We start from the raw sequence: 56,636 nt of genomic DNA on the forward strand, positions 1-56,636 counted from the left end.
GGTGTGCCCGCGCGCGCCCGCTGGGTTGCGGGCGGGGTGGCTGCCGGGCTCCTGGGTGCCGCCGTCGTCGCACTGTTCGCCGGGGCCATCTCCGACATGGCTGAAGGCATGGGGCAGGAATATCTCAACGCGGGCATCCTCTTGGCCGCGGTCGCCATGCTGGCCTGGCACAATATCTGGATGGCCGAACATGCGCGTGAGCTGTCGGCCCATATGAACCGGGTCGGCACGTCGGTGGCCGAAGGCGAATTGCCGATGCGGGCGCTGGCGTTCGTGGTCAGCTTCGCGGTCCTGCGTGAAGGCTCGGAAGTCGTGCTGTTCCTGTACGGCATGGCGGCAAGCGCCGGTGGTGCGTCGCAGATGGCGCTGGGCGGCGGGCTTGGCCTTCTGGCCGGGGCAGTCGTCGGCGCCGGGCTTTACCTCGGCCTTCTCCGCATCCCCACGCGCCACCTGTTCCGTGTGACCGGCTGGATGATCCTGCTGCTGGCCGCCGGTATGGCGTCCGAAGCTGCGCGCTTCCTGGTGCAGGCTGACGCACTGCCCGCGCTCAGCGCCGGCCCTCTTTGGGACACCAGCAGTCTCCTCAGCGACAGCAACCTCATCGGCCAGGCGCTGCATACGCTTGTCGGCTATACGCCGCGGCCCCTGGGCATCCAGCTGGTGGCCTACCTTGTTACGATTACCATTATTGGAGCTTTCATGATCCGCAAACCCCGTGCCCCGAAATTACCCCCGAAATTGCCGAAATCCGCTGGTGCCGCCGCCATTGTCCTGCTCTCGCTCAGCCTTGCGGGTGGCATGCTCACGGGCAAGCCGGCCTATGCGGGCGACAAGGTCTATAGCCCCATCGTCCACAAGGGCGAACTGGAGCTGGAATTCATCGGCCACCGTGACAAGGGCGGCGACCAGTCCCACAAGTGGGAGGTCGGCTACGGCGTGACCGACCGCTGGTCCACGGCGCTGTATCTGGAAACCGAGAAGGAGCCGGGGGACCCGTTGAAGGCCGAGGCCTTCGCCTGGGAAAACATCATCCAGCTGACCGAGCAGGGCGAACATTGGCTCGATGCCGGGCTTTACCTTGAATATGAGCACAGCATCCGGGAAGGCGGCCATGACAAGCTGGAGGGCAAGCTGCTCCTTGAGAAGGAAACCGGGCGTTTCATCAACCGCGTGAATATTATCTTCGAGAAGGAAATCTCCGGCCCCAACCCGGACGGGCTGGAACTGGGCTATGCCTGGCAGACCCGCTACCGCCTCATTCGCGCGTTCGAGTTCGGCGTCGAAGGCTTTGGCGGCTTCGGCGAGCTGAGCGAGTTCAAACCCGCGCGGGAGCAGCAGCATACGCTCGGCCCCGTCGTCGGCGGTGTGATCCCGATCACCACCAAATGGAACTTTAAATATGAGCTCGGCTATCAGGTCGGGCTGTCGGCCGCCGCCCCAGACAACCGCGTCAAGGCGATGCTGGAGCTGGAAACCTATTTCTGACCCTCATCCCGCCCACCGGGATTAATAGCCCCCGTGAGGTCTTGCGTGGCCTTGCGGGGGTATTTTTTTAGGGAGCCGGTGAATGCGTCCCGGACAGTCGGTGCCTGCCTTTCGGGGAGCAAGGCAGGCACCAGTCCGTAAAACCCCGCCTCCGGCTTGAGCGCGCGGAGGGCATTTAACAGGGGACCGGCTGCCAAACACTGCAGTGACATGACACGGACCCGGATTTACCCGGTTCTGTGGCCGCGGCTCTCACGGGCGTTGGCACCCTCGGGGAGGAGGCCGGGTGCCGAACGCTGGGCCGGGGGCTTCGCCTTGGCGGCAGGCGTGTGTGCTGCCGCTTTGTCTTGCTCATGTCACCGCGCTTTGTGTCGGTGCCGATGACAACAAGTTACGAAAAACGTAAATATTTGGCAAGGATAAAAATACGATATCTGTAATTTTCTGGAAGGTGCCACCAAAATCGGGCCTCCCGCCCCTATGCCGTCGCAGTCAGCGAAAGACGGCTAGGTGATCTTCCGTTAGAATTCATTCATGGGTGCGTCATCATTATAAAAACGGTTACCGCTGCGACCCTGCTGCTTGAATTCGGCTGACGCGCGTGCCTACAGTTAACGTGTTATACATATAATTCGATGTATTTTGTGGATATGGGGATCGGGAAAGGATTCTATGTTTCCAGTCGTGGCAGCGATGATGTTGGTGGCCGCCTCAGCGCAGGTGACGCCGACGGACATATCCCCACCTGTGCCGGAAGAGGCCACGGGCGGTGTCCCGTCGTTCGCGCCCCTCGATCAGTCTGACGCCAAGGCGCTCGAAATCCTGTGGCCGGTGCCCTATTATGTCAGGGCCGGCAAGGAGATGACCGGCAACAGCAAGCGGCTGGAGCTTTTGCTCAAGCAGACTGGGGTGCCGCACCGTTTTTCCTTCATGCCGATCAAACGCGCTTTCCATCTCTATGGGGCCGCCAAGGCGGGCTGCACGCCCTACGGCAGTGTCCCGCTCACGGACGGGGATTTGATCAGCAAGCCGTTCACCTCCATCGAACAATGGTTCTATGTGCGTGCGGACGCGGGTATCCAAAAGATTGACGATATCCAGACGGCGGCGGCGCTTGAAGGCGTGAAACGTTTCTTTCGTCCCACGGGGTACGACAGGATCAGCTGGCAGTATGCGCCTTCCTATTCAGCGCTGATGGGGATGTTGAAAAATCGCCGGGTGCAGGCGGTGACGCTGGGGCCCGGCGCGCGGAATGGTGCCGTGAAATTGCCGGACGGCGTTACGCGCGTCGGTGACAAGCCGTTCGTGCGTATGGAGCTCAGGCTCCACTGTCGGCCGACGCCGGAAGCTCAGGCGCTGATCGACCGGATGGATGCTATCATTAAGGCGGGTGGCCGCTGAGGGCAGATGTGCCCCTAGGCAGGAGATGGTGGCGTGATTTCAGCGATGACGGGGCTGGCTTTATTGGCGTCTTCTCTGGCGCCCATCCAGGACGGCCGCGGCCATGTGAGCAGCCCGGAAAGCCTGACAATCTATTGGCCTATTGCCTATTCCAGTGGAACCCAGGGCAAGAAGACGGCGGAAGCCCTCAGGTTCGAGCGGCTGCTGGGCAGCCTTTCCCTAAACCACCGGATTCATGTCACGCCAATCCGCCGCGCCTATCACCTTTATGTCGATGACCCGAATAGCTGTGTGATCTTCCGGGGCAAGCCCATTCTGGGGGGCGAGCTGACAAGCCGTGTATTCGCGATAGGTGACTATTGGCTGTATGTGCGCAAAGGGGCGGGGTTTAAACGTTGGGCGGATCTCAAAAGCGCGGGTACGCTTGAAGGCGCGGAACGCTATACGGACCCTGAAAAGACCCTGCCGGTCACGTGGCGATACGCCCCGTCCTATGAGGCGCTGATCGCCATGGTGGAAAGCGGCCGGGTCGATGCCGTCACCCTCGGGCCGCCAGTGGAGAACGGCCTGGTGAAAATGCCGGACAATCTGGTCCGGCTGGGGGACAAGCCTTTCGTCCATCTGGAACTGAGGCTGCATTGTCACCATACGCCCGCGGCGGTGGCGCTCATTGGGGTGCTGGACAAGATTGTCGCCGAAAAAGGCCTGCCGCCACGCTGACGTGGCCGGATACGCGGCCCAACTGAAAGATCAGGCCTTCTGGCCGATGCGGCTGTGCACCCACAAAACCACCCCGACGATATCCTCAGCCCTGAGGGTGCCGCCTTCTGTCCTGGGGCCAAGGCCACCCGGCAGCAGGCTCAACCGCAGGCTGGCATAGGCCGGGTTCGGTGTTTCCGGCAGTGGCACCAGCCAGTCCTCACCCGCGTCGGTGCGGACATATTGGCGCAACAGCCGGGTGCCCTCCGCCGTCTTCACCAGCAGGATCGCGCCGGGGGCGATGGCGGCATAATGCAGCTTGGGATCGGCGGCGATAACCAGGCTGCCTGCCCGGATTTCCCGCGCCATCGAGCCGTCGGCCAGCATATAGCAATAAAGCCCGTCGCTGCGGCTGACGTCCGGCGGGCAGGGCACCGTGTCGAAGCCCAGGTCGGCCGGCAGGTCCGTCAGCGTGCCGTCCCCGGCCAACTGGCCCAGGATCGGCAGGCTGGTGGTTCCCGTGCCCGGCACCAGCGTGCGTTCGCCAAGCGCCAGGCTCCTCAGCAGCGACTGGGGCGACATGCCCAGAAGCTCGGAAAGCGGCATGACCTCATCGGCCTGCACTTCCCGGCTGCCTTTCAAAATATCACTCACGCGCGGCGGGGCGACCCCTAGCGCTTCGGCGACGTCCTTGAGCTTCAGGCCTTCGGCCTTCAAGGCGTCGCGCATCCATTCCTGTGTCGGCAGTTTGGCCATGGTGTTTCATCCTGCAATCGCAATAATTACGTTTATCGTAATTTTATAGTTGCAATAAGTTACGATTACCGTAATCATAAGAGCCTAGAAAAGTCAACCTGTATCACGCGAAAGGGCCCTTGATGGCTGAGTTTCCGGCGCTGCCGCTTTTTACCGACGCTTATCTCGCCGACACCCGGCACCTGACGGCGGAGGAACATGGCGCCTATCTCCTTTTGCTGATGTGCGCGTGGCGGACGCGGGGCTGCCGGCTTCGGGATGACGACCGCACGCTGGCGCGGCTTGTGGGCGTCACTGCGGCGCGCTGGCGCAAGCTTCGCCCGGTGCTGATGGACTTTTTCACCACCGAAGGCGGTTACTGGCAGCAGAAAAAACTGTGTGCCGTTTATGAAGGCGTGCAGGAACGCGTGACCCGCAACCGCGAAAATGGCGCCAAGGGTGGCCGTGCCAAGGCCGCCAAGCTGGCGGATGACAAGCGAAAAGGTAGCGGAGCCACGAGCGGGGCCATGCCGGACGCTACTGGCGGGGCTAGCGGCGCCAAGGGTAGCCGCCGTGTTGGCCAGAAGCTGGCAACCAAAGCCAGAGTCCAGACTCCAAAACCAGAAGTGGCGGCTGCTGCCTGCCCGGATAATGAGGATGGGGTGCCTTCGGCGCCGCCGCTTGAGCCTTCAGCCGGTGGTGTCACCGCCTGGCGTGGCCCGGTTGCAGCCGCCGCGGGCCTCACGGAGGGTGGGCTCGACCTCAGCCCGCTTCATGCCTGGCAGGCTGCGGGCGCGGATCTGGTGGCCGATGTGCTGCCGGTGATAGACCGCCTCAAACGCCGGGAAGCCGCCAAGGGCGGGAAGGCGCCCCAGTCGCTCAACTATTACACCGCCGCGGTTCTGGAGGCCCGCGATGCCCGCCTGGGCGCGGTGAAGGCAGGCGCGAGCCACGCGGAAACCCACCCCGGCGCGCCCGAAAAGCAGCCGTTCGACCGGACGTCGGCGGCCCATTGGCGGCTGTTCCTCGGCGATGCGACCAGCCGCTTCCGGGGGGATTATCTGGCCACCAACTGGCATATCGGGCCGGACCATCCGCATTTCCTGCCTGCCAGCCTGGGGCCGGATCCGCGGCTGCGGCCGAACCCGGATATTCCCGAAGATGTGTTTGCCGATTATGCGCCGGCTTTCCGCTGGCGCCGGTCGTAACCGGACTGAGCCGCCCGCTGTTCCTCCCTTCGTATTTCCTCCCTCAAGCAGAAGGACCTGCCCTTGATGATCTCAGCCAATACACCCGACCGTACGCTTCTCAAGACCGCCCGAACCCTCGCCGCCGTGACACGGCAGGAAGGGGGGCGGGACGATGCCGGGCTCAGCCTCAAGGAGAAACTGATGCCGCGGCTTGAAGGGCGGCTTGTCTCCGCCGCCTGGACGCTGCGCCGCCTGCCGGACCGCGAAGCAGGCTTCCGCCGGATGCAAGGCTGCCTGTGGCCTGAAACCGTGGCCGAGAGCAGCACATACGCCCCTGAAAGCCTGACCACATTCCAGGCCCGGCGCCGGGTGCGCATCACCGCACAGGAGATCGACGACATGCAGCCGACGCTGGACCTGCTCCAGCTTTTGCCGGACGTGACCGACCGGCGCATCCTGTTCTGGAGCGCCTGGCATCAGGACGGCGAAACACAGGCGCGGATTCCCTGGGCCAAGGTCCGCCGGTCCCTGGGGGCCAACCTGTCACGCTGGACCCTCAAGCGCCGCTATGAAGGCGGGCTCCAGTGGCTGGCGGCCATCATCGCGATGCAGGCCTGAGGGCAGGGGAAGCAAGAGGCGGAAAAAGGGGCATCTCCGGCGGATTTACAGCTTATTTCGACGGTTTTGCCACTTTAAGTGTTTATGCACTTTTAACTTATTGGGCGTAGGATAATCCCCGAAATGGATACAGTTCCGATGCCCCGGGCGGAGGAGTTTGAAGTTTTCCTGTCTTACTGGCGTGAGCTGCAGGTGGCAGAAACTCCTGTCCCCCAACGCCAAACCTTCAACCCCATGCGGTTGAAGGGCCTCCTGCCGTTTGTCTTTCTCATTGAGGTTCGGGCGCCGGATGATCTGCATGTCCGTCTGTCGGGGACGGCGCTTGACGCCGCGTTCCACGGCCAGATGAGCGGGCACAATTTTCTCGACCTGTGTGACCCGGCGGAGCGGGGCTTTTATGGCAAGCTGGCCGGGGACATTTGCAGGCAGCCGTGTGGTGTCCGGCTGATCCGCCGGACCACATTCCAGGATGGTAAGACTCATGACCTCAGGGAGATGGGACTGCCGCTTGCCAGCCGGGACGGCGATATCCGCTATATCATTGGGCTTCTGAGCGTGCGCAGTGACCATGTCACCGGGGAGCCGAAGGTGATGGAGCTTAAACAGTCGCACGTGCGGACGGTCCAATATATCGACCTCGGATATGGCGTGCCACCAAGCGTTTCGGAAGGATCGGTGGTTTGAAATAAGGGAAGATGGACCTGGGTAGACTCCTTGATTTGTAAAAATTGAGGAAAATGAAAATAAAATTTGAATCAATCCTTAAATACCCCTTCATACTTTCCGCGTATATCAAGCCGCCTTGGTAAATATTCATTAACCATGGCTTGGGGGTTCACGTGGCGCGGCTCGAGTATTTTGATGATCTGCTGAATTATTGGCACAGACTGAGGGCGGAAGCTGATGGCGTGGTGCCTAGCCGCCAGCAATTCAACCCGATGGAAGTGCCGAAGCTGCTGCCCTTCATGTTCATGGTGGAGCGCCAGGCCCCTGAAGAGCTGATGATCCGGCTTGTGGGGACCGCGCTTGACGGCCTGACGGGCAGCCCGGCGACCGGGTCCAACGTGCTGGACCGCTACGGCGCGCAAGAACGCGAAGCTCATCTGGCAACCTATGACAATCTTTTCAGCCTACCCTGTGGGGCCTGGCAGGACCGGCTGCTGAAGGTGGGCGACGACCCCTGTTACCATACCAGAACCATCCTGCTGCCCTTCGCGGACCGGCAGGGTGCCCCCCGCTATGTTATCGGCATTTCAAGGGTGCGCCGCCATCATGGTGATGCCAGCGAAGGTGATCTGCACCAGTTGGGGACCGAGTATATCGACCTGGGATTCGGGGTGCCGAATGGCGGCTGAAATCCTGGGCATGAGGCGCAGGCCGCTAAAATTGTCGATAAATGTTAAGCGCGAATTTATGGCTTTCCGCTAGAACTTCATAAGCGATTCTCCGGAAAGGGGAACGCGTGCCCCAGGCGGGGTTTTGGTGAGTTTTTAAGGGACCCCCTTGGATGTTGCATCAACAGCAATTTGATGAATTGCGGAGCTACTGGCGTGAGCTGCAGCGGCAAAATGACGGCCGCGTGCCGCGCCGCCGCCAGTTCAATCCGATGCGGGTGCCGAGACTGCTTCCCTATATCATGCTGATCGAACGCCGCGGGGAATATGACCTGCATGTCCGGCTTGCGGGCACGGCGCTGGAGGCCGCGGCCGGGCGCTCGCTCACCGGGCAGTGCTATCTGGAATTTTACGATGAAAGCCAGTGGGGCTTTTTCGCCGACATGACCGCAGCCATGTGCGACCAGCCCTGCGGCTGCCGGTTGGACCGCGAGGTCACCTTCCTAAGCGGCCGGACCATGGAAATGCACAGCTTCAACCTGCCGTTCTCGACCGAGGAAGGCGAGGTACGCTATCTGCTCGGCGTTATGGCGATGCGCCGGTCGGTCCACCATTATGGCACGGCCGACGATAACAAGATCAAGAGCTTCATGGTCCGGGACTTCGAGTTTATCGACCTGGGCTACGGCGTGCCGGTGGATGAGCAGGTGAAGGCGCAGCTCGCCAAAATCCCGGCCTGAAACGTCTGCTGTGAGGCACCAGCCCGGCCAGCCCGACCATTACGCTGAGCAAACATAAAGGGGCCCGCCAACCAGGCAGGCCCAAAAAATTTTCCCGATTAAAATAGTGTCCCCAAACAGACCACCATAGTGGCGGTTACCTTGCGCTTTTTCTTGCCTCTTGGTCTCGGGCCGTCAGGCCTCAGGTATGGGACAGGCTGAAATAGAGTGCAAACCCGATAATGGCGAAAAACACAAACATGCCCATGAGGGCGGCCATGCCGTGGCCCGGCTTGGCGTTGGCGCAGCTATGCTGGTGATGCGTAGCGTCTTTGTGATACATGACGAACTCTCCCAATCTCCCGGGCCTGTTATACCCGTTTTTGGCGGTTTCTGGAAGACTTTACGCTACGGCATCTTTACCGGGGATGAATGATTACCCCCAGTTGCGGCTGAAGCGAAGGGGGTGTCAGACCCCGAGGATGCCCTTGATCACGGTCTTGAGGCGGTCGGTATCGGCGTACCAGCCCCCGGGCTTCTCATCAGCCTGGAAGAAGGCGACCTTGCGGCGGCAGGCTTCCTGGATCGCGCCGTGCAGAAGGTTCTGGCGGCTGGTCTCGATCACCAACACAGGCGCGGGCGCGAAGATGATGTTATGGAGCGCGGACGAATCCTCCCCCACCACCAGCCGGGCGCCGGAAAGCGCTTCGGTAAGCTCCGCCAAGGAAAGCGCGAGCGGGTCAACCGTGCGCCCGCCCATGCGCAAAATCATGTCCCGGACCGCGGAGGCGTTCCTGAGCTCCCGCCCGGGCGCCGCGGTCATGCGCTTATGGTCCATGAACACGAGACCGCCGGGCTTGGGCGCGGGCGTCTGGTCCTTCTTGCGCTTGCCCCATTGACGCGCGAGCGCGGCCAGGCGTCGGAACACCAGGCGCGAAAAGGCGATCGGCAGCCCCCCGCCCGGCTGGTGCGACAGCGTGGTGGGCAGGATGAGCTCTTCGGGTTCATAGACGTGGGCGCTGTCCAGCTCGATAATCCGGTCCGGCAGGATGCCGTAGGCCACCAGGAACGGCCGCATCCAGCCCGCCACCTTGGGCAGCAGGAAATGGTTGATGCGGTTCATGTCGGTCAGCGCGTTCAAAAGTTCCATCCGCCCGGCGACATCGACGATCCAGTGGCCGTAGGTCAGCGCCCCGGGGAAGGAGAGGAGCGCGCTTGTGCCTTCCAGCTGCAGGACCTGCCGCTCGGCTCCGTCCTTCATGGGCGTCAGCGTAAAGCCGCCGGCATCCCTCGCCACATCCCCCGTGCTTTCCAGAATGTCAAAATGCCGGTCCATCCAGCCGAAACCATACATGCCGCTGACCGCCAGGCTGCTTGCCGCCATGACGACGAGCCCCCATTCATTGGTGACCCAGCAGTCCTTGGCGTGAAGAAGTCCCAGGCGGTCGGTGCCGCGGGATTGGAAGTCGAAATAACGCTCCAGCCACGCGCTGGTGTAGGCATCGTCCGTCAGCGCGAGATTTTCGTTGAAGCGCCGCTCGGGCCTGATGCGCCGGTCGTAATAGTCGGTGTAGGCTGAGAAATGGAGCCCGTTCTCCTCAAGCGCGGCATGAAGGTTCTCCGCGTGAGGGGCATAATCGACGGTGAAACGGCGGTCTGTCATCGGGGGCTGGGCCTCGTGTCAGCAAACAGGATGGTTTCCCCTATCTATCGATGTTTGCACCCGTTTCGCAAGGCGAAAGCGGAAAAGGCGTGCTGTCCCATGGGCGGACAGGCACGCCTGCCGCCGGTCTCAGGCCCCGGCTTTTCGCTCGCTGTCCAGGTGCGCGAGCTGGGCTTCGGGGTAGCGCCCGCCCGCGACGGCGTCCGCCGGGGTCGCGGCCCGAAGCACGGCGAGGTCTTCCGCCGTGAGGGTGACATCAAGCGCGCCCAGGGCTTCCGAAAGCCGGTCCCGCCTGCGGGCACCTATAAGGGGCACGATGTCATCCCCCTGATTGATTCCCTGGGCCGCGACCCAGGCGATGGCCACCTGCGCCACCGTGACACCCAGCCGGTCGGCGACCATGCGGATGCGCTCCACCAGCGCGAGGTTGGCGTCGATATTCTCCGGGCTGAAACGTGGGCTGAAACCGCGGAAGTCACCTTTCATATCCCGCGCTTTCGACCAGTGGCCGCTGATCAACCCGCGGGAAAGAACGCCGTACGCTGTGATGCCGATGCCCAAGCGTCGGCATGTGGGCAGGATCTCATCCTCGATGCCGCGGGAGATGAGCGAATATTCGATCTGCAAATCGCTGATCGGGTGAACTTTGGCCGCGCGCTTTATGGTCTCGGCCCCCACTTCCGAAAGCCCGATATGACGGACGTAGCCTGCCTGGACCAGGTCTGCGATTGCGCCGATGGTGTCCTCGATCGGCACATCGGGGTCCAGCCGGGACGGGCGGTAAATGTCAATATGGTCGACGCCCAAACGCTGAAGCGAATAGCCGATGAAATTCTTGATCGCCTTCGGGCGGCAGTCATACCCGAGGAAGCCGCGCCGGACGTCGCGGAGTGCGCCGAACTTGACGCTGATCAGGAACCGGTCCCGCCCGTAAGGCTTCAGCACGGTCTTCAGCGCGTCGCCGATCAGCATTTCATTGTGGCCCATACCGTAAAAATCGCCGGTGTCCAGAAGCGTGATGCCGGCCTCCGCCGCGGCGGCCAGCGTGGCCAGGCTTTCCGTCCGGTCGGCGGGGCCATAAAGGTCGGACATGCCCATGCAGCCGAGGCCGAGGGCGGAGGTGCGGGGGCCGTCTTTTCCGAGAATACGGTAATCCATGGCGTTTCCTTTCCTGCGTGTCGTGATCATCGGGCCGGGCGCTTTCTCTCTCGGCGCCACCAAGGCCTTGCCCGCGCAAGATAGGGCTTGTCCGCTGTTGTGATAATTGTGATAATTATCAACAAACTATTCATTATAGTGAACAATGGTGCCCGATGGATGACCATGACCTCCGTGACCTGACCGCCTTCGCGGCCGTCGCCCGGCACAAGAGCTTCCGGCGCGCGGCGGCGGAGCTCCGGGTGTCGGTCTCCGGCCTCAGCCAGCGCATGAAGGCGCTGGAGGAACGGCTGGGGCTGAGGCTCCTCAACCGCACCACACGGAGCGTGGCGCCGACCGAAGCGGGCGAACGGCTGCTCGCCCGCCTCACGCCCGCGCTGCGGGACGTTGAGGATGCGCTCGCGGATATTCACGAACGGCAGGAGGCGGTCACCGGCCGCCTGCGCATCAACGCACCGCCGCCCGCGGCCCACCTTGTGCTCGCACCCATGATCGGGCCGTTCCTTGCGCGCCACCCCGGCATCCAGCTGGAAATCATCACCGATTCCCTGTTCGTCGATATCGTCGCCGAAGGCTATGACGCCGGGGTCCGGTGGGAGGAAAGCCTGGCCGGGGATATGATCGCCCTGTCGCTTGGCCCCACGGAACGCTATGCGCTGACGGCTTCACCCGCCTTTCTGGCCGCGCACGGCATCCCTAAGGTGCCGGAGGATCTGCTGGGTAAGCCGATGCTGGGCATCCGCTTCAAGAACCATGTCCAGCACGCGTGGGAGTTCGAGAAAGACGGCCGCACCGTCCATATCCGCACCGAGGGGCCGTTCGTCTCCAACGATATGCGGCTGCTGATCGGCGCGGCGCTCGATGGCATCGGCTTCGTCGGCAGCTTCGAAGGTTACGCGCGCCCCTATATCGAAAGCGGCGAGCTGGTTGAGCTACTGCCGGACTGGGCTGTCAGCTTCCCCGGGCCGTTCCTTTATTACCCCAGCCGCCGCCAGCCGCCCGCACCACTCGCCGCCTTCATCGCCTTCGTGCGTGACTGGCGCCGGGGTGTGGGGAAGGAAGGCGAATAAGGGTGCGGTAGCGGCCGTGTCAGAATAAAAATTACGAAAAACGTAAAAATAACTTGCACCCTTTTGCGCTTTAGTGCACCATAGGGACAGTCAAGTTGAGATCGTGTGTCCGCGACGGAGCGGGCCTCAAAAAGCCGCAGGGAACATCCCCGCGGCTTTTTGCATTTTCCCCTCATGAAGGAGCCTTCCATGCCGCGGCGTTATACCCCGAACGCGGAACAGCAGACGTTCCTGGAAGCCCTTGCCGCCGGTTATTCGGTGACGGGGGCGGCCGACAAGGCCGGGGTGGACCGCGCGACCCCGTACCGCTGGCGCCAGCGTTCCGCCCCGTTCGCGCGGGAGTGGGACGTCGCGTGGGCTGCGGGCGCCGACGCGCTTGAGGATGCCGCGCTCATGCGGGCGGTCAAGGGCACCAAGAAGCCGGTGTTCCGGGGCGGCGAAGTGGTGGGCCACACCACCGAATTTTCCGACAGCATGCTGATGCAGCTTCTGAAGGCGCGTAAGCCGGAGAAATACGGCGGCACACAAGCCGCCCCCACGCCGGACATGGATATTGAAGGAGCCCGCGATGATCTTCTCCGCAAATTCCGTGCGGTCGCTGAGCCCGGAAAAGCGGCGGGCGTTCCTGATGTCGCTGACGAGGGCGGAAGCGGCGACGCTTAAATATGACTGGAATTTCTGGGCCCGCGAAGCCCAACTGCCGCCAAAGGGAAGCTGGAGCCACTGGCTGATCCTGGCAGGCCGCGGCTTCGGCAAAACCCGCACCGGGGCCGAATGGGTCCGCGCGCAGGTGGAAGCGGGCAAGGCCAAGCATATCGCGCTCATCGCGCCGACGCTGCATGACGGCCGGGCGGTGATGGTTGAAGGCGAAAGCGGCCTTCTGAACATCTGCCCGCCCTGGATGCGGCCCAAGTTCGAACCGACCAAACGCACGCTTCGCTGGCCAAACGGCGCTGTGGCGACGCTTTATAGCGCGGAGGAGCCGGAGCGGCTTCGTGGCCCGCAGCATGACTGCGCCTGGGCGGATGAGCTGTGCGCCTGGCGCCACGGCGATGCCACCTGGAACATGCTGATGTTCGGCCTCAGGCTGGGGGATGACCCGCGCACGGTGATCACCACCACACCGAAGCCGGTGCCGGTTCTGAAGAAACTGATTGCGGACGCGGGCGTGCATGTCACGCGTGGGTCCACCTACGACAACCTCGATAACCTCGCGCCCGGTTTCGCGCGGGATATTGTGAAAGCTTACGAAGGCACGCGCCTTGGCCGCCAGGAACTGATGGCGGAAATCCTCGAAGACGTGCCCGGTGCCCTGTGGCAGCGGGACAGGCTGGAAAGCCTGCGGGTGCGGGAAGCGCCGGACCTGACCCGCCTTGTGGTCGCGGTCGACCCACCCGCCAGCGCGGGCGAGAAGGCCGATGAATGCGGCCTCGTCGCCGCTGGTGTGGCCGCGAACGGCCGTGCCTATGTGCTGGCGGATGATACCACCCGCGGGATGACCCCGCACGGTTGGGCCGCGCGCGCGGTGGCGCTGTATCACAAGCTGAAAGCGGACCGTATCGTTGCCGAAACGAACCAGGGCGGGGCCATGGTCGCCGCCATCATCGCACAGATTGATGCCACCGTGCCCGTGCGGGCCGTTCATGCCACGCGGTCCAAGGCCGTGCGCGCCGAACCGGTGGCCGCGCTTTATGAACAGGGCCGGGTCCACCATGCGGGCAGCTTCCCCGCGCTCGAAGACCAGATGTGCGCTTTCACGGGCGCGCCCATACCAGGCATGAGCCCGGACCGGGTCGATGCGCTTGTCTGGGCGCTGACGGACCTGATGCTCCGCCCCGCCACGACGCCAACCATAAGGATGCTCTGAATGATGCTGTTCGACCGACTGTTTGGCCGTGGGGCCACCCCGAAATCGTTTGACGGAAAAGCTGAAGCCAAGGCGGAAAGTAGCTTAGGGACCCGCCCGGTTTTCAATCGGGTCGGGCCGGGGCAGGCGCTCTCGACCCCGCGCCGCTATGACCGGCTGGCTGATGAAGGCTACCGCCAGAATGTCGTCGCCTTCCGGGCGATCAACCTGGTGGCGCGTGCGGTCGCCAGCGTGCCGATCCAGCTTTTCAGGGGCGACATGGAGCTGACAGAACACCCGCTCCTGACCCTGATTCGCCGCCCCAACCCGCGTCTGAGGGGCGAGAATTTCCTCTATAACCTCGCCGGCTATTATCTGATCGCCGGCAATGCCTATGCGCTTTCGGTCGGCCCCGAACAGGGGGCCCCGAAGGAGCTGTGGCTCCTCCGCCCCGATACCATGGCGGTGATCGAAGGCGCCGACGGCCTGCCCGCGGGCTTCGAACAGCGTGTGGGCGGCAAGAAGCAGCGCTTCGCGGCCGAAAGCGTCCTGCATATGAAGACCTTCAACCCGCTCAGTGACTGGTACGGCATGGCGCCCCTAGAGGCCGCGGCCATGGCGGTCGATGCCCATAATGACGGCAGCCGCTGGAACCTGGCGCTGATCCAGAACGGCGGCACGCCGTCGGGTGTCCTCTATCAGGAAAACGCCGATGTCGCGCTCACCGATGAGCAGTTCAGCCATCTGAAGGCGCAGGTGGAAGACCGGCACACAGGCCCGGTGAACGCCGGGCGGCCGCTTCTGCTTGAAGGCGGGCTCAAGTGGCAGGACATGGGCATGAGCCCCAAGGATATGGACTGGACCTCGGCCAAGAATATCTCGGCGCGGGAGATCGCGCTGGCGTTCGGGGTGCCGCCGCAAATGCTCGGCGTGCCGGACGCGCAGACCTACTCCAACTATGCCGAGGCGCGGCAAAGCCTGTGGGAAGACACCGTCATCCCGCTTCTCCATGACATCCTCAACGAGCTCACCCACTGGCTCGGCCCCCGCTTCGGCGACGGGCTGACCTTCAAGGCCGACCTGGATGAAGTGCCCGCGCTCGAGGCCAAACGCGCCCAGAAATTCAACCGCATCAACTCGGCCGATTTCCTGACGAAAGATGAAAAACGCGCCGCCCTCGGCTGGGGCGCGGCCGACAAGAAGGATGAAAACGCATGAGCGAGATGGACACCATGGACCGCCATATCATCGAGCTGCCGCTTGAGGTCAAAACCGGGGATACGCCGGGCACGTTTGAGGGCTACGGCGCTATTTTCGGCAATGTCGACCGGGACGGCGATGTGGTCGCCAAGGGCGCGTTCGCTGATAGCCTGAAGGGCAATCTTCCTGCGCTTCTGTGGCAGCATAACGCCAAGGAACCGATCGGCCGCTTTGACGTGGTGCGTGAGGACGACCGCGGCCTTTATGTCAAGGGCCGCCTGGCCATGACCGGCCGCGGGCTGGAGGCTTACGCGCTTCTGAAAATGGGCGCGCTCGATGGGCTTTCGATCGGCTTCGTCACCCGGGAGGCCGCACGTGACAGTGTTAGGGGCGTGCGCACCATCACCCGCGCGGACCTTATGGAAATCTCCCTCGTCACCTTCCCGGCCAATGACCTGGCCCGCATCTCCAGCGTGAAAGGCAACAGAATGCAAGATGACATTACCGACGTGCGCACGTTCGAGCGTTTCCTGCGGGAAAACGGTTTCTCCCGCTCCCGCGCCAAAGCCGTCGCCACCAAGGGCTTCCGCGCCGGGGAACTGGAGACGGCGGATAGCACCGAGATCACCGGGATGGTCCAGCGTCTCAAGCGTAGCGCCATGCGGCTTGGCACCAAGGACTTCACGCAGGTAATGCGGGTTATCGCGACGGTATCACCGCCGTTTTTGCCGCCGAACTGGGGGGTATGGTACCAGTCCGACACTCTCTACAGCCACCCAACGGACCCGACATCCCTGAGGCTCAGCTTCAGTGGCGAGTCCCAGGCTGAAGGGCCTGTGGAAGTGGAGGTGAAATATGTCGCACCCGAGGGCTATGTGACCAAGAAATTCCTGTCGCCGGTGACTGAGGAACTCCTGCTGGCGCCCAACACCTGGCAGAAAATCCAGATCCGGGCGCGCAGCCTGAGCGTGAATGGACAGATAATTCTGGTTCAGCTTCTTTCCTAGGCCGGGCACGGTTCTGAAAAGGAGCAGGGGCTTACTCGCCTTTCGGCCGTTTTTCCGTTTCCTTCATCTGGCGGACGATGTCGGGGTAGCCTTTCACATAGGCCTCCCAGTATTTCCGCGCCAGGGCATAGCCGGGGATATCCTCCGGCTTGCCGTCACGCGGCGTGCAGGCCTCCAGATGGCTGCCACCCGCCAGTTTGAAAGCCATGGAAAGGGCTTCGAGGCTGGTGGTCTCATTGGCGAGATAGCTGATATCAGGCAATAGCTCCGCATCCCCGCGGCTTCGGAAGGCTTGCACCTTGGCCTTGTCGACGGTGAAAATGCTGATACCGCGCCTTTGCATGGCGAAGCTGCCGAACGCGCCCGTATGACCCTTGAGCGCGTCAGCGATGCGGCCACGCGCCTCCGGTGTGAACCAGATGTTGACGTCATACATGACCGGCATGACATCCCCCGCCGGGATTTTGGACAGGCAAATGCGCTGGATATCCTTGCGGTTGAGGGTCGCCAGCGTCGGCGCGGCACGGAGCGTGATAAGCGGAACATCGTCCCCGGGGTTCGGCGCATTCTCCGGGTCGTCGACATCAAACCGGTGGTTGGGGTCCAGCGAGATGGCGCGGTTCTCCCCGGTCCAGGGCAGGCCGTAGCGCGCCCCCTGTTTGAGGGCTTCCTTGTTCTCGCCCGACTGGGGCGGGGTTGCCGCTTTTCGGAGCGTCTCGAGCGTGGCCTGGTCTGCGGCTTCCTTCGCCGCTTGCTGGGCGGCTTTTTGGGCCAGCGCCGCAGGCGGAGCAGGCGCGGGGGCAGGGGAAAGCGTTTGAACCGCGGCATAAGCGGCAAGGGCCGTCAAAAGCCCGACGAAATATTTGATCATGTTCAGTCTCCCCCGTCTTCTGTGATGGCCGCCATGGTAGGGCACCAGGCATCATGTGCAACAGGTAAGTGTATTGCCCAGGGTCTTGGTGCCTGTGTGACGATCGCCCGATTGAAATTCAAATGTGTCTGGTTTGGAAGCTTAGGCAGCTAATTGGGGCGGAAATGAGAACATAACAGAAACATCTACGCTTGACAATTCACCCACGCGCGCCTCATCATCCACAACTATCGGATGATATTTATGGGGGAGTGACTTTATGCGGAAAGTGATTGCAGCGGCGGTTCTGGCGTTTTCGGTGGTGGGTGCCACGGCGCCTGCTTTGGCTGCGCCGTTCTGGAATTATCTGAAGACGGACCAACGCTGGCTCTATATCGACTATAAAGGCAATCAGAGCCGTTATGCTCCGACGTCGGAGGAATGGCGCTTTTTGTGCACCTTCAAACAGCGGGTTGCTGAGCGGTTCAATCTGGATATGAAGAAGTTCACGCTTACGTCCGATGGGCGCAAGCTTTACCCGAACCCGGTTTCCGATAGTGGTGGACTTGTTCCCCTCAGTACCATCAAGATCGTCGAGACAGATTATTCCGACCAGTGCACGCGGTAGCGGCCAGGGCTCTGGCGCGCTGACGTGCCCACCTAGCGTGAGCCCCTTTGCGGGGTAGCAAGTTCCCAAACCCGCCCCACCGGTGAGATGCCGGTGGGGCGGGTTTTTCTATGGCCTGTTCCCATGGTCTGCGTGAGGCAGGCGGACAAGCCTGATCCTCATGCGCTGCCGGGCCCAGCCCGCGCGGGCGCCTAATCTCATACAATGTGACCAGAATCTGAAAGGACATGTCATGGATATGACGGACCTCAAGTCCGCCATCGACGATTATTCGTCGACGGCTGAACAGTGCATCCTCGGCTTCAAGGACCGCCTGGATGCCATCGAAACCAAGATGGCCCGCCCGGGGGCGGCATCTGACCAGTTTTCCAGCTCGGACGCCGAACATAAGTCGGCTTTCCTGCAGGGCTTTATCCAGAAAGGCAACACTGACCGCCTGAAGGCGCTGGAAGCCAAGGGGCTCACCACCGTGCCGGGCAGTGACGGTAGCTACGCCGTGCCCACCGTGATCGATACAGAAATCGAGAAGCAACTCCGCGTGCTGTCGCCGATGCGCAAACTCGTCAAGGTCAAGACCATCGAGACCAGCGACTATAAGCGCCTCGTCAATATCGGCGGTACTGGCTCCGGCTGGGTCGGTGAAACCGGTACGCGCGTTGATACCAATACGCCGACGCTCAAGCATGTCACCATCACCCCGGGTGAGATTTATGCCAACGCGGCCGCAACCCAGCGCGCGCTTGATGACATGCAGTTCGACGCCGAAGCCTGGCTCAACGAAGAAGTCGCTGAAGAATTCGCCGTGCAGGAAGGCTCGGCTATCGTGAATGGCGACGGTGTCAACAAGCCGACGGGCTTCCTGACCCACACCCCCAGCGCACTGGCCGATGGCGCCCGCACGTTCGGGGATATCCAGTATGTGCCCACCGGCACGGACGGTGCGTTTGATGCCACCTCGCCCGCCGATGTGCTGGTTGACCTGGTCCATACGCTGAACCCGCGCTACCGCCAGGGTGCGACCTTCGTGATGAATTCGAAGACGCTGGCGCTGGTGCGCAAGTTCAAGGACACCAACGGCAACTTCATCTGGATGCCGGGCCTGGCCGCGGGCCAGCCGGATATGCTGCTGGGTTATCCGGTCGCTGAGGTTGAGGACATGCCGGATGTGGCTTCGGGCTCGCTCTCGGTTGCCTTCGGTAACTTCGAGCGCGCCTATACGCTGGTGGAACGCACCGGCACCCGCGTCCTGCGTGACCCCTACACCGACAAGCCGAATGTGCATTTCTATGCCACACGGCGTGTGGGCGGCGAGCTCGTCAATGATGCGGCGCTCAAGCTGCTGCAATTCTCTATCGCCTAAAGCGGCCCTCTAACCAACCTTCACGGAAAGGGGTGGCCGATGGCGGCTGCCCCTTTTTCCTTTCGCCCCACTACCAGACAGAAGAGGCCTGATCATGCTCGCAAACCGGGTGCGCGAATATTCAACCACGGTCGGAACCGGCGACCTGACCCTCATGGGTGCCATGACCGGCTTTGTCCGCTTCTCCGACGCCTTCGGCCTCGGCGATCAGGTCGCCTATGTCATCGAGGACGGCGGTAACTTTGAGGTCGGCACCGGGACGCTGACGGCCGCCGACACGCTGGCGCGGACGTCCGTTCTGGAGACGCTGGAAGGCGGGGTGCACACCAAGGGTGTGGGCGCAGGCCCGATCACCCTCAGCGGTAATGCCCGTATCCTGTGCACGCTGACCACCGAATATATCACCGACCCGGACAAGCAGGCGGACATCATCCGCGAACTGACCCCGGGCGCGGGCGTGACGGTGGAAGACGTGCTCATCAAGGCAGGGGATGTGACGGCCCTGGATGTCGGCACGCAGACGGCGGCAGTGGCTGGCACGCTCACCGTGGGCGGTGCTTTCACGGCCTCGGGCCCGGTGACGGTCAATAACGATTTCACGGTGGCCGGTACGATGACGGTGAACGGTGACCTGGTGACCAACACCAGTTACCAGGTGGCGATCGGCGACAGCATTCTGGAGCTCAATGCCGGCCTCACCGGCGCGCCGACCACCGATGCCGGGCTGCTCATCAACAGGGGGACGTCCCCCAATGTGTCGTTCGAATGGATCGAAAGCCTCGGCCAGTGGCAGGCATCCAATGACCTCGACGTCATCGGCGCGCTATCGGCCACATCGCTCACTGTCACGGGCGATATTGCCGCCGACGCGGGTGCGCTGACTGGCGCGCTTTCGGTCGGTGGGCAGATCACGACGCCGAATGGCACGGCGGCCGCGCCTTTTATCGCCCCGATCACGGAAACCAATTCTGGCCTTTATCGGATCGCAGGCGGCACGCTCGGCGTGTCGCTTCTCGGGACGGAAGTCGTGCGCTTTGACGGGGGCGGTCTGCAAGTGAAGGGGACGGGCGCTGTGCGCGTCGGCGGCGGAACGGCAGCAACACCCGGTTTTTGCTTTGTCGGCGCAACCGATATGGGCATGAGCAACCTCGGTGGCGACCTTGCCCTCTCGGCGGCAGGGCTCGAAGGCATGCGCGTGATGGCGTCCGATCAGTCCGTCCGGGCGATCAGCGGCTTGACTGTGGGTAATACCACGAACCTTGTGGCAAATGCGGACTTTGTTGTCCAAGGCTCGCGCGCCGCCAAGATCGGCGGCACAGGTCCCAACTATTACACCTATTTCCAGACGGACAGCGGCACGAGCAAGGGCTCGATCGGCGCGCTTTCTGCCTCCTTCCGGGTCCAGGCGCTTAGCTCTATGCCGCTGGAACTGTTCAATACGCAAGGGCTCGGCTTGACGGTTGACAACGCCACCGGTAATGCGTCCTTTGACGCTGATGTTGGGGTCGCTGGCAACCTTGCAACCACCGGCGCCATGTCTGCCGCAACAGCTGAAATCAGTGGCGGCGCTCAGGTTACCGGTGGTGGACTTTGGGTGAAGGGGCAGGCCCTCGGCACCCTCACCGGCGCGGGTGTGCTGATCGACAATCCCGCCACGGGCACGCGGATTGGCGCTTATGATGCCGATCTCGCTCAGTGGCAAACGCTTTATCTTAACAATGACGCCCTGACCCTGGAGCCGGGCACAGCCGGTGCGACCTTCGCGGGGCCGATCTCTGTCGCGGGACTGGCGAGCCTTGCCAATATCAAGGGGGCGTCCGCTAGTGGCCTGTTAACCCTTTCGGGCTCGTCGACGGGAACCACCTTCGGGGCGAATATTCAGCTTTACGCCGAGGGCAATTTAACTAACCCGGGCGATATGGTCTTCCGGTCCAATTCGAACCCATGGCTTTCGTGGAGTAGCACGAACCAAATCGCGACCTTCACCTTGGGAGGGTCGGAGCTTGCACACTTCGACGTTAACGGCCTTGATGTGACTGGCGCGATACGGGTTGCCGCTGGGCTCGCGACGTATCCGGGCTACAGGTTTAGGACCGACGCTTCCACCGGCCTTTATAGCATCGCGTCCGGCATCCTCGGCGTTGCGGCACTTGGTGCCGAACAGGCGCGGTTTGACGGCAACACGGGCAAAGCCACCTTTGCGGGCAGTATCATTAGCGGTAATGCCATTACCGCTGTTAACGACATCACCGCAGGGGGCAGCGTAAAAGCGCTCAATGCCATTATTTCTGGGTCCATCTTTCGCGGCGGTGGCGCGGGCATTCTCGGGATCGGCGGCGGCACAACCTATAACGTGGGTGGCCGCTGGTTTTTGTATGGTGAAAGCCACGCAACCCAGGCCAATGACATCGAAGCATATGCTGGCGCTGTTAAGGTCCTTCAATATGATGATAGCGCTACCTTGTGGGACTTCTTCAAGAATGTGCGCCATAAAAAGCGGACATACATCGGCGACACCGCAACCGGGCAGTTCGCGACGACCTATTACCCGGACACAGCAACCTACAGCATTTTCCACGTTAAGAACGACCTCAACCGGCTGTCCATCGGTTATGGAGGCGATGCCTACACCTCGTTCACCGAAGCGCTCGGGATCACCAATAGCGGCGGCCTTGAGGTCGCAGGCGGGGGTGCATTTGGTGGCAACGTAACAATCGCCAATGTCGCGCCCAAAATCACCTTTCAAGACACCGACCAGGGGACTGGTGCAGAAACGGTAATCGATGCCCAAAATGGCAACCTCACGCTCGATATTGACCGCCTGAACACGGGGGGGAGTTCCTTCGCTATTAAGAAGCGTGGGGTCACTGTCTTGAGTATTGGCACGGACGATAATGCTAACTTCTCAGGCAATATCGGCACGACTGCCAATCTCGGGCTCGGCATCAACTCCACCGCTCCGGCTGTCATGCTGGATGTTGACACCGGCAATCACCAAACGCTTGCTTGTACCATGCGGGGCCGGTCGGCATTCGGTCTGGTCGACCGAGGCGCCCTGGTCAACATTGCCAACCGCTCGACAGTTTCCAACATCGGGCTTCTGATCGAAGGAACTTCCGGCCAGACGGGCGACCTCATCCAGGTCCGCAGTGTCAATGCGGGTGTGGCGGACCTCTTCGCGGTCTCGCCGGCGGGTGATGTGTCAGTTGGTGGGGCTCTATCTGCAAGCGGTAATATCACCACGGCTGCGAACCTTTCGGGGGCGGCTGGATACCTCGCCGACCATCTATACATGAACGAAGCCAAAGGCTTGTATTGGGGCTCGTCGCTGGCAATTACCGGCAGCTCTACCGGACAAACCCTGTCGTTCACCACAAACGGCGTGGAGCGGGTTACTATCGGCCCCGGAGGCCTGTTGACGGTTGGCGGCGACCTGACGATCGGAGACCTTAAGGGGGTCAGGACCGCCAGTGATACGGGCAATTTGAATATTTCGGGCGGTTCTTCTAGTACAACTGGCGCGAATATCCAGTTGTTCGGCGGGAGCCAAGCCACAACGCCGAACTATCTCAATTTCAGGATCGGCACGACGATTGTCGGGCAGTTTAACCCGTCTGTGAACCTGTGGGACTTCCAAAGCTATAATATGTCTGTGGGTGGCTTGTTCACCGCCAGTGGCGGGGCAACCGTACAAGCAACAGCGAATAGCACCGTCACCAACGCCCTCGACCTGAAACAACTCGACGGCACGCTTGCGGGCGGCGTCGCGGTTAACGCCGGTGGAATTGTGGGTTGGAACGCGACGAACTACCACATCTTCAACATCGGTGGGGCCGAGGTCGGGCGCTTTGACGCTTTCGGGCTCGGGCTGAGTTCGAAGTTTGTCGCGGATGGCGGCGCAAAGCTCAGTGTTCAAAACGCCGTCGATGGAACAAGCGCCTATGGCTTATGGTTGTGGTCGTCGCTTGACAGTAGCTATGCGATCTATATGGCTTCCGCTGGGGCCGGTAAGTCCCTTGCAAACGGGATTGCGGCGGCGGCGCTAGATGGCCGCGTCGGGGTCCATGTTCGAAACCGCGTTTATAACCACGCAACGCAAGGCTATCTGTGGGAGAACAGCACAGAAATCGCCTTGATGTCCCTGACCGCTGATACTGGCGATCTCTATACGCTCGGCTCGGTAAATGCGGGTGCTGGCCTCACGGTCGGCGGTGATATTACCCGGTCGGACGACACAGGCGTCTTGTATGTGTCCGGGGGAAGCGCAGTTAATAGTGGTGCAAATGTCGTAAGCTATGCGGGCACGCACGCCACGCAAGCCGGGGATATGTACTTCCGGGACGGTTCGTCCGCTTGGTTCTGGTATGACGCCGATGCGGTACAAGGAACGACTGGTGTTATAAACATCTACAAGGACACCAACTTTAACAACAATATTGCCGCCAATGTCGGAACCTTCGCAACGGTCCACTCGACAGGGAACGTGGCGGTAGACGGCATCCTGCGTCTCGGAGCGCCCACGACCCTTACGATAGCGGCCGGCGTAGTGACGATCACAAAGTCACTTCACGACGTCGACACCGAAGCGGCGGCGGCAACGGACACGCTGACCCGGATCAATGGCGGTGTGGACGGTGACGAGCTGACGCTTGTCCTCACGAACGGAACGCGGATTGTCACGATTAATAACTCCGACAATATCCGCCTTGCCTCCGGCACCTTCACCTTTGCCACCACAGACGACACGATCACCTTTGTAAACCGTGGCGGTGTATGGCGCGAGAAGGGCCGGTCCATCAATAGTTAACACCCACAGGGTCGGGAGATTTACGACATGGATAGGTGTGATATTTCCGCCGCCGCGGGCGCGCTGCGCATCAAGCTGTAAGCTTCGATACCAATCGGATCCGCGGCCAAATAGGCGCTTTCACGCCCGCCCGTGTGTCTTGCTAAGAAAGTAATATCCCAATCATTTTTCCAGACGCCGGCTGCCCTTTGGGTGGCCGGTTTTTTCATCCCCCCAGAAAGGACACGATCCAATGACTCACGACCAATCCTCTGCCCCCTTCACCGCCGAGCAAGCTGCAATGACCCTGCGTTTTATGGAGCGCGTGTCGCTCCAGGGTGCCGAGGCCCCGGCTTTCATGGAATTGTGCGCAGCACTTTCGGCCATGGCCCGCACCGCTACTTCCTGCCAGGTAAGCCAGGCAGCCCCGGTCGCCGATCAGGCTGAAGGCTGAGGATAGAGCCATGCAGCTTGCGTCAGATTGTCTGGCGGGCGCTGTCCTGGGGGCGGCTGGAATCATCCCGGCCACCCGCCAGGCGGCGGAAAGCCTGGTGCTTGTCGAGGCGGTGTCCGGCCCGGTCACAGCGCAGACGGCATCCGGCCTCGCCGCAAGCCGCCGCGGTGCGGCTGCCGCGGCCACGCGTACGGTGCAGGCCGGTCCCACGGCCGTGAATATCGTGTACCCGGCCAAGTAACGCCCGTGCGGGTCCCCTCTCAACCCATAAGGAGACAGCCATGACGGCAGGCCCTTTCCTTCTTTATGACACCACACTGGCGGCCCTGATGGCGGGCACGCTGAACCCGCTTGCGGATACCGACATCACCGCCGTGCTTCTAAGCCCGGCCTATGTGCCGGACCTGGCCGCCCACACGACCTATGCGGATATCAGCGCGGCTGAGATTATCGGCAGTGACTATCGCCAGCTGCGGCTGACGGGCGGCATGGTGGCCCCGCTTTCGGGAGCGGCGGCCGCCTTTACGAGCGATCCCCTCAACTGGGGGAACCCGGTCACCTTACCGCCCACGCGCTATATGACGCTTCTTCTCGGGCTGCCGTCGGCCCTGACGCCTGCGAGCCCGCTAATTGGCGTGCAGCAACTGACGACGGGGGCGGTTGAGGCTGTGCGCGGTGCCTTCACCGTCAGCCCGCCCGCCGGTGGTTGGTTCCACCTTGCGCGCGGATAAAGCTTTTCAGCCGCCAACGAGCCCCCAGCCCAGTCCAAGGAATTGATGATGAGCGTATATGCAAAAGACCCGTCGTCCGACGTCGATTACAGCATCGACTGGTCGGCATGGCTGACCGACGGCGAAACGGTGACGAGCGCCGCCTGGTCGGTCGCCCCGGCCACCGGCCTGCAGATCGGCACCGCCATCGACGGCGGCGCGTTGCAGGGCACCTATGTGTCCGGCGGTGTGGCGGGTGACCGCTACCGCCTGACCTGCCGGGGTACCACCAGCGCCGGCCGTACCGCCGACCGCAGCCTGACGATCCGTGTGATGGAGCAATAAGATGCGACTGGAAACCCTGACAGACCCGACCGCCGAACCGCTTTTGCTGGCGGAAGTGAAAGACCACCTGCGGCTCGACGGCAGTGTCGAAGATGCCGCCCTCGGTGCGCTAATCAGCGCCGCGCGCGACATGGTCGAACGCCACCTCGGCCTGGCGCTGACCGACAGGCAAGTGGCCGTTTATCTGGATGCATGGCCCGGTGAGACGGCGGACGGCAGCCCCTGGTGGTCCGGCGTGCGTGACGGCGCGATCCCCGCACTGAGCACAGCCTGTCATTTCGTGCGCCTGCCGGTCCGGCCGGTGAGCGCGATTGCGGACGTGACCATCCTCGCCGCCGACGGGACGGGGAGCATATGGGACGCCAGCAATTATTATCTCAAACCCGGCCACCAACCGGGGCTTTACCGCAAGCAGGGCGCGGCCTGGCCCGCGCCGGGGCAGGTGGCCGACGGTATCCGCATCACTGTGACCGCGGGCTTCGGCCCAAGCTGGAACGATGTCCCAGCGGCGATCCGCCAGGCGCTTCTGATGCTGGTCGCGCATCTTTACAGCCACCGCGGCGATGACCAGGGCGAGGCCCTGGGCGCCAGCGGTGCCGCACAGATTTTGCTGCCCTATCGGGAGCGGCGGCTATGACCGTCCTTGGTGATTTCCGCGACCGCATCACCCTGATGCGGGAGGAAAAGCTGCAGGGGGCAGGCGGTCGCATGACGCTGATGACCCCGATCATCGCCGACGCCTGGGCGCAGGTGGTGCTGACGGGCGGCAGCCTCAGCACAATCGCGTCCCGGCAGGAATTGGGGGTGACTGCCACCATCCGCACCCATGCGGGTGAGGGCTATGGGGGCGCGCGCCGTATCGCCTGGCAGGGCCGCACCTTCCGGGTGACCAGCAGCCGGGCCACCGGCGCGGACCGGCGCTTCCTTGAATTTTCAGCCAGCGAAATCATGCCCTAGGGCGGGAGGTAAGCCATGACCACAATGACGGCCCTATGCGCCGATAAGCTGCAGGTGGCGGTGTATGCCGCCCTCAAGGCGGACCCGGATTTAGCGGCAATGCTGACCGGCTTTTATGACGAACCGGTGGAGGAGGCTCAGTGCCCCTATCTCGCCATGGGCGACACCAGCCTATCCGACCACGGGCTGAAGGACAGGGGCGGCGCGTCCGTGCTGTTCGAGATCCAGCTCTGGTCCAATGAGCCAAGCCAGATGGAAGCGAAAGAACTGATCGCCCGCGCCGATAAGGTGCTGGTGGCGGCGGAGCTGGCCGTCACCGGCTATACGCTCGTGAGCCTCAGCCTGAACAGCGCAGGGGTGAGCAGGAGCTACAGCGCAAGCGGCAGCCTCTATATGGGCCGCTTGAGCTACAGCGCGCTTCTCTATGAGGCGTAAGGCTTATTGGCCGCTATTGGCCTGACCACTTTGGGCAACGCAGGTGACTTCAAGCTGCTTGATGGCGATGCCCAGGTTACGCACGTCCGGGTGTTCGGGCGTGTAGCCAAGCGACAAAAGCTTGTCCCGCTTGGTTTTGTACGCCTCAAGCTTCTTGGTGCAGTCCGCGTCCCCGCCTTTGGGCTGGGTGGCAGCCTGGGCGGTGGCCTCGGCCTTGTGCATCTGCTGGAGCGTGGCGTTCATCGTCCGCATCATCGCCTGCATGTCAGCCAGTTTGACATTGAGGGACATCATGTTGCTGCGCAGCGCGGTGATCTCTTCCCGCATGGCGGCGATCTCGGCGGCGGTGCTGTCGTCAGCGGCCATGGTGGGCATGGAAAGGGCCAGAAGGCCAATGGCGGCAATAAGGGCTTTCATGAAATGGGTCCTGCCTGATGTTTTGTGGTCTGAATTACGGTGTGCCTGAATGTTTTTGTGGGTGCCCGGCACCCTTATGGCGGACAGCATGATCCATCCGCTGCCCCCAATCAAGACCGCGATCAACCCCCGGGAGCCCGCGCCAGCATATGGCGGGGCTGTTCCACATAAACGATTTTCAACCAGTTGAGACTGCGGTCTCAGCCTTTCTTTCCCCTCATCCTTTCAGGAGATATACCCATGACCGCGCAAAAAGGCCGCGACCTGATCTTGCAGATCGACGACGGCACCAATAATTACCTGACCGTCGCCGGCTTCCGCTCGAACGGCTTCACCATCAACAACACCCCCGTCGATATCTCCAACAAGGATACCGGCGCCTTCCAGCAATATATGGAAGACGCGGGGCTCAGGCACATTACAGTCACTGGTGACGGCGTGTTCCTTGGCGATACCCAGTTCGCGCTGGCCCACGGCCATGCCATGGCAGGCACCAACCCCTTGTGTAAGCTGATCGCCCCGGGCCTGGGTGAATATACCGGTGCTTTCGCGATCCAGTCGCTCCAGATGACCGGCCAGCATAATGGTGAGGTCACTTACCATATCTCGCTGACGTCTGCTGGTGACATCACCTTTGTCGCAGCGGTTTAAGGGGACGGCGGATGGCGCGTAAAATCAGCGGCGAAAGCAGTTTGAAGGTGGGCGCGCGCACCGTGCGCCTGCGTCTCGATATCGGCACCATGATCGACCTTGAGGACCATCTCGGGGTCGGGCTGGTGCCGTTCCTCGCCGAACGGCTGCCCGAAGGGCGGCTCGGGGACATGGCGATGCTGTATCTCGCCATGACCGGCGGTGATTTCACCGACCAGGCGGCGGTCAAGAAAGCAGCGGAAGTGCTGGTGAAGGCGGGCCTCACGCAGGCGGCTGAAGCCATCGCCGCCTGCCTTGAAGCCACGCTCAACCCACCCGCCGGCACCAAGGCGCTGACCGGGGGTGCAACCGCGGGAAAGCCCAAAGCCCCGGCGGTCAAAGCGGCGGCAGCCAAAAAGACGGCGGCCTGACCGGGGACGGCCCGGACAGCGAAGAGGCGGATGATTGGGCCTGGGTTATGGAAGCGGCCGGCCTTCTCGGCTGGTCACCCACCACCACCTTCCGCGCAACCCTGCCGGAGCTTCTGCTGGCGCTGAATGCCGTCCTCGACAGCCGGGGCCTTCTGCCCGACGACACCCCCGCCGCCATGACCCGGGCGGAGCTTAACGACCTAATGGAAAGATACGCCTTATGAGCACCCATTCCCTTTTTTCGGCCAGCGGCCTCTCTGATGTCCTGGCCAAAATGTCGAAACTCTTCAGCGGCATCGCCGACTGGGCCAAGGCCCAGCTCAAAGGCGTGACCGCCAAAATCCCCGAACTTCTTGGCCTTACGGGCAGTGACAGTAGCGAAGCCGACACCAAGACGACCGCGAAAGACGCCAAGAACAAGGGCAAGGACGGCAGTTCGGAACATAAGTCCCCGTTCGACACGCTGTTCAAGTCGATCAAGGACGGTGTTGGTGACGCAGTCAAGAAGGTGAAGATCGACTTCAACGACCTGGGCGGCACCATCAAGAATATCTTCAAGGCGGTGGGCCAGTCGATCGCGAGCACTCTGCAGAACGTGCTTGGGAATATGATCTCGCAGGGCGCCAGCAGCCTGTTTACGGGGATACTCGGCGCGATCTTTCCTTCTGCCCCGGCGGCGGCAGCCACCAGCAGTGCCGTGGGGCAGCCGACACTCTCCAGTATGCTTGCCTCAGTGACCACGGCCGCAACCGGCGGCACGATCCGGCCGGGGCAGGTAACGCTGGTGGGGGAAGAGGGGCCGGAGCTGATTGTCCCGAACAGCATGTCCACCGTCCTTACCGCCGCACAAACCGGCAAGATGATGGCGCGTGGCGCGAAAGGCTCGGCCATGGGGATGGCGGCGCCCACGGCCGTGCCTGAAACCAAAGTCATCATCAACAACCATTCAGGTGGGGAAGCCAAGGCCAGCCGCCGGCGTGGACCAGATGGCGGCGATATTGTTGATATCGTCATCGGCCGTGTGGCGCAGGACCTGGCCCGTGGCGGCCAGGTGGCGGATGCCGCCTCGCTCCGCTTCGGCCTGACCCCGCAGGGGACCTGACGCCAAATCCCTTTTCCTCAGTCCGTCCCCCAAGCTTCAAGGATACCGCTATGACCACAGCAATCTGGCCCACAGGCGTGCCCAGTGCGCTTGACTTTGGCGGCAGGGTTAAGCCCCAGCCCAACAAGGTCAGCTTCCAGCCCGCGGTGGGCCCTGCGCTCGAACGCCGCCGCGCCACGCTGGCGCTCAAGCACTATGATGTGGCGGTCAAGATGGATGAACCGTCGGCCGCCCTGTTCCTTACCTTCTTCGAAAATACGCTTCAGGACGGCACGCTGCCCTTCACCGGCCTCAAGGACCCGTTCGGGACCGCGCGCACCTTCCGTATTGTTGGCGAACCCGACGTGGCGGAACAGACGCGCGGCCTTTGGAAAGTTTCCCTGAAGCTTGAGGAGCTGCCGGTATGACCATGAATAACGCAGGACTTCAGGCAGCTTTCGCTGAAAGCTCCGGCGACGTTTGGCTGGTTTTCCTAACCATCAGCCATCCATCCCTGACCGATGGGCCGCTCTATCTTGTTTGCAACAGCACGGACGTCACGCGCGGCGGCCAGCTTTATACCGGCGTTCTGTTCAATATTGTGCTGCCTGGCCAGCATGACAGGCGGTCAAGCTATGCTTCGCTTCGCCTGCCGAACGTTGACCGCAAGATCACCGATGCCGTCCGGCCGCTCAAGGACAGCAACGATACGGTGGATGTCTCGCTCGAGGTCGCGCTCGCCGCCAGCCCGGATGACACCCAGCACGGTCCTTGGTCCATGGTGTTGACGAACGTGACCTGGGACGACAGCACTGTTGAGGGCACGCTGTCCCCGGTGGTGGACCTCGATCAGGACTGGCCTGAAGTGACGATGGATCGTGCCCGGTTCCCCGGTCTGTTCGCGGGCTGACGCGGCCGCATGGCCCGCCGCTTTCGAGATGACGGACTGGCTGGGCATCCCGTTTGTGCCGCACGGGCGGGATTACACCGGGGCCGACTGCTACGGCCTTGTTCGCCTGTTTTACGCTGACGTGATGGGCGTCCATCTACCGCGCCTTCGGGGTCTTGTGCGCGATGTCGGAAACCCGCGGGAGACCGGGCCGCTGATGCGTGGGGAGGCCCACGGTCCCTTGTGGCGGCCGGTGCCTGACCCCGCCTTCGGGGACATCCTCGCCTTCGGCACCCCGGCGCTTTTCACCCATGTCGGGATCTATCTCCGGCCCGGCTTGATGCTGCACACCCGCACTGGCACCGACAGCACGCCCGAACGTTATGACAGCCCGATATGGCAGCCGCGCCTTCAGGGCTTTTTCAGATACAAGGATTTCTCCTATGCGTGACGATTTTTCCGCCTCCGCCGATGTTGCCCGGCCGGCAAGCGACAGGCCTGTAACTGTTCTGTCCGGTACCAAAGGGTTCGGCCGGGTGCGGGCACGCCAGTTCGTGGAAGGGACCACGGTCTGGCAAGCGATCGACGGCCATGTCCCGGCCGAGCTGCACCGCAGTCTGGAGGTCAGCATCCAGTCGCTTTCGGAGGACGGCGCGGTGATCACGCAGCCCCTGGCCCCGGAACGCTGGATGACCACCCGGCTCAAGGCGGGCGAGCATCTGGTGGTGGAGCTGATCCCGCAAGGCGGCAACAACAAGGTTTTGCGCTCCGTGCTGATGGTGGCCGTGATCGTGGCGGCTTATTATCTCGGGCCAGCTATTTCCCAGGCATTCGCCACCACCAGCGGCGGCTTCACCGCGTCCGGCGAGCTGACGGCCATGACCATCCATGCCAGCACGCTTGTCGCCCATGTCGCGACCGGGGTGATCGCGGGGTTAGGCTCAATGGCGATCAACGCGCTGGTGCCGCTTTCCCTGCCCAAACCCGATACGGAGAAGGGCACCAATTATCTCAATGAAGTCAACAACACGTTCGGCGCGGGCCGGAAAGTGCCAGTGCCCATGGGGGATGTTACTTTCGCGCCGCCCCTGGCCGCCTGGCCGATCGTCCGGGGCAACGGCAAGCGGCGCGTGGAAACCGCGCTTTTCTGCCTGGGCTACGGCCCCCTGAAGGTGGATGAAAGCAGCATCACCATTGGTGACACGCCGCTCAGCCAGTTTTCGGGCGTGCGCTTCGGCTATACCGAAGGCTGGCCGGATGATGCGCCGCTCAGCCTTTATCCCGACAAGGTCACCCCTGATCAGAAATACCAACCGACATTGCTGGCGAACCAGCCCTATATCATCACCACACAGGACAATGCCGACCGGGCCGAGCTGGAGCTTCTGTTCCCGTCAGGTCTTGTTCATTATGACGACAAGGGCCAGCGCACCAACCGGACGGTTTCGTTTTTTGTGCGCTACTGTGTGGCTGGTACAAACAATTGGAGTTCGCTTCCCGCCCGCAATGTGTTGGATAGCAACCGGGAAGTGATGCGGATCGCGGGGGATAGCTCAGTCCCCTATATTCTCCAGCAAAACAGCGGCGTCTATAGTGTCACGGACAAGACTGCGGAGCCACGCAGCTTCCCGATCGCGCTCGATTTCCCGAGCCGCGGCAAATATGACATTGAAATCACCCGCACCACAGTCGAGCCCTCGGGCAGCAACAAGGACAGTATCCGTGACGAGGCGCATATTTTTGAACTGCGCACGATCACGGACCGGCCGCCGGTCAAGGCCCGCGGGGTCGCGCTTCTCGCCCTCGAACTGCCGCTCAATGACCAGAAGCCGGGTGGGGTGACCAACCTGCGGGTTAGGGTCCAGCGCTATATGCCGATCCATGACGGCACCAGTTGGGTTTACCCGCACGATACCAAGGCGGCCAGTGGCGACCTGAGTATCCATCTTTCCAGCAACCCGGCTTATGCCTTCGTTTACGCAGCCCACGGCTATGGCACGTGGGACGACCCGCTTCTGACCGGCACTGCTCAGGTCAAGCGGCCGGGGACGCCGTCCAAATGGCAGATCCCGCTGTCGTCGCTCGACACGCCGTCGATCCTCGCCTGGCGGGATGAGTGTGACAGCTATTCCTCCTTCTTGGGGGGGGTGAAATACCGCTATGACCGGGTTGAGACGGCGAGCAGGCGGCTGAGGGACATTCTTTCGGAAATTGGCCAGGCGGGCCGGGCACGCATAACAGGGCCATCGGGGCGTTTGGGCGTGGCCATGGACCGGACGCAGACGACGCCGCTTGGTGTGTTTACACCGCGGAACACCAAGTCGGTTTCGGGTTCGCTCAAGCTGTCGCCGCAGCCGCACGGCGTTTCGGTCAGTATTCAGGACCGGAACAATGACTATGCGGTCAGCGAGGTTATCACTTACGCCTCTCCCTATACTGCCTCAACCGCGACCAATATCACCAAGATCGACGCCCGGGGCATCACCGAGCGCCTGCGGGCCTGGGAATATGCCGAATATTACCGCCGGGCCGCGGCGGCGCGGTCGGAAACCGTGACCTTCACGGCCAGCATTGATGCGCTCCATAACAATGTGGGGGATTATATTCTCCTCAAGCATGATGTGCCGCGCCCGAGCGGGCCGGGAGCGACGCCGGAAGCAGCGGATGATTTCCCCGGCGCGCGGGTGATGGAGGTCTTTACCGACACCGGCGGCAACGCCACTGGCCTCAGGCTCGATGATCAGGTCACCATGCTGGCGGGGGAAACCTACGCTGTCTCCATCCGGCGGGCGCAGGCGGGGGATATTGTCCTCACCTCCAGCATCGTCACGGAAGTGGGGTCGTTCAATACCATCAGCTTCATGGCGCCGCTTGCACCGCCGCACGATATCGCCGCGGGGGACCTTGTGGTCTTCGGTCCGGTCGACCGTGTCGCGCGTGATATGGTGATTATCGATATCCGGCCGGCCAGCGAAATGACCGCGCAGATTACGGCGGTGGATCTCGCCAATGATATCCATGACCTGTCGTCCGCGTCGCCGGATGCTTTCGACGCGTATGCGACCGTCGTCAGCGGCCTTTCCCAGGCAGCCCCCGCGCTGGTTGAAAGTCTTGTTGTTACCGAAAGCCTTGTGACCGAAACCGGGGTCCAACGCCTACGGCTTTCCTTGAGCTGGAGGCCGGGTGCAAGTGGTCGTCCTGCCGATCACTACGAAATCTATCAGGAAACTACCGAAAGCCATGGCGGTGTAACGGAAAGCCAATATCGCTATTTCGGGGCGACGCGGGACCAGGCCTTTGGTTTGCCGCATGATTTTATCGCGGGGGAGCAAGTCACCTTCGTTGTGGTCGGTGTGTCCGCCGACGGTACCAAGCTGCCGGCGAAGGACGGCGCCAGCGTTACCGTCACCCCCGCGCTTATCCCCGATGATGGGCTGGTTCGCAATGACGCGGCGGGCAGTGGCAACCTTCTGTGGATGTTTACCGATACCAAGGCGGGCATCACCGTCACCCCGACGATTTCGACCGGGACCAGCCCCAACACCATCGGCACCGACATTCCGGCGGAGGATATCCAGATGGTGCCGGGTGATCCGATCACTTTTTCGGCTGCGGTCAGCGCCAACACGGCGGACCTGTTCCAGACCCGCCTGAAGCTCAATTTCCTCGATGCGAACGGCACCAGCGTTAACGCGGCCTACGGCGTTTGGGTCTACCCGGACGGCAGCCGTCTCGGCGTGACCAGCATCTGGCCCACGGGGGCCACCAAGGTGCGGCTGAGCCTTCAGGTTCAAAACCCGTCAGGCGTGTCGTCGATCGATACGGTCCATGCCACCGGCCTGTCGCTGACCGAAGGCCGGGCCATCGTGCCCTATGTCCTGCCGGCCACGCGCAACGTGCATCGGGGGGATTATGATGCGCTGACCTTCTATAGCTACGGCGATATCGTCAGCTATGAGGGCAGCAGCTATATTTTCGTGGGTTCAGCGGCGACGGCGGGCGCGGCCCCGACCGACACCACATACTGGCGGCTGCTGGCCGCGGCCGGCGCCGGGCTTTTGAGCCTGCAGGCCGATGCCCAGACCTTCAATTTCACCGGGGCCGGGGCTGCGAACCCGTCCGGGCAGGCCATCGGCTTCACCGCCGTCCACCCCAACTATGCCGGGACGGTCATCTTCACGGCGACCGGCTATAACGCTGCGGGCACGTCGCTCGGCACGCTCACGCTGTCGGGCACGGGCGACGCGCGCACGCTCGCGGTGGCGGATTTCGGTGCTGCGGCCTATGCCACTGTCACGGCCACGATTGGTGCGCTCAGCGACACTATCACGGTCGTGCGGCTGACCGACGGCGCCGATGCGCTTACCGGGTTCCTGACCAACGAAGCCCACACGCTGGCGGCGGATGCCGCCGGGACGGTATCGTCTTTCACGGGGGCGAGCGGTACCTTCAAGCTGTTCCTCGGCACTACCGACATCAGCACCGGGAACGGCGTGGTCTATTCGGTCGCCGGCCAAACCGGGCTCACCGGCAGCATCGCCGCATCAACCGGCGCCTATAGCATCAGCGCCATGACGGCGGACAGCGGTACCCTGACCCTGAGGGCCACCTACGGCGGCACCACGGTCGACAAGGTCTTCACCGTCACCAAAAGCCGGGCGGGCGCCACGGGCGCTACCGGTGCCACCGGTGCTACGGGGGCGACAGGGGCCACCGGTGCAGCGGGCGCTGACGGTACCGATGCCAGCCAGGTGATCGGTGTTCAGGGCCAGCGCTGGGGATTCGCGGGCGGCAGCTATCAGGGCTGGACCCTGCTTTACGGCACCATGGCCGCCGGGACGGACAGCATCCTGGTCACCGATGACGGCAGCGGCAGCGTACGGCTCAAGTCCCCGAGCGGGCTGACGATTGATGGATCGTCCTCCTATGCCGTGCGGGTCCGTATCCGGGCGATCAATGGTAATATCGGCGCCACCCCAGTCCTTTATTACATGACCCAGGGCGGCCATGGCTTTGTTGGAAGCTACCAACTGACGCTCAGCAGCATGACCTACATCCAGAACAAATGGATGGTGCTGGTCTTCGACATGCGGGAGCTGACGGCCGGCGGGACAGATTATGTCAACAACATCATTACCCGTTTCCGGTTCGACCCAGGTGGGTCGGCGGGCGCCAAGTATGAGATTGACGGTTTCGTGGTCGGCTATTTCGGTTCAGCCGATATCACCGAAGACGCCCTTCCGAACATGTCCTCCAGCGTGTTCGACAGCGCCAACCTGCTGCGCTACCAGAATGGCGGCCTCTTTTCCGGGGACCTGACCGCGACACACGGCGCGGCCTGGGGCAGCAACGTCACCGGCCGTCCCACCGAGCTGACCGATGGCCGGGTAACCGCGGCACTTACCACCAATGGCCGGCTCACCAAGGCGGACAAGGTGCCAATGGATGTAGTGGCCGGTGGGGCCGTGACTTTCAGTCCCTTCAATATGATATCGTCCACAGACCCCGGAGGAGGGCCCATAATCCAAGTAGCATCCTTTACTGCTTATTTCGGAGGTTTCACGGTTTCCTATGGCGGGACTAACAGTAGCAGCCCATTAACGGGCCTAAGTTACTCCACCAAGTATCATATCTATTTTTCCGACCCCGGCTTTGCTGGGGGAGCCGTAGCCTACCAAGCCACTACCAGTTATACCCAAGCGATCGGAGCGGGCACCATGTATCTGGGTGCCATTACCACACCGGCGAGCGGCGGCAGTGGTTCGACGGGGGGCGGGGGCCCTATCGGCTGCGTGGCTGAAGATATGTGGCTGTATGAAGGCGCCCGCGCCGCGCAGGCCAGACCGGGTGACGCGCTCTGGATCATGTATGAGGATGATCGGTCGGGGCACTTATGTGGTGAAGTTCAGCACAATGAGCTGAAGCCCTCGGTACCCTGCGTGCGGCTTGTCACGGATGGGGGCGGCGCGCTCACACTTGCGGCCGATACGCCCATCACCCTTCGGGACGGACAAAGCTGCGCCGCTTTCGAGATGCTTGGTCGTGACATAGCTGTTCTCAAGCATGGGTGCTTCGGTTGGGAGCCCGTGTTGGCGGTTGAAGACGTGGGTTTACATACCGTCTGCCACCTTTCAGTTGGCGGCCATTGTTATTTTGCCGGGGAAGACCCGGATTATCTCCTTTGTAGCCACAACACCGCTAAACCGTGAGGACCACCATGGAAATCAATGACATTGTCATCGACCAACAAGACGGGTGCTTTGAAAAGATGCGCCTTTTGTTCACCGGGGAAGACGGCACCCCAAGCGTAAAAATATACGTCCGGCCGGTAGAGCGCTTTGATCCAGCCCGTCCGGCGTTTTTGTTGACCGCAAGCCTCACGGACGGAGACTTCAATGCGCTCGCACACCCGCTTACCGAAGGTGCGCCTGCCGTTGCAGCGCCCTACAAAACGATAACGCTCGGCCTTGCCGAAGTGGCGGTCCGTACTCTCACAAAAATGACGCCCAAAGACGCCAACAAGGAAAAGGGTGTGCTCACCGTTTCCCGCGGCAGACTTTACGAATGCCACCGGGTAGGAGACCTGATGCAGCCCTTCAGCGGCGATCCTGCTGATCTGGAATGGGCCGACATGGGGCCTGTGGCCAAGGACGTGACACCCGCCTGGTGTGACATCCAGTGCCAGCTTGTCCCTGCCTGCCGGGATTTAGCCGAGGCCGCCGCCCGGTGGTGGCAGCGGATCGACGCCATGAGTGCACTTGGGGCCATTACCGCCCCCTGACCCAATCACCAAAACCCAACCCTTCCCAAGGCGCCCCGAACCGGGCGCCTTTTTTTGTAACGACGGAGGCAGGGCATGACGCCTGGCACGGACTATAAACGCGAGTATTTCACCGGCGGCAAGGTGCTGCCGCTCCCCGAAGGCGACGGCAGCCACACGGCCAACGCAGCGCTTCTGAAGGCCACGCTGGCGCTCGACCGGATCGAGCGGCATGAGGAGGAATGCGGCCGCCGCTGGGGGCTTGTCATCAAGCTGATGCTGGTGGCGGTGGCGCAGCTTGGCGGGCTGCTCATCTTCCTGGTCACCGACAAATTGGAGTGGCTGCAATGAAAATCACCCCGAGCCTGTCGCTGTCGCCCAACTTCGCGCTCCGTGAATTTACCCGCAGCGAAACCGCGAAGAAACACCAGCTTTATAACCTGCCGCGTGACGTGAGCGAGATCGCCAACCTGAAGGCGCTGTGCGATGCGGTCCTCGAGCCCATCCGCGCGCTGTTCGGCCGTCCGGTGATCATCACCTCCGGCTTCCGCTGCGTGACGCTGAACCGCCTGATCGGCGGTGCGCCCACCAGCCAGCACCTTTATGGCGAGGCGGCGGATATCATCGTCGCCGGGCTGAAAACCGAGTACGCAGCCCGCACGCTGGCCGCCCACCCGGACCTGCCGTTTGATCAACTGATTTATGAGGCCCGCGAACGCGCGGACGGCAGCTTCGCCAAGTGGGTGCATATCTCCCACAAGCGGCAGGGCGAAAACCGGCGCGAGGCGCTGACCATCCTCATCGGCAAGGGGGGCAAGCGGGTGCTTACGGGCATCCACCCGGCTGACACCGCCCCGAATTCAGCAGAAAGCACGGAGGCATAAAATGGGCATTCCGATCCTCGACACCATCCTCGATGTCATCAAGGAACCCTTGGACCGGCTGATCCCGGACAAGAACGCCAAGCAGCAGTTCGAGCATGAGCTTGAAATGCAGGTGCTGAAGGCGGGCCTGGGGCAGATGGAAATCAACAAGGCGGAGGCCGAGCACCCGAGCGTGTTCGTCGCCGGTTGGCGCCCGGCCGTGGGCTGGGTGTGTGCCGCCGCCCTTGCCTGGCAGTTCATCGGCCATGACATCCTGCTGTGGGCGCGCGCCGCCTTCTTCCCCGCCGTGCCCATGCCGCCCGCGCTCACCGGCTCCGACACGCTGGTGACCGTGCTCATGTCCATGCTCGGCCTCGGCGGCCTGAGGACGGTGGAGAAAATAAAGGGGGTCTCACGGGAAACGTGGGATAAGTGAGATGGACATCATAGACCAGCTAAATGCTCAGCCCAGGCCCTATACGTTAACCTCCATCCCGGAGGCGCAAAGTTTTGCGCGAGCTGAAATTGATAGAATTCGCCGGACGGCGCCGATTCTAGATAATGATGCCCGGGCCTTGATGAATGCCATTGAGGCTTTTGCTAAGGAGGGGCTGAAGGTAGCCCTCAAGGATGTCGGCGCTGATACGGTCGGGCATATCACATGCTCACTGGAGATCATGAACTCAGACGTCAATCAAGATGGCCAGCTTTTCTACCCGGCCGAGGCTTATGTGCGTTCCGTTCTGGGCAAGACAGCCTACTGGCGATCCGCGGGGGGGGGTGGCCTGACCTTTACAACTATCCGGGTGATTGAGCGCTTATCTGGGGCAGGAAAGCCATCGGATACATTTTTTTCGATGTATCAGCTAAGTAGCGGGCCTTTTGAATACAAAATTGCATTGCCTCTTTTCGCTGCAATGGAAGAGATGTCACTCTCCTCTTCCCGAAAGAGAACGGATGATCAGTTAACCTTGTTGGCAGAAAAACTGGTGCCAGGATTATCGAAGCGGATGGAAGCCCGCCAATTGGTCGAAGTGCATACTAAAGTGACCAAGATTTTAGCGGATTGGTTGGAGTATATGCAACGCAATGATGCCTATTTTGCCAGCGCGGACTTTTTATTCTCAGGTGCAGAGATAATTGAAAAGCGAGCTAAGATGATTGAAGAATTCCTGGTCCAGCTCATTCAGCGCGTTAAAGATGAGCGGCTTAGTTGGAAAAAGGCCATCCAAGAAACTCAGGTGATGGCCAATCAATTTATGGGCAAAACGGGATCGTCGAAACAAGATACGAGGTCATTAATTACTCGGAAATTTAAGGATAATACTCAACGATTAATAGATGAACTCAACAAGTCAAAAGAAGAATTTAAAAATTACCTTATCCACAGCGAACAACTATCCCCAGGCAAGCCAACTAACCCCGAAAAATCAGCACGCTACAAACGGATATGGCAAGCTAAACTGAAAAAGGCAGTCCCCCAAATATTTGAGAATACTTTTAAGGACCTGATGGGCGTGACGGCAGGGGTGCAGAAGTATTTAAGGTGGCTAGGGCCGGCTGCGAAAGGTTTGCAATATCTTGCATGGGTATCAGACATCGCTGAGATTATCTCTCAAGAAAACTGGGTTGAGAAGACCAAGGTAGCTATTAAAGTAGCTTTGGAGTCTTTGGCTGCGGGGGTCTTTAGGGCTATAACTACTGTGGCAATTTCGGCTCTTGCAGAGACGGTAATATCTTCAATATTACTTGTTTCGGGTATTGGGGCAGTCCTTGCTTTGGGGGCAGTGGCAACATATTTTGTCATCAAGATAATAGATGAGCATAGCGACAAAATAGTTACGAGAGCAGCAGAGCGGCTGGTTGATGCAGTCAACCAACTTTGGGAGAACGCAAAAACAAATTACGCGAAGCTGCGCTCATATACGAGTGGGGATGCAATTAATGATATGCTCGTTCTTTCCGGGGCTCGCAAAACACGTGATCCATGGATAGATTTCATTTTGGGGCGCAAGAGTTTCCCGCCAACTGCAACTGATAACGGTACTTAGATCTGTACATTCTGGCGGCGTGGAAGTTCAAAAATAACAATGTTTGCTATGAAAATGCCGGGGCGGGGTGGCCGTGTGGCCTTCGGGTTAGCCAATCACCCGTTCAGGTGGCCCGCCCCGGCGGTACCTCTCGTGCAGACCCCAATGCACAAAGCCATCATGCATCAAAACTACTATAACGGGAAATGGTGAATAAAACATTAGCGCGCACCGCACAGTCGGTCCACGCCTGGCCAGACGTTTGATCAGATGTTCGATCCGGCGCTTTCTCAGCCCATGTTTTTAAGGAGCACCAGCTTCTTCTTGAGGGCGGATTCGGTGGCCACATAGGCCGCGCGCAGCTTGGCAAACAGCACCGGCGCGCGGCGGGTTTCACCGTTGCCTGCCAGAATTTCCAGCCGGGCCGCCAGGTCGGACAGGGTTTCGGCCCCGAACACCTCGGCGGTGGACTTCAGCTGGTGCGCGAACATGCAGGTGCTGTCGTCATCACCGCGGGCAACCGCTTTGCCCATGTCGGCAATCAAGGGCGGAGCGGCGTGCAGGAAATCCTCAAGAATACCGATCATGCCGCTTTTGAACAGCTCGCCATAGCAGTTGAGCGTATTCCAGTTGAGGATATCCAGCTCGTCCCGGACCGCCCCTTCGCGCTGCCAGATTTCCCGGTCGGAGGTGGCGGCGGTGCAATCGGCATCGCTTTTGAGGTGCTTGTCGAAAAGCGCCTGCAGGCTGATGCTGTTGACCGGCTTCTTGATGACATCGGTCATACCGACGGCGAGGTAGCTTTCCACCTCGGGCACCGACATTTTGGTGCTGACCGCGATGATCGGCACATCGCCGCGTTCACCGGGCAGGCGGCGGATTGCGTGGGTGGCGGCCAGGCCGTCCATCTTCGGCATCATGATATCCATCAGGATGACGTCATAGCGGGTCTGGCTCGCCATCATCAGCGCTTCCTGCCCGTCTTGCGCGCGGTCAAAGCTGTAGCCCAGACGGGTCAGCGTGCCGGCGAGCAGCTTGGCCATCACCGCCGTGTCATCGGCGATAAGCGCATGGCCCTCATGTGCGGGTGCGCGTGCGTCGGTTTCACCATCGGGGGAGACCGCGATCGGGGGCTGATCGGCGGGTGTCTCGGCTATGCTCGCATGTATCGTCATCAGTCTCGCACTCCCGGTCTTCTTCCGGAATAGGTGTCAACACATGCCTGACGAATGGGCCCTTTTGTTTTCATGGCCGCTTTGGGGAGCAGTTTTGGCCCGCAATCGTGACCAAAGCGTTAATCATAAAATTTTAGATATTTTAGAATTTGGGGTGTTTTACAGGGCCAAGTTGATCATGGGCCGCAGGGGAAGGGGTTAACCCGCGTTCCTGAGGACAACCAGCTTTTTCATTAGCACAGCCTGGGTGCGCTCATACTGGATATGCAACTCAGCGAGGCGCGCTTGCGCGCCTTGGGTCGTGCCTGAACGGCCGAGCGCTTCCAACTGGGCCGCGAGGTCGGACACGCCTTCCGCGCCGAACACCAGGCTGGTGGATTTGAGCTTATGAGCCAGGAACTCAAGCTTCTTGGGGTCCTTTTCGCCAAGGGCATCATTGATGCCGGACAAAAGGTCCGGGGCCGCGCGCAGGTAATCCGCCAGCAGCCTGGGCAGCTTGCGCTTCAGTAGCGCGGCATATTCATGGAAGGCCTTCCAGTTCAGGATGTCGACATCGTCTTTCGCCACGATGAAAGACGCTTCCTTCCCTTCAGTCTCCCCCGCCTCACCGGTCCTATCGGTTTCAGGAAGATCCAGAAATCCTTTAACCGCGGTCTTCAGCGCATAGTGGCCCACCGGTTTTTTGAGATGGCCGTTCATCCCCGCCTTCTGGCAAGCATCCACATCCATGCTGTCGGCATTGCCGCTGACGGCCAGGATCGGCGTTTGCGCATTGGGGCCACTGCCTGACCGTATCGCGCGGGTGGCCTTCATGCCGTTCATGCCCGGCATCATGATATCCATCAGGATCAGGTCGAACCGGGCCGCTTCCGCCGTCTTCACCGCTTCTTTGCCGTCCGGCACGGTTTTATAATGCAGCCCCATGTGCGTGAGCAGCGTGCCGAGGATCTGGCCCATCACCGGATTGTCCTCAACCACCAGCACCCGCGGGATTTTGCCGCCAAGGCGTTTCTCTGGCTGTGGGGTGGGGGTCATAACCGGGCCTTTTGTGTTTATGTGGGCGGGGGGCATCCTTGACCGGACGCTAGCAAACAATCCTTACCACCTTGTGAATATGCGCCCCATGTTGACGGAGGCAAGGGACGGGGCCACAATTGCGCCAAGAGAAGGGCCCATAAACAAGGCGGGCCAACATTGGCGGAAGGATAGAGGATGACGGGGATCTTCACAAAGGCCGTGCGGCTGGCACTCCTGCCGGCACTGGTGATGCTGACGGCTTGCGCCGAGGATGACGGCAGCGGCCCGGACGCCAGCGCGTCCGACCATGACCCGACCGGCATGGAATATATCAAGCTCGAACAGGGGCCGTGCTTTGGCTCGTGCGCGGTGTATTCGATCACGCTTTATGGCGACGGCCGGGTGATCTTCTACGGCAGCCGTTTCACGAAAACCCATGGCCAGGCGTCAGACCAGACAACCACGGGCCGCTTCCTCGATGCGCTGGAGGCGCTGAAACAGTATGATTTTGACGCGCTGGAGGACGATTATTCCGGCAAGGCCTGCCGTATCCAGGCCACTGACCATTCGGTGATCGAGATCACGGTCAAAAGCCAGGACTATGACAAGCATGTGCGCTGGGACACCGGCTGCCGCGGCAATGACGACCTTTTCCGGCTCGAACGGCTGGTGAATGACCTCAAGTGGACCCTGCAGGTGGATAATTATGTCGGCACCGATGCCGAACGCGCGCCGACCAAACGCTCCGGCCTCATGCCGCCGGACCGGCCAAAGTCCAACAAACGGACGCGCGAAGACCGGCGCCATAAGGGCCGCTGATCCCTTCCAGCCCTTGCCGTGCCGCGCCATCCGTGGCATAGCGGGGCCTGGGGGTCGTCGAAAGATGTTGGGCTGAACGCTTTATGGCGGTTGAACAGGTTACATTGGCGGTGCGCGTAGCGGACCCCGCCCTCCAGGGACAGGAGCTTCTGTCCCCTTCAGAACATGAACGTCTTGCCGGGATGCATGAAGGCGCACGGCCGTCCTTCGTGACTGCGCGGTCGATGCTGCGCACCCGGCTTGGGCAGCATATGGGCCTGCTGCCGAAGGCGGTACCACTGGTGCAGGAAGGCGCGGGGCGTATCTCCATCGATGGCTTTTCGCCCCAGGAGCCGCCGTTCTTTTCCGTCTCCCACACCGGGTCTGCTGAAGAAGGCATCGCCGCCGTCGCGGTCAGCGACACCACCCCCGTGGGCATCGATATCCAACAGATAGACCTTACCGTGAACTGGCGCCGTGTGGCCGAACGCCGCTACCCGGAAGAGGAAGCCGCACTTCTGTGTGCGATGCCGGAGGCCGAAGGCCAGATTCTTTTCTTCACGCTGTGGGCGATCCGCGAATCTTTCGTGAAAATGGAGGACGGCAAGCTGATGCCCTACCTGCGCCAGATCGAACTGGACCTCAGCTCCGGCCACCCACGGCTGAAGGCGCCGACGCCCGGGGGCCGCGACTCCGCGATGATCTGGTTCCATTTCCTGCCTGAATATCAGCTGGTGCTGTCCTTCGTGTCGGCTGAGCCTGTAGAGGTTAAGCTCGACAGCTGGATCGATAAGGCCAGCCGCCGCCCCGACCCTCTCTATAACCGCGCCGGATAAGTAGGCCTCCACCCCCATGCAGCCTTGCGCTTTTTCGCCTTTGGCGCTAGCCATGGCAGGTAACGTTTTTCCATCTTGCGCACCGGTGAACCTCTTCCGCGCGTGAGACGGCCAAGGGGGAGAGGATGATCCGTTCTGTCAGTATCGGTGATCATGTCACGGTCGCCAACGACCGGCCGTTTGTCTTGTTCGGCGGCATGAATGTTCTGGAAAGCCGTGACCTCGCGTTCGAGGTTGCCGGCCGCTTTGTCGAGGTAACCGACAAGCTCGGTATTCCGTATGTGTTCAAGGCCTCGTTCGACAAGGCGAACCGCTCGTCGGTGCATTCCTTCCGCGGGCCGGGGCCCGAAAAAGGCCTCGAAATGCTGGCCGACATCAAGGCCGAATTTGGCGTGCCGGTCATCACGGATGTGCATGAGCCCTTCCAGGCTGCCCCCGCGGCCGAGGTGGCGGATGTGATCCAGTTGCCGGCTTTTCTCGCGCGCCAGACAGACCTTGTCACCGCGATGGCGAAAACCGGCGCGGTGATCAACGTCAAGAAGCCGCAATTCCTCGCGCCTGAGGAAATGCGCCATATCCTCAGGAAATTCGCCGAAAGCGGCAACAAAACCGTGATGCTGTGTGAGCGCGGCTCCTGCTTCGGCTATAACAACCTTGTCGTCGATATGCTCGGCATGGACCTGATGAAGGGCATGGCGCCGGTGGTGTTTGACGCCACGCACGCGCTGCAGCGCCCCGGCGGCCGGTCCGACAGCGCGGGCGGCAGGCGGGAACAGGCGGCGGCGCTCGCCCGTGCCGGCATGGCGCTCGGCATCGCAGGGCTGTTCATTGAGGCGCACCCCAACCCGGATGAGGCGCTGTGCGACGGCCCGTGTGCGCTGCCGCTCCCTGCGCTTGAATCCTATCTTTCCCAGATGAAAGCCATCGATGACCTGGCCAAAAGCTTCCCGCCGGTGGTGACGGAGTAGACCAATGACAGTGAAACTTCTCGCGCTTGATGTTGATGGTGTCCTGACCGACGGGACGCTCTATTATTCCGCCGCTGGTGAGGCGATGAAGGCCTTCAACGCGCAGGATGGGCTCGGCCTCAAGCTCTTGGAGCGGTTGGGGATCAAGGTCGCCATCATTTCGGGGCGCGACAGTGCGGTCCTCAATAAGCGGCTGGATGATCTTGGTATCAAGCTCCGGCGTCTCCGCTGCGGCAACAAGCTGGCAGCGCTTCAGGAAATCTGCGATGGTCTTGGCATCGATATTTCCGAAGCCGCCTTCATGGGCGATGACCTCGTGGACCTGAAGGTGATGGAAGCCTGTGGCCACCCGCTTGCGCCCGCCAATGCCGTGCCCGCCGTCCATATGGTGGCGGACCATGTCACCCACGCCCGCGGCGGGCATGGTGCTGTCCGCGAAGTGTGCGAATATCTGGCCGACCGTATGGGTACCCCGCTGATGGACGCCATGTATATGGATGACACCCACCACGACGGTGGACTGACCCAATGACCAAGGGCCCAAGCGCATGAAGATCGTCATCCCCGCCCGTTATGCGTCCACGCGCTTGCCTGGCAAGCCGCTTGCGGACATTGCGGGCAAGCCGATGATCCAGCATGTGTGGGACCGTGCGCAAGAAGCTGCGACGGACGCGGACGATATTTTTGTCGCCGCCGATGATGCCCGCATCCTCAAGGCGGTTGAAGCCTTTGGTGGGCAGGCTGTGCCTACCCGGGATGACCATCTCTCCGGCACCGACAGGATCGCCGAAGTGGCGGAGGCCATGGGCTGGGCCGATGACGATATCGTCGTCAATGTCCAGGGTGATGAACCGCTGATGCCGCCCGCGCTCATCCGGGTCGTGGGTGACAGCCTGAAGCATCATCCCGCCGCGGCCATGTCGACGGCCAGCCACCCGATCCGCGAGGCGGCCGACATCACCAACCCCAACATGGTGAAGGTGGTGACCGACAAAAGCGGCTTCGCGGCCTATTTCTCCCGCGCGGCCATCCCGCACCACCGCGGTGTGGATATGCCGGACCCCAGCCATTTTCCCTACCAGCGCCATATCGGCATTTATGCCTACCGGGTTTCCACTCTGAAGACGCTGACGGCGCTGCCGCCCGCGCCCACCGAACTGCTTGAAAGCCTGGAACAGCTGCGCGCCTTGTGGAACGGCCTCAAGATCATGGTCGTGCCGGTGGCGCATGTGCCGCCCGCGGGGGTGGATACGCCGGAAGACCTGGAGGCCGTGCGCTGCTTCCTGGAGGCGAATACATGAAGCAGCTTGGCGGGGAGGGCATGACGACGGTAAGCCGGGCGCTGACGGCCTCGAACGGTATCGCCCGGGACCCGCTTATCGCCGCGCTTCTGGGTGTTCCGGTCAAGAAAGGCTTCGGGGACGCGCGCGAAGGCGATGTGGTCGTCGGCTGGGGCAAGAAGGAAAACACCCACGGGGCCAAACGCTTTGCCGAAAAGTCCGGCCTGCCGTACTGGCATCTGGAGGACGGCTTCTTCGCTTATCTCAGCCACCCGGCGATCGATGACCGGCGCATGGCCATGGTGCTGGACCATAAGGGCATCTATTATGACGCCACCCATGAAAGCGACCTTGAAGACCTTCTGAACCGGGACGACTGGGTCACGCCGGAGCTGATCGCGCGTGCCGAAGACGCGATGGAGCGCATCAGACGCTGGCGCTTGTCCAAATATAACCGCAGCCCGCTGGAGGTTCCGGCCGCCCTCCGTGCCACGCTTGACGCCATCCCGCGCCCCAAGGTGCTGGTGGTCGACCAGACGTTCGGTGACATGTCGCTGTCGCTCGGTCTCGCGGGCGATGACTGTTTCGATGCCATGCTGCACGCGGCGCTGGATGATAATCCGGACGCTGAAGTGCTTCTGAAGGTGCATCCGGATGTGCTGGTCGGCAAAAAGCGCGGGCATTTCATCGCCCACAGCCTGCCGGACCGGGTGACGATGATCGCCGATGCGGTCGCCCCGCAGGCGCTGCTGGCTGAGGTCGGGCATGTCTATGTCGCCACCAGCCAGATGGGATTTGAAGCGCTGATTGCCGGGAAGCCTGTCACCTGTTTCGGGCTGCCGTTCTATGCCGGTTGGGGGTTGACGGACGACAAGATCACGACCGAGCGCCGCACCGCGAAACGTACGGTGGCTGAGCTGTTCGCCGCCGCCTGTATCCTTTATTCCCGCTATATCGACCCCTTCACCCACGACGCGGTGGAGCTTGAGGACGTGCTCGATTTCCTGATCGCGGAAAAGCAGATCGAACGGCCGGAAGGCGCACGGGCGCTGACAGTCGGCTTCTCGCCCTGGCGGCGCCAGTTCGCCCATGAATTCTTCGGCCCCGGCATCGGCAAGGTGCGCCATATCGCGGCGGGGCAGGTGAAGGACTTCGCTTTCAATGATGACGATGTGGTCATCGCCTGGGGCCGCAAGCATGATGACGTGCTCGGCCATGTGCCCGCGCATATCCCGGTCTGGCGCATGGAGGACGGCTTCCTGCGTTCGGTCGGTCTCGGCAGTGATTACCGGCGCCCGGCGTCGCTGGTTTTGGACCGGCGCGGCATCTATTATGACGGCACGGCGGAAAGCGACCTTGAGCATTTCCTGATGACCCACGGCTTCCATGCGCGGGAGCTTAAGCGTGGCCGGTCGCTCATTGAAACGCTGCTGGCCTCAAGGGTCAGCAAATATAATGTTGGCGTGCAAGGGGCTTTGGATTTTAAGGCAAGGGCCGGGGGGCGGACGGTCGTGCTGGTGCCGGGGCAGGTGGAAAGCGATGCGTCCATCCGTTATGGTTCGCCCAAAATCAAATCCAACGCCGCGCTTCTCGAAGCGGTGCGTGCAGATATGCCGGACGCCTATATCGTCTTCAAACCGCACCCGGATGTGGCAAGTGGCAACCGGGAAGGCGCTGTGCCCCAGGACGTGCTGGACCGCGCCGCGGATGAGGTGGTGACCGACGCCGACATTATCGACTGCATCGACGCAGCCCAAGAAATCCACACCATGACCAGCCTGACCGGGTTCGAGGCGCTGTTGCGCGGCCGCCGCGTGGTCACCTACGGCCTGCCATTTTATGCTGGCTGGGGGCTGACGGCCGACCGCATGGCCGCTGAGGGGCAATCACTGCCCCGGCGTGGGCGTGTCCTGCCCATCGAAGCGCTGGTTTATGGCCTGTTGTGCGTTTATGCGCGCTATGTGCGCTGGCCCGAACGGCGGAGCTACAGCGCCGAAGCGCTGGTCGCCGATATTGCCGCGGAGGCCAGGGCGGCCCGGCAAGCGGTGGAAGGCACACTTCAGAAGGCCCTCAAACCCTTGCGCAAGCTCGGCAATATCCTGGAAACACTGTTTCGCTGACGGGTGGGAAACCCTGCTGCGCTGAAGGAGGCTCCTGTCTCTCCTGCCCTAATCTAAAGGGTAAAATTTTTTAATAAATATTTTTTTCAAAATTAAATATTTTAACAATTTATAATCATTAGATTATTTTTCTTATAAATATTCATTTTCCCCTTAAAAAAGAAAAAATATCTTTTCTGGCCGGTTCCCCTTGCGCTAAAGCCTGCCCATCTTTAAAGCCTATGCTTGAATAGAAATGTAAGGGTACCGGTACTTTTCATGACCAAAACACTGACCCACTTGAAACGGCTTGAGGCCGAAAGCATCCAGATCATGCGTGAGGTTGCGGCCGAGGCCGAAAACCCCGTCATGCTCTATTCCATCGGCAAGGACAGCGGCGTCATGCTGCACCTGGCGATGAAGGCTTTCTATCCGTCCAAGCCGCCGTTCCCGATCATGCATGTGGACACCACCTGGAAGTTCCGCGAGATGGTCGAATTCCGTGACAAGATGGCGAAGGACCTGGGGCTCGACCTCATCGTTCACATCAACGAGGAAGGTGTGAAGGCGGGCGTTGGCCCCTTCACCCACGGGTCGGCCTATCATACCGATGTCATGAAAACCGCGTCGCTCAAGCAGGCGCTGGACAAGTACGGCTTCGATGCGGCCTTCGGCGGCGCGCGCCGGGATGAGGAAAAATCCCGCGCGAAGGAGCGTATCTTCTCCTTCCGTTCGGCCCAGCACCGCTGGGACCCGAAGAACCAACGCCCCGAGCTGTGGGACCTTTATAACACCCGCAAGAACAAGGGCGAGAGCATCCGCGTCTTCCCGCTTTCCAACTGGACCGAGCTGGATATCTGGCAATATATCCACCTTGAAAATATCCCGATGGTGCCGCTTTACCTCGCGAAAAAGCGCCCGGTGGTGGAACGTGACGGCCAGCTGATCATGGTCGATGACGACCGTATGCCGCTGAAAGATGGCGAAGTGCCGGAGATGAAGATGGTTCGTTTCCGCACGCTCGGCTGCTACCCGCTTACCGGGGCGGTCGAAAGTGAGGCTGAAACGCTCACCGACGTCATTCAGGAAATGCTGCTCACCCGCACGTCCGAACGTCAGGGCCGTGTGATCGACCATGACGCCACCGCCTCAATGGAAAAGAAAAAACAAGAGGGGTATTTCTGATGTCGCACCAGTCGGACCTCATCGCCGAAGATATCGGCGCATACCTCAAGGCCCAGGAAGACAAATCCATGCTGCGCTTCATCACGTGCGGCAGCGTGGATGACGGCAAGTCCACCCTCATCGGTCGCCTGCTGTATGACAGCAAGCTGATCTTCGAGGACCAGCTGAGCGCGCTCGAAGCCGACAGCAAGAAGGTGGGCACCCAAGGGCAGGATATCGATTTCGCGCTTCTGGTGGACGGCCTCGCGGCTGAACGGGAGCAGGGCATCACCATCGATGTCGCTTACCGCTTCTTCTCGACCGACAAGCGCAAGTTCATCGTCGCCGACACGCCGGGGCATGAACAGTATACCCGCAACATGGCGACCGGTGCCTCGACCGCCGACCTCGCCATCCTGCTGATCGACGCGCGCAAGGGCGTGCTGACGCAGACCCGCCGCCACAGCTTCATCGTGTCGCTCCTCGGCATCAAGCATGTGGTGCTGGCGGTCAACAAGATGGACCTGGTGGATTATAGCCAGGCGGTGCTCGCGGATATCGAGATTGAGTATCGCGCCTTCGCCAAAAACCTGGGCATCGAGAACATCATGTCGATCCCGATCTCGGCGCTCAAGGGCGACAATATCCTTACCCCCAGTGAGAATACGTCCTGGTATGAGGGTCCGACCCTGATGCACTATCTGGAAACCGTTCAGGTGGATGACGACCGCGCCGCCGGCCCGTTCCGCATGCCGGTGCAGTGGGTCAACCGCCCGAACCTGGATTTCCGGGGCTTTTCCGGGACCGTTTCTTCCGGCACCGTGCGTGTGGGTGACCCGGTCAAGGCGCTGCCGAACGCGCAGGAAAGCACGGTCAAAAGCATCGTCACCTATGACGGTGAGCTGGATGAGGCCGTCGCCGGTGAGGCCGTGACCATCACGCTCGAGGATGAGATCGATATCTCCCGCGGGGATGTGATCGCGGGCAAGATCAACCCGCCTGAGGTGGCCGACCAATTCGAAGCCAAGATCATCTGGATGTCGGATGAGGCCATGCTGCCAGGGCGCCCGTATCTCATCAAGACCGCGGCCAAAACCGTGCCGGGCGTAGTGACGGACCTTAAATACAAGGTCAATGTCAATACGCTGGAACATACGGCGGCCAAGACGCTGGACCTCAATGAGATCGGCATCTGCAACATCAGCCTCGACAGCCGTATCGCGTTCGACCCCTATAAGGAAAGCCGCGAAACCGGCGCCTTCATCGTCATCGACCGGCTGACCAACAACACGGTCGGTGCCGGGATGATCGATTTCGCGCTCCGCCGTTCGTCGAACATTCACTGGCAGGCCTTGGACGTGAACAAGGACGCCCGCGCCGAGATGAAGCACCAGCGCCCGGCGATCCTGTGGTTCACCGGCTTCTCGGGCTCGGGCAAATCGACCATCGCCAACATCATCGAAAAACGCCTGTTCGCGCGCGGCCGCCACACCTATGTGCTGGACGGGGACAACGTGCGCCACGGCCTCAACCGCGACCTGGGCTTCACCGACCAGGACCGGGTGGAAAACATCCGCCGCGTGGGCGAAGTGTCCAAGCTGATGGTCGATGCCGGCCTCGTGGTCATGACCAGCTTCATCAGCCCGTTCCGGTCCGAGCGCGAAATGGTGCGGCGCCTGGTTGAGACTGGCGAATTTATCGAGGTCTTCGTCGATACGCCGATTGAGGTGTGCGCGACCCGTGACCCGAAAGGCCTTTATAAGAAGGCCAAAGCGGGCGAGATCAAGAATTTTACCGGCTATGACAGCCCCTATGAGGCGCCGGTCAATCCGGAAATTCACGTCGAAACCGCCAAGTTCAGCGCCGAGGAATGCGCCGACCAGATCGTTTCCTACCTTGAGGAAAACGGCTATCTGAACGCAAACGGCAACGGGAAGAAGTAAGCCCACTCCAGGGTGTCACCCTGAACTTGTTTCAGGGTCCATCTTTCCACTAGCTGGGCGTTGCCAAAATGGAATGGATGCTGAACCAAGTTCAGCATGACAACCAAAGCTTGAAATCATTCATGAAAAAGGCTGGGATACACCCGGCCTTTTTGTTTGGGGAAGAATCATTCTTAAGCGTGTCAACATAAGTCAGCACGACGTCGGGGGCCTGCCCATGCCGGAATGTCCCTTCTTCGCGGTTGTGGCAGCCGACTTCGAGGATATGTCGGACTCTGCCCAGATTGAGCTTGCGAAAAGGCTAGTGAATGGCGGTGCGATGTGGGTGGCGGCAACAGGCAAGAGCTGTTCTGATTTTGACGATCTTGTCGACCACGTCTGTGTGGAGAAGGATCTCGACAGTCGTTCTGAAGGGCCGTTGGTTATGACTACTTGGCACGAAGATGAAAGCTTGGATGATATTCTGGAGTTTTTAGAGGTTGTGACGCCATCGGACGACTGGGGCGTTGAGGTTTGGGATACGCTGGTCATAGAAGTTTCTTGCTAAGGACTTGTTCAGGGCGAAGTTATTTCTGACAAGTATAGCCAGCTATGCGTGGGTTGCGTTGTTCCGACTTTTGAGGCTGCAGAAGGGGCTCTCAAGCGCCAAGGCGTTGAATGCCCGCACTTATTGAATATCAGCGGCCTTGAGGAGCGCGTCGGCGAGGGTTTCCACCTTCAGCGCGCCGTGCGGGGCGATGCGGGTTTCGCTCGACCACAGGATATAGTTCACATCGCGCTCCTCAAGGCCGTGGGCCGAGAACAGCTCATAAAGCGCGGGCTGGTGGTCGCCGTATAGCGCCATGGCGCGCGGGCGGGCGGGCGCGGCGTCCGGCCCGAGGCGGGAAAAGAGCGCAAGCGCATTCTCCATATGGTGGCGGTAAAGCGCGAAGGCATGGTCGCCTGACGGTTCCTCGGCCTTGAGCGCATCCTCATCCAGCCAGCCTGCCAGCCGCCCGGCCTGCCAGGGGCCGTGGCTTTCAATGGTGATGACGAAGACGAACAGCGGCACGTCCGAGGCTTTATGATGCTCGGCGATGATCTCCTCAATCTTGGTGCCGAGCGCCGCATCGGAGATATAGGGGCCGAGCCGGTCGCGCTCATCGAAGGCTTCCAGCCCGACGAATTCATCGAAGCCCATCATCGGCACCACCTTGTGGCGGCGGAAGAATTCCTTCTTGGCCGGATGGACGCAGATGGTGCGGTAGCCAAGCGCCTTCAACTGGCTCGCCAGCGTCGGCAGTGGCGTGTTCGCCATGCGCAGATAGGGGTTGATGCGGTCGATACCTAAATGCTCGTTCGGGATGCCGGACAGGAAAGCAAACTCGCTCTGCATCGTGCAGGCGCCCCAGGCGGGCACGGTGAGCGGGCCGTGGGCAATGCCTTTGCCTTCAAGCGCCTTCAGGGTGGGCCAGTCATCCGCGGCGCCTTCCACCAGGCGGTCGAGACGGCCAAGGTCGAAATAGCTTTCTGCCTGAAGCGCGATGATATCGGGCAGGCGGTCCGCTCCAGCCTTCAGCTTCCTGTCCTTATGGAGGTGGCTTTTGTTCGCGTTCGAAAGCAGGAGCACGCCGTAGATCAGCATCAACGGGAACAGGCCGAAACGGGCGACATCGGTGTTCACATCGAAGGTGACGCCGAGCTTGCGCGCGCGGTCTTCGCTCAGGTAAGCGGCGGCCAGTTTGGCGATGATGAAAAGGAATGCGGCCCAATCCAGCAGCATGAAGGCCCAGGCCTGGGCGCCGGGCAGGGTGGGCAACAGCAGGCTCGCGAACGAGGGTTCGAGGAAATAGCTGGCGACGATCGCGGCGGCGAAGGCCATCATTGTGCCGTAAAAGCGCCAGCGGCCGACGTAGTCCACATAAAATTCAGGATAGATGAACAGGTGGCGTGTCGTGTCCAGGTCGGGGGCCGTCAACGGTTCCCCCAGGATGGCGTTCTTGACGTTGGAGATGAAGGCGAAGCCGGGGATGATCAGCATCCAGCCGAAGAAGGCGATATAGGGGTGCCCCAGAAGGGCGGCGAAGCTCACATAAGTGAGGACGGAGGCCAGCGGCGTCAGGACATAAAACAGCGGCGAGCGCACGCGTGGCCGCTTGGTGAAGCCGATCTTGACCATCGCCTCCAGCGCGTAGGGCAGCAGTAGAATGACGGCGGCAAGAAGGGTGATCATACGTCCTGTGCGGGGCTTTCGTGCTGAGGGCTGGTGCTTTTCTCTTCAGGCTCAGGCAAACGCGGCCGGATGCCCTCAATGACATCCATGGCACCGTTTGCCGCGATATCCGCGCCCTCGAGCGAGAAAAAGTCACCTCGAATTTGCGTATATGTCTGTATAACGCCCAGGAAAGCCTGCGCAAGCGAATGTTCGGGCGGTTCCGGCGCGGCCCAAAAGGCATCGAGCGGTTTTTGGTCCGTCAGGCCCTTCATGTCATAAAGCGCGCGGCCGAGCACTTTCATCGGCTTCCCTGCCTTTAAGGCGGCATAGCCGACCGTGCTGTTGATCAGCACCACACCCCGGCAGTCTTTCAGGAAACGGTTCAGGTCTCCGCCTCGGGCGAAATCGACCCGGTCCCCAATGCCAAGCCGGGTGGCTTCTTCCGTGATGATCTGGCGGTAGGGAATGGTGCCGTTGTCGAGCGGATGGTTCTTGATGAACAGCCGCACGCCCTTGTCCGCGTGCGCTGCAAACGAGGCCAGCACCTGCTTCAGGAAGCTGGGGACATCCGGGAAGTCCGAATGTACGCGGATCTGATAGTCGGTATTCAGCTGCAGGGGCACGAGGAAATAGTCCTGCACCCCGGCTTCATACCGGCGGAGGGTGGCTGTGTTTTCGGCTTTGTCGCCCTTCAGGAACAGCCGCCGGGCCCAGCCTTTGGCCTCCGTGCTCAATGGTACCGAGCGGTGGCCGCGATAATGCGGGAAAAACAGCCTGCCGAAGAAGATATTCACCGCATGGTTCGCCACATCCATCCAGGCGCGGCGGAACATGTCCGTCTTGATGGTGACATCGCCCGCGGGCCCGGTGATGCCCTTGGCTTGCGCAAGCACGCGGATGGCACCAGCCTTATGGGGCAGGCGGGAGAAGCTGTTGGTGCCGTCTTCTTCCATCGTTACCCAGCCGGGACGGGTGTAACCTTCCTCGAACACCAGCACGCGCACGCCCATGTCCTTCGCGACCTTGATCGCCTCGGTATGGATGGGCCTGCAATCCCCGAACAGGAGAAGGGTATCGACCTTCCTGTCCGTAAAAATTCTGCGGTAGAAGGCCGGCAGGTCTTCCATTGTGCCGCGGTAGTTGGTGGATTGATCGCGGAAGCCGCCGGGCAGGGGCCCGAAGATCCAGTCCCCCGGGCAGAAATTGACCCGGTGGACACTGTGGCCATGGCCTTTCAGCCGTTTCGCGAGATTGCGGAAAAACGGTGTCGCCAGCCCTTGCAGGAACAGGATGCTGTGCAGGCGTCCGCCGCCTATCTCCGGCAGGAAATCCGGGAAGGCAGGCCGGGCAGAGGGCTTTGGGGGCATGGATGCCGTGGCGGCGTCATGACCCTGAAGGCCTGGCGCGCCTGTGCCCGCTGGGGTGCTTGTGGCACCTGCCGGTCCGGCATCGGATTTATGCGGTGTCATTCCCTCTCCTGACATGCGGCCTGACATGCGGCCTGTCATGACGGCCTGGTTCGGCGATAGGGCTGCGCACGGCCAGTGTCTGACAGGGGTCTGAAGTAGCAAATGTGGGGGGCGCGTTCAATTTATTTGTCCGCGCCGGCGGGGTGGAAAGCTCCCCCTAAGCAGGTTGGAAAATGGTTTACCTACCCTGGTGGGCGTTGCAGCCATGCCCATTTGGCAATAGCGTGAGTGATATGACAAAGACACGATTGACCCTTTCCCTGTCTCGGGCCCTGATCCCGTTCCTGTCCGCCCTGGCCTTTTCAGGCCCGGTGGCACCTGCCCATGCGGCGGCGCCTGCTGACGCGCCCCCGGTTGCGCCAAAGCTCGGTTTTCCGGTCGCCTGCACGCTTGGGAAAGACTGCTGGATCGCCCGCTATGTCGACCGGACCAAGGGGCCGGAGATCAGCGACTATACCTGCGGCAAACGCACGCAGGATGGCCATGCCGGAACCGACATTGCCGTTGCCGATATGGGCCGGATGAGAAAAGGCGTTGCCGTGCTGGCGACAGCGCCCGGCACCGTGCTCAGGCTCAGGGACGGCGTCAAGGATGAGTCAGTCAAGGAGCGCGGTCAGGCGGCGATCAAGGGCCGGGAATGCGGCAACGGGCTGGTGATCTCGCACGGGGACGGTTATGTCAGCCAATATTGCCACCTCAAGGCTGGCAGCATCAAAGTCAAGGTGGGCGACAAGGTCACGAAGGGGGAGCCGGTGGCGGAGATCGGTCTGTCCGGCGAAACCGAATATCCCCACGTCCATTATATGGTGCGCCTGAATGGTCAGGTGATCGACCCGTTCGATGGCGGCCTCTATAATGGCGGCTGTAAAAGCGGCCATGGTGCCCTGTGGGCGAAGCCGATCACCTACGAGCCCGGCGTGTTGCTGCCGCTCCAGTTCTCGACCAAGGTGCGCCCGCGCGACAGTGTGTGGGATGCGCCGGTTAAGGAGATTTCCGCCAACAGCCCCGCGCTTGTGTTGATGGCCCGCGGTTTCCATGTCCGCAAAGGCGACCGCTGGCATCTGGCGATCTTCGATCCGCTTGGCCATCTCTATACGGAACGGGAGCTGGTCATGCGCGCGGACAAGCAGTTCTATTATCAATATATTGGCCGCAAAGTGCGCGGCGGCGGCCTTATCCCGGGGCTTTGGACCGGGGTGTTGATGCTGACCGGCCCATCGGCCAGGGCGGGACTGGCGCCCACCAAGATCAAGACACATATTCTTGTGCGCAAGCGTTGAGGGTTCGTGTGGAGGTTGTCTTGCATCGTCTTGAGAGGATGCAAATAAGACTGGAGCGCTAGTTGACGACCCCAATTGAATCCAGTAGGAATAAGAAGTTAGGGCCAAAACAGCCCTGGTTTTCCGTGTGGTCGAGCAGGCGCGGTGCGTTTGGCGATTCCGGGTATTAGATAAAAATCGGCAGAAAGCTGCGGGTTGTAGGTTCGGGGCACCATGTCAGGCATACACGCAAAACAAAATTGCCTTAAAATTGACAGGTTTGTTGAGAAAACCGGGGTGGGGTGCTAGCGTGCCGCTGCAATGCCGGGGCCTCCGGTATGCGCCGTCCTACGTTTGTAGATATAAGAAGCGCGATTTCAATCGCTCCATATGATTATGGTTGTGGCGAGATAATTGGGGGATTTTATGAGAAACTCCGCGCCTGAAGATAATTCTTTAGAAAATATTCTTGAGCTTCCGAGCAGCCTGAAGGCCGATTTTACCGAAACGCTCGACCTGATAGGCGGAAGCTTCTTGAAGCAGGGCCAGGCGCTGGAGCGACTTTCCCAGACGTATGACGAGGAATCCTACCGCGAAGCCATCATGATGGCGATGAAGACGCGGGGACACCTGATTGTAATCGGCATGGGCAAATCAGGCCATGTGGCGCGCAAGATTTCCGC

General features: G+C 61.3%; 56 protein-coding genes and 1 pseudogene (2 of these 57 cut by a window edge). 47 read left to right on the forward strand and 10 right to left on the reverse strand.

Annotated features, from left to right (window positions below):
• The 3 genes and pseudogenes from K6118_RS17620 to K6118_RS06205 form a co-directional block, all read left to right on the forward strand.
• A pseudogene (locus K6118_RS17620) lies at positions 1-753 on the forward strand (FTR1 family iron permease); its annotated part reaches 81 nt to the left of the window's first position; the annotation flags it as partial.
• 1,404 nt (positions 754-2,157) lie between these two features.
• Complete coding sequence (locus K6118_RS06200) at positions 2,158-2,886, forward strand: hypothetical protein (protein WP_247119360.1); 729 nt, start codon at positions 2,158-2,160, stop codon at positions 2,884-2,886.
• A 33-nt stretch (positions 2,887-2,919) separates the two neighbouring features.
• Entirely contained in the window at positions 2,920-3,606 is a 687-nt protein-coding gene (locus tag K6118_RS06205; protein WP_247119361.1) for a type 2 periplasmic-binding domain-containing protein, read from the forward strand.
• Between the two features lie 30 nt (positions 3,607-3,636).
• Here the strand turns inward: K6118_RS06205 and K6118_RS06210 are convergent, their stop codons facing one another.
• Positions 3,637-4,341, reverse strand: a complete 705-nt coding sequence (locus tag K6118_RS06210; RefSeq protein WP_247119362.1) for a helix-turn-helix transcriptional regulator — start codon at positions 4,339-4,341, stop codon at positions 3,637-3,639.
• Positions 4,342-4,463: 122 nt separating this feature from the next.
• On the opposite strand from K6118_RS06210, the gene K6118_RS06215 reads away from it, so the two are divergent.
• The 5 genes from K6118_RS06215 (at position 4,464) to K6118_RS06235 (ending at position 8,202) form a co-directional block, all read left to right on the forward strand.
• Positions 4,464-5,528 carry a YdaU family protein gene (locus K6118_RS06215; RefSeq protein ID WP_247119363.1) on the forward strand — a complete coding sequence of 355 codons (1,065 nt, stop codon included), beginning with the start codon at positions 4,464-4,466 and terminating at the stop codon, positions 5,526-5,528.
• A gap of 66 nt (positions 5,529-5,594) precedes the next feature.
• Positions 5,595-6,128 (forward strand): hypothetical protein, encoded by a 534-nt coding sequence (locus K6118_RS06220; protein ID WP_247119364.1) that lies wholly within the window; start codon positions 5,595-5,597, stop codon positions 6,126-6,128.
• A gap of 123 nt (positions 6,129-6,251) precedes the next feature.
• Positions 6,252-6,812, forward strand: coding sequence for a PAS domain-containing protein (locus K6118_RS06225; RefSeq protein ID WP_247119365.1), 561 nt, complete (start codon positions 6,252-6,254; stop codon positions 6,810-6,812).
• 155 nt (positions 6,813-6,967) lie between these two features.
• On the forward strand, positions 6,968-7,483 hold the full coding sequence (locus K6118_RS06230) for a PAS domain-containing protein (protein WP_247119366.1): 516 nt from the start codon (positions 6,968-6,970) through the stop codon (positions 7,481-7,483).
• Positions 7,484-7,635: 152 nt separating this feature from the next.
• Entirely contained in the window at positions 7,636-8,202 is a 567-nt protein-coding gene (locus K6118_RS06235) for a PAS domain-containing protein (RefSeq protein ID WP_247119367.1), read from the forward strand.
• Positions 8,203-8,383: 181 nt separating this feature from the next.
• On the opposite strand, the gene K6118_RS06240 is transcribed toward K6118_RS06235, so the two are convergent.
• The 3 genes from K6118_RS06240 to K6118_RS06250 all read right to left on the reverse strand — a co-directional run bounded on the left by K6118_RS06240 (position 8,384) and on the right by K6118_RS06250 (position 11,002).
• A complete protein-coding gene (locus K6118_RS06240) occupies positions 8,384-8,524 on the reverse strand; it encodes a hypothetical protein (protein ID WP_247119368.1) in 141 nt (46 codons plus the stop codon).
• Positions 8,525-8,650: 126 nt separating this feature from the next.
• Positions 8,651-9,844, reverse strand: a complete 1,194-nt coding sequence (locus K6118_RS06245) for a glycosyltransferase family 61 protein (protein WP_247119369.1) — start codon at positions 9,842-9,844, stop codon at positions 8,651-8,653.
• A gap of 129 nt (positions 9,845-9,973) precedes the next feature.
• Positions 9,974-11,002, reverse strand: a complete 1,029-nt coding sequence (locus tag K6118_RS06250) for an aldo/keto reductase (RefSeq protein WP_247119370.1) — start codon at positions 11,000-11,002, stop codon at positions 9,974-9,976.
• 155 nt (positions 11,003-11,157) lie between these two features.
• Here K6118_RS06250 and K6118_RS06255 point away from each other — a divergent pair, with 155 nt between their 5' ends.
• The 5 genes from K6118_RS06255 to K6118_RS06275 all read left to right on the forward strand — a co-directional run bounded on the left by K6118_RS06255 (position 11,158) and on the right by K6118_RS06275 (position 16,125).
• A complete protein-coding gene (locus K6118_RS06255; protein ID WP_247119371.1) occupies positions 11,158-12,072 on the forward strand; it encodes a LysR family transcriptional regulator in 915 nt (304 codons plus the stop codon).
• Positions 12,073-12,261: 189 nt separating this feature from the next.
• Positions 12,262-12,735, forward strand: a complete 474-nt coding sequence (locus K6118_RS06260; RefSeq protein ID WP_247119372.1) for a terminase small subunit-like protein — start codon at positions 12,262-12,264, stop codon at positions 12,733-12,735.
• Entirely contained in the window at positions 12,701-13,939 is a 1,239-nt protein-coding gene (locus K6118_RS06265; RefSeq protein WP_247119373.1) for a DNA-packaging protein, read from the forward strand. Before K6118_RS06260 ends, K6118_RS06265 begins: the two co-directional genes overlap by 35 nt.
• Complete coding sequence (locus K6118_RS06270; RefSeq protein WP_247119374.1) at positions 13,940-15,136, forward strand: phage portal protein; 1,197 nt, start codon at positions 13,940-13,942, stop codon at positions 15,134-15,136. It begins immediately after the preceding gene.
• Positions 15,133-16,125 carry an HK97 family phage prohead protease gene (locus tag K6118_RS06275; RefSeq protein WP_247119375.1) on the forward strand — a complete coding sequence of 331 codons (993 nt, stop codon included), beginning with the start codon at positions 15,133-15,135 and terminating at the stop codon, positions 16,123-16,125. The genes K6118_RS06270 and K6118_RS06275 overlap by 4 nt, the downstream gene beginning before the upstream one ends.
• Positions 16,126-16,156: 31 nt before the next feature.
• On the opposite strand, the gene K6118_RS06280 is transcribed toward K6118_RS06275, so the two are convergent.
• A complete protein-coding gene (locus K6118_RS06280) occupies positions 16,157-16,996 on the reverse strand; it encodes a hypothetical protein (protein WP_247119376.1) in 840 nt (279 codons plus the stop codon).
• 259 nt (positions 16,997-17,255) lie between these two features.
• On the opposite strand from K6118_RS06280, the gene K6118_RS06285 reads away from it, so the two are divergent.
• From K6118_RS06285 to K6118_RS06330, 10 genes are all read left to right on the forward strand, one after another.
• Positions 17,256-17,603 (forward strand): hypothetical protein, encoded by a 348-nt coding sequence (locus K6118_RS06285; protein WP_247119377.1) that lies wholly within the window; start codon positions 17,256-17,258, stop codon positions 17,601-17,603.
• Between the two features lie 232 nt (positions 17,604-17,835).
• A complete protein-coding gene (locus K6118_RS06290) occupies positions 17,836-18,963 on the forward strand; it encodes a phage major capsid protein (protein WP_247119378.1) in 1,128 nt (375 codons plus the stop codon).
• Positions 18,964-19,057: 94 nt separating this feature from the next.
• Positions 19,058-23,770 carry a beta strand repeat-containing protein gene (locus tag K6118_RS06295; protein WP_247119379.1) on the forward strand — a complete coding sequence of 1,571 codons (4,713 nt, stop codon included), beginning with the start codon at positions 19,058-19,060 and terminating at the stop codon, positions 23,768-23,770.
• Between the two features lie 232 nt (positions 23,771-24,002).
• Entirely contained in the window at positions 24,003-24,203 is a 201-nt protein-coding gene (locus tag K6118_RS06300) for a hypothetical protein (RefSeq protein ID WP_247119380.1), read from the forward strand.
• A 10-nt stretch (positions 24,204-24,213) separates the two neighbouring features.
• Complete coding sequence (locus K6118_RS06305; protein WP_247119381.1) at positions 24,214-24,444, forward strand: hypothetical protein; 231 nt, start codon at positions 24,214-24,216, stop codon at positions 24,442-24,444.
• Positions 24,445-24,484: 40 nt separating this feature from the next.
• A complete protein-coding gene (locus K6118_RS06310; protein WP_247119382.1) occupies positions 24,485-24,934 on the forward strand; it encodes a hypothetical protein in 450 nt (149 codons plus the stop codon).
• Positions 24,935-24,982: 48 nt separating this feature from the next.
• The gene (locus tag K6118_RS06315) at positions 24,983-25,258 is read left to right on the forward strand and encodes a phage fiber-tail adaptor protein (RefSeq protein WP_247119383.1); all 276 of its coding nucleotides are present in this window, start codon (positions 24,983-24,985) and stop codon (positions 25,256-25,258) included.
• A 1-nt stretch (position 25,259) separates the two neighbouring features.
• Positions 25,260-25,895, forward strand: coding sequence for a head-tail connector protein (locus tag K6118_RS06320; RefSeq protein ID WP_247119384.1), 636 nt, complete (start codon positions 25,260-25,262; stop codon positions 25,893-25,895).
• The gene (locus K6118_RS06325; protein ID WP_247119385.1) at positions 25,892-26,215 is read left to right on the forward strand and encodes a phage head completion protein; all 324 of its coding nucleotides are present in this window, start codon (positions 25,892-25,894) and stop codon (positions 26,213-26,215) included. Before K6118_RS06320 ends, K6118_RS06325 begins: the two co-directional genes overlap by 4 nt.
• A gap of 15 nt (positions 26,216-26,230) precedes the next feature.
• Entirely contained in the window at positions 26,231-26,650 is a 420-nt protein-coding gene (locus K6118_RS06330; protein ID WP_247119386.1) for a DUF3168 domain-containing protein, read from the forward strand.
• 3 nt (positions 26,651-26,653) lie between these two features.
• On the opposite strand, the gene K6118_RS06335 is transcribed toward K6118_RS06330, so the two are convergent.
• Complete coding sequence (locus K6118_RS06335) at positions 26,654-27,067, reverse strand: hypothetical protein (RefSeq protein WP_247119387.1); 414 nt, start codon at positions 27,065-27,067, stop codon at positions 26,654-26,656.
• 240 nt (positions 27,068-27,307) lie between these two features.
• Here K6118_RS06335 and K6118_RS06340 point away from each other — a divergent pair, with 240 nt between their 5' ends.
• The 13 genes from K6118_RS06340 (at position 27,308) to K6118_RS06400 (ending at position 39,772) form a co-directional block, all read left to right on the forward strand.
• Entirely contained in the window at positions 27,308-27,718 is a 411-nt protein-coding gene (locus K6118_RS06340; protein ID WP_247119388.1) for a phage major tail protein, TP901-1 family, read from the forward strand.
• 11 nt (positions 27,719-27,729) lie between these two features.
• Positions 27,730-28,128, forward strand: a complete 399-nt coding sequence (locus K6118_RS06345) for a GTA-gp10 family protein (protein WP_247119389.1) — start codon at positions 27,730-27,732, stop codon at positions 28,126-28,128.
• Positions 28,125-28,352: a phage tail assembly chaperone gene (locus tag K6118_RS06350; protein WP_281500662.1), complete on the forward strand. Its 228-nt coding sequence runs from the start codon at positions 28,125-28,127 to the stop codon at positions 28,350-28,352. The genes K6118_RS06345 and K6118_RS06350 overlap by 4 nt, the downstream gene beginning before the upstream one ends.
• Positions 28,349-29,230: a hypothetical protein gene (locus K6118_RS06355; RefSeq protein ID WP_247119391.1), complete on the forward strand. Its 882-nt coding sequence runs from the start codon at positions 28,349-28,351 to the stop codon at positions 29,228-29,230. The genes K6118_RS06350 and K6118_RS06355 overlap by 4 nt, the downstream gene beginning before the upstream one ends.
• A 50-nt stretch (positions 29,231-29,280) precedes the next feature.
• Positions 29,281-29,637 carry a hypothetical protein gene (locus K6118_RS06360; protein ID WP_247119392.1) on the forward strand — a complete coding sequence of 119 codons (357 nt, stop codon included), beginning with the start codon at positions 29,281-29,283 and terminating at the stop codon, positions 29,635-29,637.
• Positions 29,634-30,119: a DUF1833 family protein gene (locus tag K6118_RS06365; protein ID WP_247119393.1), complete on the forward strand. Its 486-nt coding sequence runs from the start codon at positions 29,634-29,636 to the stop codon at positions 30,117-30,119. Before K6118_RS06360 ends, K6118_RS06365 begins: the two co-directional genes overlap by 4 nt.
• Positions 30,088-30,549, forward strand: coding sequence for a C40 family peptidase (locus K6118_RS06370; RefSeq protein WP_247119394.1), 462 nt, complete (start codon positions 30,088-30,090; stop codon positions 30,547-30,549). Before K6118_RS06365 ends, K6118_RS06370 begins: the two co-directional genes overlap by 32 nt.
• Entirely contained in the window at positions 30,542-36,307 is a 5,766-nt protein-coding gene (gene gpJ / locus K6118_RS06375) for a TipJ family phage tail tip protein (RefSeq protein WP_247119395.1), read from the forward strand. Before K6118_RS06370 ends, gpJ begins: the two co-directional genes overlap by 8 nt.
• Before the next feature lie 8 nt (positions 36,308-36,315).
• Entirely contained in the window at positions 36,316-36,879 is a 564-nt protein-coding gene (locus K6118_RS06380) for a hypothetical protein (protein ID WP_247119396.1), read from the forward strand.
• 75 nt (positions 36,880-36,954) lie between these two features.
• Entirely contained in the window at positions 36,955-37,209 is a 255-nt protein-coding gene (locus K6118_RS06385) for a hypothetical protein (RefSeq protein ID WP_247119397.1), read from the forward strand.
• The gene (locus K6118_RS06390) at positions 37,206-37,742 is read left to right on the forward strand and encodes a D-Ala-D-Ala carboxypeptidase family metallohydrolase (RefSeq protein WP_247119398.1); all 537 of its coding nucleotides are present in this window, start codon (positions 37,206-37,208) and stop codon (positions 37,740-37,742) included. Before K6118_RS06385 ends, K6118_RS06390 begins: the two co-directional genes overlap by 4 nt.
• Before the next feature lies 1 nt (position 37,743).
• Complete coding sequence (locus tag K6118_RS06395) at positions 37,744-38,157, forward strand: 3TM-type holin (protein ID WP_247119399.1); 414 nt, start codon at positions 37,744-37,746, stop codon at positions 38,155-38,157.
• Position 38,158: 1 nt separating this feature from the next.
• Complete coding sequence (locus K6118_RS06400) at positions 38,159-39,772, forward strand: hypothetical protein (protein WP_247119400.1); 1,614 nt, start codon at positions 38,159-38,161, stop codon at positions 39,770-39,772.
• 269 nt (positions 39,773-40,041) lie between these two features.
• Here K6118_RS06400 and K6118_RS06405 read toward each other — a convergent pair whose 3' ends face one another.
• A complete protein-coding gene (locus K6118_RS06405; protein WP_247119401.1) occupies positions 40,042-40,926 on the reverse strand; it encodes a response regulator in 885 nt (294 codons plus the stop codon).
• A 198-nt stretch (positions 40,927-41,124) separates the two neighbouring features.
• Positions 41,125-41,961: a response regulator gene (locus K6118_RS06410; protein WP_247119402.1), complete on the reverse strand. Its 837-nt coding sequence runs from the start codon at positions 41,959-41,961 to the stop codon at positions 41,125-41,127.
• Positions 41,962-42,138: 177 nt separating this feature from the next.
• Here K6118_RS06410 and K6118_RS06415 point away from each other — a divergent pair, with 177 nt between their 5' ends.
• From K6118_RS06415 to K6118_RS06455, 9 genes are all read left to right on the forward strand, one after another.
• Positions 42,139-42,762: a DUF6438 domain-containing protein gene (locus K6118_RS06415; protein WP_247119403.1), complete on the forward strand. Its 624-nt coding sequence runs from the start codon at positions 42,139-42,141 to the stop codon at positions 42,760-42,762.
• Between the two features lie 83 nt (positions 42,763-42,845).
• A complete protein-coding gene (locus K6118_RS06420; protein ID WP_247119404.1) occupies positions 42,846-43,577 on the forward strand; it encodes a 4'-phosphopantetheinyl transferase family protein in 732 nt (243 codons plus the stop codon).
• Between the two features lie 125 nt (positions 43,578-43,702).
• Positions 43,703-44,545: a 3-deoxy-8-phosphooctulonate synthase gene (gene kdsA / locus K6118_RS06425; protein ID WP_247119405.1), complete on the forward strand. Its 843-nt coding sequence runs from the start codon at positions 43,703-43,705 to the stop codon at positions 44,543-44,545.
• A 4-nt stretch (positions 44,546-44,549) separates the two neighbouring features.
• Positions 44,550-45,077, forward strand: a complete 528-nt coding sequence (locus K6118_RS06430; protein ID WP_247119406.1) for a KdsC family phosphatase — start codon at positions 44,550-44,552, stop codon at positions 45,075-45,077.
• A 16-nt stretch (positions 45,078-45,093) separates the two neighbouring features.
• On the forward strand, positions 45,094-45,846 hold the full coding sequence (kdsB, locus tag K6118_RS06435; protein WP_247119407.1) for a 3-deoxy-manno-octulosonate cytidylyltransferase: 753 nt from the start codon (positions 45,094-45,096) through the stop codon (positions 45,844-45,846).
• Positions 45,843-47,945, forward strand: coding sequence for a capsular polysaccharide biosynthesis protein (locus tag K6118_RS06440; RefSeq protein WP_247119408.1), 2,103 nt, complete (start codon positions 45,843-45,845; stop codon positions 47,943-47,945). The genes kdsB and K6118_RS06440 overlap by 4 nt, the downstream gene beginning before the upstream one ends.
• Before the next feature lie 258 nt (positions 47,946-48,203).
• Positions 48,204-49,109 (forward strand): sulfate adenylyltransferase subunit CysD, encoded by a 906-nt coding sequence (cysD, locus tag K6118_RS06445; protein ID WP_247119409.1) that lies wholly within the window; start codon positions 48,204-48,206, stop codon positions 49,107-49,109.
• Complete coding sequence (gene cysN / locus K6118_RS06450) at positions 49,109-51,031, forward strand: sulfate adenylyltransferase subunit CysN (protein WP_247119410.1); 1,923 nt, start codon at positions 49,109-49,111, stop codon at positions 51,029-51,031. The genes cysD and cysN overlap by 1 nt, the downstream gene beginning before the upstream one ends.
• A 217-nt stretch (positions 51,032-51,248) precedes the next feature.
• A complete protein-coding gene (locus K6118_RS06455) occupies positions 51,249-51,578 on the forward strand; it encodes a DUF7684 family protein (RefSeq protein WP_247119411.1) in 330 nt (109 codons plus the stop codon).
• Between the two features lie 120 nt (positions 51,579-51,698).
• Here the strand turns inward: K6118_RS06455 and K6118_RS06460 are convergent, their stop codons facing one another.
• Positions 51,699-53,243 (reverse strand): LTA synthase family protein, encoded by a 1,545-nt coding sequence (locus tag K6118_RS06460; RefSeq protein WP_247119412.1) that lies wholly within the window; start codon positions 53,241-53,243, stop codon positions 51,699-51,701.
• A complete protein-coding gene (locus K6118_RS06465) occupies positions 53,240-54,694 on the reverse strand; it encodes a capsule biosynthesis protein (RefSeq protein WP_247119413.1) in 1,455 nt (484 codons plus the stop codon). The genes K6118_RS06460 and K6118_RS06465 overlap by 4 nt, the downstream gene beginning before the upstream one ends.
• Positions 54,695-54,927: 233 nt before the next feature.
• Between K6118_RS06465 and K6118_RS06470 the strand changes: the two genes are divergently transcribed.
• Together K6118_RS06470 and K6118_RS06475 are read left to right on the forward strand one after the other, a co-directional pair.
• Positions 54,928-55,974, forward strand: coding sequence for a M23 family metallopeptidase (locus K6118_RS06470; protein WP_247119414.1), 1,047 nt, complete (start codon positions 54,928-54,930; stop codon positions 55,972-55,974).
• Between the two features lie 405 nt (positions 55,975-56,379).
• A protein-coding gene (locus tag K6118_RS06475) for a KpsF/GutQ family sugar-phosphate isomerase (RefSeq protein WP_247119415.1) crosses the window boundary here: on the forward strand, positions 56,380-56,636 show its start. The gene runs 760 nt beyond the window's last position; the window shows 257 of its 1,017 coding nt (coding positions 1-257); it begins with the start codon at positions 56,380-56,382; its stop codon lies beyond the right edge, outside the window.

It is taken from the genome of Kordiimonas marina (genome assembly GCF_023006325.1).
Lineage (GTDB): Bacteria > Pseudomonadota > Alphaproteobacteria > Sphingomonadales > Kordiimonadaceae > Kordiimonas > Kordiimonas marina.

Bases quoted from the DNA above. Each gene is read 5' to 3' on its own strand.
- K6118_RS06200 (WP_247119360.1), top strand. From the start codon at position 2,158: ATGTTTCCAGTCGTGGCAGCGATGATGTTGGTGGCCGCCTCAGCGCAG.
- K6118_RS06210 (WP_247119362.1), bottom strand. From the start codon at position 4,341: ATGGCCAAACTGCCGACACAGGAATGGATGCGCGACGCCTTGAAGGCC.
- K6118_RS06215 (WP_247119363.1), top strand. From the start codon at position 4,464: ATGGCTGAGTTTCCGGCGCTGCCGCTTTTTACCGACGCTTATCTCGCC.
- K6118_RS06220 (WP_247119364.1), top strand. From the start codon at position 5,595: ATGATCTCAGCCAATACACCCGACCGTACGCTTCTCAAGACCGCCCGA.
- K6118_RS06225 (WP_247119365.1), top strand. From the start codon at position 6,252: ATGGATACAGTTCCGATGCCCCGGGCGGAGGAGTTTGAAGTTTTCCTG.
- K6118_RS06235 (WP_247119367.1), top strand. From the start codon at position 7,636: ATGTTGCATCAACAGCAATTTGATGAATTGCGGAGCTACTGGCGTGAG.
- K6118_RS06240 (WP_247119368.1), bottom strand. From the start codon at position 8,524: ATGTATCACAAAGACGCTACGCATCACCAGCATAGCTGCGCCAACGCC.
- K6118_RS06245 (WP_247119369.1), bottom strand. From the start codon at position 9,844: ATGACAGACCGCCGTTTCACCGTCGATTATGCCCCTCACGCGGAGAAC.
- K6118_RS06250 (WP_247119370.1), bottom strand. From the start codon at position 11,002: ATGGATTACCGTATTCTCGGAAAAGACGGCCCCCGCACCTCCGCCCTC.
- K6118_RS06255 (WP_247119371.1), top strand. From the start codon at position 11,158: ATGGATGACCATGACCTCCGTGACCTGACCGCCTTCGCGGCCGTCGCC.
- K6118_RS06260 (WP_247119372.1), top strand. From the start codon at position 12,262: ATGCCGCGGCGTTATACCCCGAACGCGGAACAGCAGACGTTCCTGGAA.
- K6118_RS06265 (WP_247119373.1), top strand. From the start codon at position 12,701: ATGTCGCTGACGAGGGCGGAAGCGGCGACGCTTAAATATGACTGGAAT.
- K6118_RS06270 (WP_247119374.1), top strand. From the start codon at position 13,940: ATGATGCTGTTCGACCGACTGTTTGGCCGTGGGGCCACCCCGAAATCG.
- K6118_RS06275 (WP_247119375.1), top strand. From the start codon at position 15,133: ATGAGCGAGATGGACACCATGGACCGCCATATCATCGAGCTGCCGCTT.
- K6118_RS06280 (WP_247119376.1), bottom strand. From the start codon at position 16,996: ATGATCAAATATTTCGTCGGGCTTTTGACGGCCCTTGCCGCTTATGCC.
- K6118_RS06285 (WP_247119377.1), top strand. From the start codon at position 17,256: ATGCGGAAAGTGATTGCAGCGGCGGTTCTGGCGTTTTCGGTGGTGGGT.
- K6118_RS06290 (WP_247119378.1), top strand. From the start codon at position 17,836: ATGGATATGACGGACCTCAAGTCCGCCATCGACGATTATTCGTCGACG.
- K6118_RS06295 (WP_247119379.1), top strand. From the start codon at position 19,058: ATGCTCGCAAACCGGGTGCGCGAATATTCAACCACGGTCGGAACCGGC.
- K6118_RS06300 (WP_247119380.1), top strand. From the start codon at position 24,003: ATGACTCACGACCAATCCTCTGCCCCCTTCACCGCCGAGCAAGCTGCA.
- K6118_RS06305 (WP_247119381.1), top strand. From the start codon at position 24,214: ATGCAGCTTGCGTCAGATTGTCTGGCGGGCGCTGTCCTGGGGGCGGCT.
- K6118_RS06310 (WP_247119382.1), top strand. From the start codon at position 24,485: ATGACGGCAGGCCCTTTCCTTCTTTATGACACCACACTGGCGGCCCTG.
- K6118_RS06315 (WP_247119383.1), top strand. From the start codon at position 24,983: ATGAGCGTATATGCAAAAGACCCGTCGTCCGACGTCGATTACAGCATC.
- K6118_RS06320 (WP_247119384.1), top strand. From the start codon at position 25,260: ATGCGACTGGAAACCCTGACAGACCCGACCGCCGAACCGCTTTTGCTG.
- K6118_RS06325 (WP_247119385.1), top strand. From the start codon at position 25,892: ATGACCGTCCTTGGTGATTTCCGCGACCGCATCACCCTGATGCGGGAG.
- K6118_RS06330 (WP_247119386.1), top strand. From the start codon at position 26,231: ATGACCACAATGACGGCCCTATGCGCCGATAAGCTGCAGGTGGCGGTG.
- K6118_RS06335 (WP_247119387.1), bottom strand. From the start codon at position 27,067: ATGAAAGCCCTTATTGCCGCCATTGGCCTTCTGGCCCTTTCCATGCCC.
- K6118_RS06340 (WP_247119388.1), top strand. From the start codon at position 27,308: ATGACCGCGCAAAAAGGCCGCGACCTGATCTTGCAGATCGACGACGGC.
- K6118_RS06345 (WP_247119389.1), top strand. From the start codon at position 27,730: ATGGCGCGTAAAATCAGCGGCGAAAGCAGTTTGAAGGTGGGCGCGCGC.
- K6118_RS06355 (WP_247119391.1), top strand. From the start codon at position 28,349: ATGAGCACCCATTCCCTTTTTTCGGCCAGCGGCCTCTCTGATGTCCTG.
- K6118_RS06360 (WP_247119392.1), top strand. From the start codon at position 29,281: ATGACCACAGCAATCTGGCCCACAGGCGTGCCCAGTGCGCTTGACTTT.
- K6118_RS06365 (WP_247119393.1), top strand. From the start codon at position 29,634: ATGACCATGAATAACGCAGGACTTCAGGCAGCTTTCGCTGAAAGCTCC.
- gpJ (WP_247119395.1), top strand. From the start codon at position 30,542: ATGCGTGACGATTTTTCCGCCTCCGCCGATGTTGCCCGGCCGGCAAGC.
- K6118_RS06380 (WP_247119396.1), top strand. From the start codon at position 36,316: ATGGAAATCAATGACATTGTCATCGACCAACAAGACGGGTGCTTTGAA.
- K6118_RS06385 (WP_247119397.1), top strand. From the start codon at position 36,955: ATGACGCCTGGCACGGACTATAAACGCGAGTATTTCACCGGCGGCAAG.
- K6118_RS06390 (WP_247119398.1), top strand. From the start codon at position 37,206: ATGAAAATCACCCCGAGCCTGTCGCTGTCGCCCAACTTCGCGCTCCGT.
- K6118_RS06395 (WP_247119399.1), top strand. From the start codon at position 37,744: ATGGGCATTCCGATCCTCGACACCATCCTCGATGTCATCAAGGAACCC.
- K6118_RS06400 (WP_247119400.1), top strand. From the start codon at position 38,159: ATGGACATCATAGACCAGCTAAATGCTCAGCCCAGGCCCTATACGTTA.
- K6118_RS06405 (WP_247119401.1), bottom strand. From the start codon at position 40,926: ATGACGATACATGCGAGCATAGCCGAGACACCCGCCGATCAGCCCCCG.
- K6118_RS06410 (WP_247119402.1), bottom strand. From the start codon at position 41,961: ATGACCCCCACCCCACAGCCAGAGAAACGCCTTGGCGGCAAAATCCCG.
- K6118_RS06415 (WP_247119403.1), top strand. From the start codon at position 42,139: ATGACGGGGATCTTCACAAAGGCCGTGCGGCTGGCACTCCTGCCGGCA.
- K6118_RS06420 (WP_247119404.1), top strand. From the start codon at position 42,846: ATGGCGGTTGAACAGGTTACATTGGCGGTGCGCGTAGCGGACCCCGCC.
- kdsA (WP_247119405.1), top strand. From the start codon at position 43,703: ATGATCCGTTCTGTCAGTATCGGTGATCATGTCACGGTCGCCAACGAC.
- K6118_RS06430 (WP_247119406.1), top strand. From the start codon at position 44,550: ATGACAGTGAAACTTCTCGCGCTTGATGTTGATGGTGTCCTGACCGAC.
- kdsB (WP_247119407.1), top strand. From the start codon at position 45,094: ATGAAGATCGTCATCCCCGCCCGTTATGCGTCCACGCGCTTGCCTGGC.
- K6118_RS06440 (WP_247119408.1), top strand. From the start codon at position 45,843: ATGAAGCAGCTTGGCGGGGAGGGCATGACGACGGTAAGCCGGGCGCTG.
- cysD (WP_247119409.1), top strand. From the start codon at position 48,204: ATGACCAAAACACTGACCCACTTGAAACGGCTTGAGGCCGAAAGCATC.
- cysN (WP_247119410.1), top strand. From the start codon at position 49,109: ATGTCGCACCAGTCGGACCTCATCGCCGAAGATATCGGCGCATACCTC.
- K6118_RS06455 (WP_247119411.1), top strand. From the start codon at position 51,249: ATGCCGGAATGTCCCTTCTTCGCGGTTGTGGCAGCCGACTTCGAGGAT.
- K6118_RS06460 (WP_247119412.1), bottom strand. From the start codon at position 53,243: ATGATCACCCTTCTTGCCGCCGTCATTCTACTGCTGCCCTACGCGCTG.
- K6118_RS06465 (WP_247119413.1), bottom strand. From the start codon at position 54,694: ATGACACCGCATAAATCCGATGCCGGACCGGCAGGTGCCACAAGCACC.
- K6118_RS06470 (WP_247119414.1), top strand. From the start codon at position 54,928: ATGACAAAGACACGATTGACCCTTTCCCTGTCTCGGGCCCTGATCCCG.